Annotated in this window: 54 protein-coding genes and 2 pseudogenes; 40 read left to right on the top strand and 16 right to left on the bottom strand. The window is 69.4% G+C overall.

The window, feature by feature from the left end:
* Positions 1–75 precede the first annotated feature (75 nt).
* Complete coding sequence (locus A6A27_RS26635; RefSeq protein ID WP_241825480.1) at positions 76–513, bottom strand: IS3 family transposase; 438 nt, start codon at positions 511–513, stop codon at positions 76–78.
* On the opposite strand from A6A27_RS26635, the gene A6A27_RS47620 reads away from it, so the two are divergent.
* The 6 genes from A6A27_RS47620 (at position 458) to A6A27_RS26610 (ending at position 5,695) form a co-directional block, all read left to right on the top strand.
* Complete coding sequence (locus tag A6A27_RS47620; protein WP_083672886.1) at positions 458–700, top strand: integrase core domain-containing protein; 243 nt, start codon at positions 458–460, stop codon at positions 698–700. The genes A6A27_RS26635 and A6A27_RS47620 overlap by 56 nt on opposite strands.
* Before the next feature lie 65 nt (positions 701–765).
* Positions 766–1,248 carry a hypothetical protein gene (locus tag A6A27_RS26625; protein ID WP_143194166.1) on the top strand — a complete coding sequence of 161 codons (483 nt, stop codon included), beginning with the start codon at positions 766–768 and terminating at the stop codon, positions 1,246–1,248.
* 187 nt (positions 1,249–1,435) lie between these two features.
* Complete coding sequence (locus tag A6A27_RS44440) at positions 1,436–1,585, top strand: hypothetical protein (RefSeq protein ID WP_158074055.1); 150 nt, start codon at positions 1,436–1,438, stop codon at positions 1,583–1,585.
* A 620-nt stretch (positions 1,586–2,205) separates the two neighbouring features.
* Positions 2,206–2,985, top strand: coding sequence for a glucosamine-6-phosphate deaminase (locus tag A6A27_RS26620; RefSeq protein ID WP_073837393.1), 780 nt, complete (start codon positions 2,206–2,208; stop codon positions 2,983–2,985).
* Positions 2,982–4,208, top strand: coding sequence for an N-acetylglucosamine-6-phosphate deacetylase (locus A6A27_RS26615; protein WP_073837392.1), 1,227 nt, complete (start codon positions 2,982–2,984; stop codon positions 4,206–4,208). The genes A6A27_RS26620 and A6A27_RS26615 overlap by 4 nt, the downstream gene beginning before the upstream one ends.
* Positions 4,205–5,695 carry a UxaA family hydrolase gene (locus A6A27_RS26610; RefSeq protein ID WP_073837391.1) on the top strand — a complete coding sequence of 497 codons (1,491 nt, stop codon included), beginning with the start codon at positions 4,205–4,207 and terminating at the stop codon, positions 5,693–5,695. Before A6A27_RS26615 ends, A6A27_RS26610 begins: the two co-directional genes overlap by 4 nt.
* A 28-nt stretch (positions 5,696–5,723) precedes the next feature.
* Here the strand turns inward: A6A27_RS26610 and A6A27_RS26605 are convergent, their stop codons facing one another.
* From A6A27_RS26605 to A6A27_RS26595, 3 genes are all read right to left on the bottom strand, one after another.
* Complete coding sequence (locus A6A27_RS26605; protein WP_073837390.1) at positions 5,724–6,713, bottom strand: LacI family DNA-binding transcriptional regulator; 990 nt, start codon at positions 6,711–6,713, stop codon at positions 5,724–5,726.
* Positions 6,714–6,865: 152 nt separating this feature from the next.
* Positions 6,866–7,114, bottom strand: coding sequence for a hypothetical protein (locus A6A27_RS26600; protein WP_073837389.1), 249 nt, complete (start codon positions 7,112–7,114; stop codon positions 6,866–6,868).
* Entirely contained in the window at positions 7,096–7,704 is a 609-nt protein-coding gene (locus tag A6A27_RS26595) for an SGNH/GDSL hydrolase family protein (RefSeq protein WP_073837388.1), read from the bottom strand. The genes A6A27_RS26600 and A6A27_RS26595 overlap by 19 nt, the downstream gene beginning before the upstream one ends.
* Before the next feature lie 80 nt (positions 7,705–7,784).
* Here A6A27_RS26595 and A6A27_RS26590 point away from each other — a divergent pair, with 80 nt between their 5' ends.
* The 4 genes and pseudogenes from A6A27_RS26590 (at position 7,785) to A6A27_RS47610 (ending at position 9,882) form a co-directional block, all read left to right on the top strand.
* Positions 7,785–9,077: a Gfo/Idh/MocA family protein gene (locus A6A27_RS26590; RefSeq protein WP_083672884.1), complete on the top strand. Its 1,293-nt coding sequence runs from the start codon at positions 7,785–7,787 to the stop codon at positions 9,075–9,077.
* Positions 9,074–9,220: pseudogene (locus A6A27_RS47615) on the top strand (mannitol dehydrogenase family protein); the annotation flags it as partial. The gene A6A27_RS26590 and the pseudogene A6A27_RS47615, both read left to right, overlap by 4 nt.
* Before the next feature lie 138 nt (positions 9,221–9,358).
* Complete coding sequence (locus tag A6A27_RS46260) at positions 9,359–9,631, top strand: hypothetical protein (protein ID WP_241825479.1); 273 nt, start codon at positions 9,359–9,361, stop codon at positions 9,629–9,631.
* 38 nt (positions 9,632–9,669) lie between these two features.
* Positions 9,670–9,882, top strand: a complete 213-nt coding sequence (locus tag A6A27_RS47610; protein ID WP_443190004.1) for a hypothetical protein — start codon at positions 9,670–9,672, stop codon at positions 9,880–9,882.
* A 477-nt stretch (positions 9,883–10,359) separates the two neighbouring features.
* Here the strand turns inward: A6A27_RS47610 and A6A27_RS44435 are convergent, their stop codons facing one another.
* Positions 10,360–10,536, bottom strand: coding sequence for a hypothetical protein (locus tag A6A27_RS44435; RefSeq protein WP_158074054.1), 177 nt, complete (start codon positions 10,534–10,536; stop codon positions 10,360–10,362).
* A gap of 545 nt (positions 10,537–11,081) precedes the next feature.
* Here A6A27_RS44435 and A6A27_RS26570 point away from each other — a divergent pair.
* Positions 11,082–11,540, top strand: coding sequence for a hypothetical protein (locus tag A6A27_RS26570; RefSeq protein WP_073837383.1), 459 nt, complete (start codon positions 11,082–11,084; stop codon positions 11,538–11,540).
* 120 nt (positions 11,541–11,660) lie between these two features.
* Entirely contained in the window at positions 11,661–12,908 is a 1,248-nt protein-coding gene (locus A6A27_RS26565; protein WP_073837382.1) for a putative glycoside hydrolase, read from the top strand.
* A 116-nt stretch (positions 12,909–13,024) separates the two neighbouring features.
* On the opposite strand, the gene A6A27_RS26560 is transcribed toward A6A27_RS26565, so the two are convergent.
* A complete protein-coding gene (locus tag A6A27_RS26560) occupies positions 13,025–14,077 on the bottom strand; it encodes a LacI family DNA-binding transcriptional regulator (RefSeq protein WP_198940458.1) in 1,053 nt (350 codons plus the stop codon).
* A 34-nt stretch (positions 14,078–14,111) separates the two neighbouring features.
* On the opposite strand from A6A27_RS26560, the gene A6A27_RS26550 reads away from it, so the two are divergent.
* The 7 genes from A6A27_RS26550 to A6A27_RS26520 all read left to right on the top strand — a co-directional run bounded on the left by A6A27_RS26550 (position 14,112) and on the right by A6A27_RS26520 (position 22,208).
* Entirely contained in the window at positions 14,112–15,959 is a 1,848-nt protein-coding gene (locus A6A27_RS26550; RefSeq protein WP_158074053.1) for an ABC transporter substrate-binding protein, read from the top strand.
* Between the two features lie 35 nt (positions 15,960–15,994).
* A complete protein-coding gene (locus tag A6A27_RS26545; protein ID WP_083672882.1) occupies positions 15,995–17,071 on the top strand; it encodes an ABC transporter permease in 1,077 nt (358 codons plus the stop codon).
* Complete coding sequence (locus tag A6A27_RS26540) at positions 17,071–18,003, top strand: ABC transporter permease (protein WP_073837378.1); 933 nt, start codon at positions 17,071–17,073, stop codon at positions 18,001–18,003. The genes A6A27_RS26545 and A6A27_RS26540 overlap by 1 nt, the downstream gene beginning before the upstream one ends.
* On the top strand, positions 18,003–19,037 hold the full coding sequence (locus A6A27_RS26535) for an ABC transporter ATP-binding protein (protein WP_073837377.1): 1,035 nt from the start codon (positions 18,003–18,005) through the stop codon (positions 19,035–19,037). Before A6A27_RS26540 ends, A6A27_RS26535 begins: the two co-directional genes overlap by 1 nt.
* Positions 19,034–20,056 carry an ABC transporter ATP-binding protein gene (locus tag A6A27_RS26530; RefSeq protein ID WP_073837376.1) on the top strand — a complete coding sequence of 341 codons (1,023 nt, stop codon included), beginning with the start codon at positions 19,034–19,036 and terminating at the stop codon, positions 20,054–20,056. Before A6A27_RS26535 ends, A6A27_RS26530 begins: the two co-directional genes overlap by 4 nt.
* A gap of 71 nt (positions 20,057–20,127) precedes the next feature.
* Positions 20,128–21,144 carry an NAD-dependent epimerase/dehydratase family protein gene (locus A6A27_RS26525; protein WP_073837375.1) on the top strand — a complete coding sequence of 339 codons (1,017 nt, stop codon included), beginning with the start codon at positions 20,128–20,130 and terminating at the stop codon, positions 21,142–21,144.
* Between the two features lie 8 nt (positions 21,145–21,152).
* Positions 21,153–22,208: a dihydrodipicolinate synthase family protein gene (locus tag A6A27_RS26520; protein WP_073837374.1), complete on the top strand. Its 1,056-nt coding sequence runs from the start codon at positions 21,153–21,155 to the stop codon at positions 22,206–22,208.
* Between the two features lie 41 nt (positions 22,209–22,249).
* Here A6A27_RS26520 and A6A27_RS44430 read toward each other — a convergent pair whose 3' ends face one another.
* Both A6A27_RS44430 and A6A27_RS26510 read right to left on the bottom strand, forming a co-directional pair.
* Positions 22,250–22,423: a hypothetical protein gene (locus A6A27_RS44430; RefSeq protein WP_158074052.1), complete on the bottom strand. Its 174-nt coding sequence runs from the start codon at positions 22,421–22,423 to the stop codon at positions 22,250–22,252.
* A 5-nt stretch (positions 22,424–22,428) separates the two neighbouring features.
* Complete coding sequence (locus A6A27_RS26510; protein ID WP_143194165.1) at positions 22,429–22,947, bottom strand: hypothetical protein; 519 nt, start codon at positions 22,945–22,947, stop codon at positions 22,429–22,431.
* A gap of 185 nt (positions 22,948–23,132) precedes the next feature.
* Between A6A27_RS26510 and A6A27_RS44425 the strand changes: the two genes are divergently transcribed.
* From A6A27_RS44425 to A6A27_RS26480, 6 genes are all read left to right on the top strand, one after another.
* Positions 23,133–23,603 (top strand): hypothetical protein, encoded by a 471-nt coding sequence (locus tag A6A27_RS44425; RefSeq protein WP_158074051.1) that lies wholly within the window; start codon positions 23,133–23,135, stop codon positions 23,601–23,603.
* 514 nt (positions 23,604–24,117) lie between these two features.
* The gene (locus A6A27_RS26500) at positions 24,118–25,269 is read left to right on the top strand and encodes a mandelate racemase/muconate lactonizing enzyme family protein (protein ID WP_241825478.1); all 1,152 of its coding nucleotides are present in this window, start codon (positions 24,118–24,120) and stop codon (positions 25,267–25,269) included.
* Complete coding sequence (locus A6A27_RS26495) at positions 25,266–26,183, top strand: dihydrodipicolinate synthase family protein (RefSeq protein WP_241825477.1); 918 nt, start codon at positions 25,266–25,268, stop codon at positions 26,181–26,183. Before A6A27_RS26500 ends, A6A27_RS26495 begins: the two co-directional genes overlap by 4 nt.
* A gap of 13 nt (positions 26,184–26,196) precedes the next feature.
* Entirely contained in the window at positions 26,197–27,336 is a 1,140-nt protein-coding gene (locus A6A27_RS26490; RefSeq protein ID WP_073837370.1) for a mandelate racemase/muconate lactonizing enzyme family protein, read from the top strand.
* Positions 27,333–28,124, top strand: coding sequence for an SDR family NAD(P)-dependent oxidoreductase (locus tag A6A27_RS26485; protein WP_083672881.1), 792 nt, complete (start codon positions 27,333–27,335; stop codon positions 28,122–28,124). The genes A6A27_RS26490 and A6A27_RS26485 overlap by 4 nt, the downstream gene beginning before the upstream one ends.
* The gene (locus A6A27_RS26480) at positions 28,121–28,738 is read left to right on the top strand and encodes a YesL family protein (RefSeq protein ID WP_073837368.1); all 618 of its coding nucleotides are present in this window, start codon (positions 28,121–28,123) and stop codon (positions 28,736–28,738) included. The genes A6A27_RS26485 and A6A27_RS26480 overlap by 4 nt, the downstream gene beginning before the upstream one ends.
* Positions 28,739–28,762: 24 nt before the next feature.
* On the opposite strand, the gene A6A27_RS26475 is transcribed toward A6A27_RS26480, so the two are convergent.
* Both A6A27_RS26475 and A6A27_RS26470 read right to left on the bottom strand, forming a co-directional pair.
* Positions 28,763–29,587 (bottom strand): IclR family transcriptional regulator, encoded by an 825-nt coding sequence (locus A6A27_RS26475; protein WP_241825476.1) that lies wholly within the window; start codon positions 29,585–29,587, stop codon positions 28,763–28,765.
* Positions 29,588–29,709: 122 nt separating this feature from the next.
* A complete protein-coding gene (locus A6A27_RS26470) occupies positions 29,710–34,401 on the bottom strand; it encodes a golvesin C-terminal-like domain-containing protein (protein WP_143194164.1) in 4,692 nt (1,563 codons plus the stop codon).
* 59 nt (positions 34,402–34,460) lie between these two features.
* On the opposite strand from A6A27_RS26470, the gene A6A27_RS26465 reads away from it, so the two are divergent.
* The 9 genes from A6A27_RS26465 to A6A27_RS26425 all read left to right on the top strand — a co-directional run bounded on the left by A6A27_RS26465 (position 34,461) and on the right by A6A27_RS26425 (position 43,412).
* The gene (locus tag A6A27_RS26465) at positions 34,461–35,432 is read left to right on the top strand and encodes an acetylxylan esterase (protein ID WP_073837365.1); all 972 of its coding nucleotides are present in this window, start codon (positions 34,461–34,463) and stop codon (positions 35,430–35,432) included.
* Positions 35,433–35,626: 194 nt separating this feature from the next.
* A complete protein-coding gene (locus A6A27_RS26460) occupies positions 35,627–37,105 on the top strand; it encodes an ABC transporter substrate-binding protein (protein ID WP_073837364.1) in 1,479 nt (492 codons plus the stop codon).
* Complete coding sequence (locus tag A6A27_RS26455) at positions 37,102–38,088, top strand: carbohydrate ABC transporter permease (protein WP_198940457.1); 987 nt, start codon at positions 37,102–37,104, stop codon at positions 38,086–38,088. Before A6A27_RS26460 ends, A6A27_RS26455 begins: the two co-directional genes overlap by 4 nt.
* A complete protein-coding gene (locus A6A27_RS26450) occupies positions 38,088–38,906 on the top strand; it encodes a carbohydrate ABC transporter permease (protein WP_073837363.1) in 819 nt (272 codons plus the stop codon). Before A6A27_RS26455 ends, A6A27_RS26450 begins: the two co-directional genes overlap by 1 nt.
* A complete protein-coding gene (locus A6A27_RS26445) occupies positions 38,890–39,792 on the top strand; it encodes an SMP-30/gluconolactonase/LRE family protein (RefSeq protein ID WP_073837362.1) in 903 nt (300 codons plus the stop codon). The genes A6A27_RS26450 and A6A27_RS26445 overlap by 17 nt, the downstream gene beginning before the upstream one ends.
* Positions 39,779–40,915: a mandelate racemase/muconate lactonizing enzyme family protein gene (locus tag A6A27_RS26440; RefSeq protein ID WP_073837361.1), complete on the top strand. Its 1,137-nt coding sequence runs from the start codon at positions 39,779–39,781 to the stop codon at positions 40,913–40,915. Before A6A27_RS26445 ends, A6A27_RS26440 begins: the two co-directional genes overlap by 14 nt.
* A 5-nt stretch (positions 40,916–40,920) precedes the next feature.
* Positions 40,921–41,706 carry an NAD-dependent epimerase/dehydratase family protein gene (locus tag A6A27_RS26435; RefSeq protein WP_143194163.1) on the top strand — a complete coding sequence of 262 codons (786 nt, stop codon included), beginning with the start codon at positions 40,921–40,923 and terminating at the stop codon, positions 41,704–41,706.
* Positions 41,703–42,677, top strand: coding sequence for a sugar kinase (locus tag A6A27_RS26430; protein WP_073837359.1), 975 nt, complete (start codon positions 41,703–41,705; stop codon positions 42,675–42,677). Before A6A27_RS26435 ends, A6A27_RS26430 begins: the two co-directional genes overlap by 4 nt.
* A gap of 36 nt (positions 42,678–42,713) precedes the next feature.
* Positions 42,714–43,412: a hypothetical protein gene (locus A6A27_RS26425; RefSeq protein ID WP_241825481.1), complete on the top strand. Its 699-nt coding sequence runs from the start codon at positions 42,714–42,716 to the stop codon at positions 43,410–43,412.
* On the opposite strand, the gene A6A27_RS26420 is transcribed toward A6A27_RS26425, so the two are convergent.
* Complete coding sequence (locus A6A27_RS26420; protein WP_073837358.1) at positions 43,351–43,722, bottom strand: ArsR/SmtB family transcription factor; 372 nt, start codon at positions 43,720–43,722, stop codon at positions 43,351–43,353. The genes A6A27_RS26425 and A6A27_RS26420 overlap by 62 nt on opposite strands.
* A 628-nt stretch (positions 43,723–44,350) precedes the next feature.
* Between A6A27_RS26420 and A6A27_RS26415 the strand changes: the two genes are divergently transcribed.
* Positions 44,351–44,956 carry a hypothetical protein gene (locus A6A27_RS26415; RefSeq protein ID WP_073837357.1) on the top strand — a complete coding sequence of 202 codons (606 nt, stop codon included), beginning with the start codon at positions 44,351–44,353 and terminating at the stop codon, positions 44,954–44,956.
* 181 nt (positions 44,957–45,137) lie between these two features.
* Here the strand turns inward: A6A27_RS26415 and A6A27_RS26410 are convergent, their stop codons facing one another.
* Complete coding sequence (locus A6A27_RS26410; RefSeq protein WP_073837356.1) at positions 45,138–48,395, bottom strand: ThuA domain-containing protein; 3,258 nt, start codon at positions 48,393–48,395, stop codon at positions 45,138–45,140.
* 300 nt (positions 48,396–48,695) lie between these two features.
* Between A6A27_RS26410 and A6A27_RS26405 the strand changes: the two genes are divergently transcribed.
* The 4 genes from A6A27_RS26405 (at position 48,696) to A6A27_RS42345 (ending at position 53,086) form a co-directional block, all read left to right on the top strand.
* Positions 48,696–49,100 carry a hypothetical protein gene (locus A6A27_RS26405; protein WP_073837355.1) on the top strand — a complete coding sequence of 135 codons (405 nt, stop codon included), beginning with the start codon at positions 48,696–48,698 and terminating at the stop codon, positions 49,098–49,100.
* A gap of 78 nt (positions 49,101–49,178) precedes the next feature.
* A complete protein-coding gene (locus tag A6A27_RS26400; protein ID WP_073837354.1) occupies positions 49,179–51,311 on the top strand; it encodes an MMPL family transporter in 2,133 nt (710 codons plus the stop codon).
* 381 nt (positions 51,312–51,692) lie between these two features.
* On the top strand, positions 51,693–52,787 hold the full coding sequence (locus A6A27_RS26395) for a hypothetical protein (RefSeq protein ID WP_143194161.1): 1,095 nt from the start codon (positions 51,693–51,695) through the stop codon (positions 52,785–52,787).
* On the top strand, positions 52,766–53,086 hold the full coding sequence (locus A6A27_RS42345; protein WP_083672875.1) for a hypothetical protein: 321 nt from the start codon (positions 52,766–52,768) through the stop codon (positions 53,084–53,086). The genes A6A27_RS26395 and A6A27_RS42345 overlap by 22 nt, the downstream gene beginning before the upstream one ends.
* Positions 53,087–53,112: 26 nt before the next feature.
* On the opposite strand, the gene A6A27_RS26390 is transcribed toward A6A27_RS42345, so the two are convergent.
* The 4 genes and pseudogenes from A6A27_RS26390 to A6A27_RS26375 all read right to left on the bottom strand — a co-directional run.
* On the bottom strand, positions 53,113–53,727 hold the full coding sequence (locus A6A27_RS26390; RefSeq protein ID WP_158074050.1) for a DUF4839 domain-containing protein: 615 nt from the start codon (positions 53,725–53,727) through the stop codon (positions 53,113–53,115).
* Between the two features lie 188 nt (positions 53,728–53,915).
* Positions 53,916–54,131, bottom strand: a complete 216-nt coding sequence (locus tag A6A27_RS47605) for a helix-turn-helix domain-containing protein (RefSeq protein WP_073837352.1) — start codon at positions 54,129–54,131, stop codon at positions 53,916–53,918.
* Between the two features lie 253 nt (positions 54,132–54,384).
* On the bottom strand, positions 54,385–55,509 hold the full coding sequence (locus A6A27_RS26380) for a ScyD/ScyE family protein (protein WP_158074048.1): 1,125 nt from the start codon (positions 55,507–55,509) through the stop codon (positions 54,385–54,387).
* A 468-nt stretch (positions 55,510–55,977) separates the two neighbouring features.
* Positions 55,978–56,259, bottom strand: a pseudogene (locus tag A6A27_RS26375) (transposase); the annotation flags it as partial.
* A gap of 239 nt (positions 56,260–56,498) precedes the next feature.
* On the opposite strand from A6A27_RS26375, the gene A6A27_RS26370 reads away from it, so the two are divergent.
* A complete protein-coding gene (locus A6A27_RS26370; protein ID WP_143194159.1) occupies positions 56,499–56,996 on the top strand; it encodes a hypothetical protein in 498 nt (165 codons plus the stop codon).
* The last annotated feature ends 247 nt before the right edge of the window (positions 56,997–57,243 follow it).

Genomic DNA, 57,243 nt, shown 5'->3' with positions numbered 1-57,243 from the left:
TAGGTCGCCGGCGACGGCCGGCGGCCCCCAGAGGTGGAGCCCGGGTGAGCTTCCCCCGCTTTGATGGAGCGGTGGTTACCTGCTGCCGGTTGGTGCAGGGGTGGCGATAGCTGGCTCAGCCAGGTCGGTCTGGCGGGTGTTCCAGGCGGTCTCGTACTCGTCGGGGCTGAGGTAGCCCAGCTCTTTCTGGATGCGGCGGGTGTTGCACCAGCCGTCTATGTAGGCGAAGATCGCGTTCTCGGCCTCGTCGCGGATCCGCCAGCTCGTGCGGTAAACGAGTTCGATCTTCAGCGTCGACCAGAAGTTCTCCATCAGGGCGTTGTCGAACGAGTCGCCGACGGAGCCCATCGACGGCAGGATCCCGTTGTCCTGCAAGCGCTCCGCGAACCGGAACGACGTGTAGTACACCTCCAAGGCCTTCGCCGACGCCTGCCGCACCGCCGGGGTCCGCCAGTCCATGAGCGCGATCGGCAGCTCGGCCGACAACGCCGCCGCCGAGTCGTTCAACGCCACGTTCAAACGGGAAACCCTGCAAGGCCGACGCGCATTCACCGACGAGCGCGACGCCCGGCTAAGCACGTTCCGCTGGCTGCACCGCTACGACACCGTCCGCCGCCACTCCCGACTCGGACACCAATCCCCGATCGCCTACGAGAGCGCCCGAACAACATCAACTACTAGGCTGCCTTCAGCGGCATGAACCCGTGTCCAAGATCAGGGGTAAAGCCCGCGGTCACGGATGCCGGTCTTTGTCTTCACCAAATCTTGCCTTCAGCCGACGCAACAGACCCCTACGAACTCGCCGTCGACGTCCCGCCGGGTACGCGGGTCGCCGTTGCGTTTACCGAACTCGCCCAAGCGGTCGGCGGCCGCGAGGATGTGAAGAGCCTCTTGCCGGTGCTGTTCGAGCGGTTGGTGATGTCCGATGAACTCGACCCGAGCATCGTTCTGGGCATGCTCCTGCGCGAGGAGTGGCGCACCTGGCCGGCCGCCGAGCAGGACGCCATCGACCGGTACCTGGAGGCGGTGTGGCGGTCCTTGCTGGCGGACTACCCGTCGCGGCTCGGGTCGTTCCTCGACGCGGCGACCTTCCTCGATGCGGCCAGCAGCGCCGGGGAGAGAGCCAACCGTTTCCTGGATATCTGGGATGCCACACTCGGCTCGTCGGCGGACCGTCACCTGGTCTACGCGGTGAACGGGTGCAATTTCGCATCCCGCAGGCCGAGTGCCCTTGGTGACTGGCTGTGACGCGAGATGGTCCGAGACCGGCTGTATCGGGCGTTCGAGCGAGACCACGACGTGGTCTGGGCGGACGACCTCGCGCGGGCTTACGATCTCGTCCGTAGCTGACGAAGTAGCAGGGCCGTGGAGCGGTCCGAGTAGGCGCACAGGCCCATCATTTGCTGCCCAGGTCGGCGGAATTCGGGGACATGCCGTGATTGGAGCTTTGCAGAGCATGCCGGACGTGGTCCGCTACTCCGAATCCGGCCTGCATCGGATCTTCGGAGAGAACGTGCCGCCAGGGGCGGCAGAGCTGCTCGGGGCGGAGTTGCCGCGCGAGGTGGACGTGTTCTTCGAGGCGTAGTAGGTGCCGTAGGTGCGGCGGGCACACCCGGCCCGGCCGCCGCGACGACGTGGGGCAGGTACTCGGCCAGCGTCGGCAGGCTCGGACCGGGCGGTCAGCACTGGGCCAGCTTTGTACGTGCACCGACCGATGCTCTGCTGGCCTGCCGCGATGGCAGGTATCCCGCCTCAACCTGTCCTATCGGAACGCGGAGCAGTTGCTGGCCAAACGTGGTGTGGCGGTCGATCACGTCACCGTCTACCGCTGGGCGCAGCGGTCACGCCGCGGACGCCGCCCGCTTCAGCCGGCACTCACCAGGCGACGCCCCGCCCGCTCGGCGGGTCGCTGCCGCGTTCACCGAACTTGCCCAGGAATCTGACCGCGGACCCCACACCGGGGTTCAACGCGTCCGCCGATCCCACAACGCAACGGTGCCGTCGGCCGTCGTCGGGCTTGCCGTGGACGGCGGGAGGAGAGCAACGCGGCGGCGCCAGTTGCTCGCCGATGGAGATCGGGTAGCAAGCGCTGTCATAGGCGTGTTGGCAGCTTTCACATGGATCACTGCGACACGGTCTTGCACTTGCTGCATGCGTTTGCGGTAAGGTGGTGTCTGCTTGGTTCGCCACTCTGAGGAGGATCAGTTGCCCACCCCACTTGCCCGATTCACGGCGGACAGCCTGCCCGTCGAGGTGTACGCGAGCGAGGTCGACCTGGGCCGCGCCGCGGCCGAGCGCGCCGCCGCGGTCATCCGGGACGCGGTACGGCGGCGCGGCAGCGCCCGCGTCGTCGTCGCCACGGGAAACTCCCAGTACGCCTTCACCGATGCGTTGCGCGAGCAGGAGATCCCGTGGGATCGGGTGACGGTCTTCCACATGGACGAGTACGTGGGTATCGCGGCCGAACACCCGGCCTCGTTCCGGCGGTGGATCAGGGAGCGGATCGCGGAACCGTTCGCTCCCGCCATGGTCCACTACATCGACGGCAACGCCCCCGTCCCGGAGGCCGAGTGCGCGCGGTACGAGGCCGAGCTGCGGTCGCTGCCGCTGGACTTGGTGTGCATGGGCGTCGGGGAGAACGGCCACCTGGCCTTCAACGAGCCGAACCAGTCACGCTTCGACGACGACCGGTGGGTGCGGGTGATCACGCTGACCCGGCGCTCGCGCGAGCAGCAGGTGGGCGAGGGGCACTTCGCGACCGTCGCCGACGTGCCCGCCAGTGCGATCTCGCTGACGGTGCCCGCGCTGCTGGCGGCCGCGGCGGTCCAGGTGTGCGTGCCCGAGCAGCGCAAGGCTCCGGCGATCGCGGCTACGCTGAACCAGCCCATCACTCCGGCGTTCCCGGCCACGATCCTGCGTCGGTCGGCGCACGCCACGCTGTTCCTCGATCCGAGCTCCTCCAGCAAGATCGACTTCCGTCCGTGATACTGGCCGGCGGCCGGGTACTCCTGCCCGAGGGCATCCGCGACGACGTGGACGTGGTGATCACCAACGGCAGGATCACGTCGCTGGTACCCCACGGAACCGCCGGGACCGACGGCTCCGGGATGACCGAGCCGGACGGGCGGATCGAGCGGAGCGGGTCGCCGGAGGCGGCTGGGTGGATCGACCTGGGCGGGCGGCTGGTCACCCCCGGGCTGATCGACCTGCACGTCCACGGGTTCGCGGGCGCGTGCTTCGACGACGGACCCGAGCACGGTGCTGCGGTGCTGCGCGGCCTGGCCCGGCTGGGAGTTACCAGCGCACAGGCCTCGCTCGTGTCCGCGCCGGTGGACCGCTTGGCCGCCACCCTCGCCGGGTTCGCCGCCGTGGACCGTACGGCCGAGGGCGGAGCGGAGCTGCTCGGCGTGCACCTGGAGGGACCGTTCCTGGCGGCCGCGCAGTGCGGCGCGCACGCCCCCGCCGTGCTCGGCCCGCCCACCACTGCCGGCGTCGGCCTGCTCCTGGAACACCGCGACGTGCTCAGCATGATCACGCTCGCCCCCGAACTCCCCGGCGCCGTCGAGGCCACCAATCTCTTCGCCGACGCCGGGGTCGTGGTGGCCGCGGGCCACAGCGACGCCCGTGGCGACGACCTGCGCGCGGTGGTCGGGGCTGGGCTCACGCACGTAACGCACCTGTGGAGCGGCCAGTCCGGCACGATCAGGCGGGGCCCGTGGCGGATCCCCGGCCTGCTGGAGGAGGCGCTCGCGGCCGACCACCTCACCGCCGAGGTGATCGCCGACGGCCACCACCTGCCGCCGGCGCTGCTGGAGATCGCCCGCCGCTGCGTGGGCGAGCGCCTGTGCGTGGTCTCCGACGGCACGCCAGGCACCGGCCTGCCGCGTGGCGCCCGCTATCGGCTCGGCACCGTGACCTGCGAGGTCGGCGACGGGGTCGGCCTGGTGGTGGGCGCCGACGTGTTCGGCGGCTCCACCACGGCGCTTCCGGGAATGCTCCGCCATCTGACCGGCGATCTCGGCTGGCCCGTCCACGAGGCGGTCGCTGCGGCTACGCGCACGCCCGCGCGGGTGCTTGGCCTGGCCGGCCGCAAGGGCACGATCGCCCCCGGTTTCGACGCCGACCTGGCCGTCTTCGACGACGGCTTCCACCCGTGGGCGACCGTGCTGCGTGGCACGTGGCTCGGCCCAGAAAGGACGAGCGCATGACGAGGGTCATCCGGCTGAGCGAGGGCGACTCTGTGGCCATCACGCTCGACGGGCTCACTGCTGGCGACCTCATCGGGTACGGCCTCACCGCCGCTCAGGACATCCCGCCCGGCCACAAGGTCAGCCTGGCCGCCACCGCAACCGGCGCGGAGGTCACCAAGTACGGCCAGGTCATCGGTCACGCCACCGCGCCCATTGCCCCCGGCCAGCACGTGCACACGCACAACCTCGCCTTCTACGACACCGAGCGCCGCGAGGTTGTCCCCCATCCGCGGGAGGTCACCCCGATTGAACCCGAGACATTCCGCGGCATCATGCGCCCGGACGGCCAGGTCGCCACCCGCAACTACGTCGGCATCATCACCTCGGTCAACTGCTCGGCGACCGTCGCCAAGCTCATCGTTGACCAGGCCCGCCGCTCGGGGATGCTGGACGGGGCGCCGGGCGTGGACGGGGTGGTGGCCATCACGCACGGCAGCGGGTGCGGCCTGGCCGCCGACGGCGAAGGGCTGGAGCTGCTGCGCCGTACGCTGTCCGGCTACGCCGCGCATCCCAACTTCGGAGCCCTGCTGGTGCTGGGACTGGGGTGCGAGGTGAACCAAATCGCCGAGCTCGACCTGCCCGCCGGCACCCCGGTCGCCGCGATGACCATCCAAGAAGCGGGCGGGACAGCAGCGGCCGTACGCAAGGGCGTCGAAGCCATCCGCGAGCTGCTGCCCGCGCTCGACACGCCGCGCACCGAGGTTCCTGCCTCGCACCTGGTGCTCGGGCTGAAGTGCGGCGGCTCCGACGGCTACTCGGGCATCACCGCCAACCCCGCGCTGGGCGTGGCCGCGGACCTACTGGTCGCGCAGGGCGGCACCGCGATCCTGGCCGAGACGCCAGAGATTTACGGCGCCGAGCGGCTGCTGGCGGCCCGGGCGGTGGACGAGAAGGTCGCGCGGACGCTGCTGGATCGGATCGACTGGTGGCGCGATTACACAGCACGGCACGGCGGCACGCTCGACAACAACCCCTCGCCGGGCAACAAGGACGGCGGAATCACCACGATCTTGGAGAAGTCCCTGGGCGCGGTGGCCAAGGCCGGGAGCTCGCCGCTGACCGGCGTCTACCGCTTCGCCGAGCCGGTGCGGCAGGCGGGCCTGGCCTTCATGGACACGCCTGGCTACGACCCCATCTCGGTCACTGGCATGGTGGCGGGCGGCGCCAACATCGTCTGCTTCACCACCGGCCGTGGCTCCGTCTACGGATGCAAGCCGGTGCCGAGTCTCAAGCTGGCTACCAACAGCGATGTCTACCGCCGCATGCGCGACGACATGGACCTCGACTGTGGGACCATCGCCACAGGCGAGCGCACGATCGAGGAGACTGGCCGCGCCATCCTCAACCTGATCCTGGCCACCGCGTCCGGGCAGCAGACCGCCAGCGAGCTGCTCGGGTTCGGCGACGAGGAGTTCGCCCCCTGGCAGCTCGGTGCCGTCATGTAGCCCGGAACCGCCTGGTGGGTCGGCGCGGTTATGCGGGAGGAGCCAGCGCGGTGGAGCCGCGGACGACCAGCCTCGTCTCGAGCTGGACGACGGGCAGATCCTCCTCCGCCGGGTTTTCGATCATGTCGAGCACCATGTCGACCGCGGTCATCCCGGCCTCGGCCCCCGGCACGTGGATCGAGGTCAGCGTGGGGTAGGCCATGCCCGACATCGGGCTGTCGTCGATGCCGATCACGCTGAGATCCTGGCCGACCCGCACTCCCCGCTCGGCCAGCCGCGTCATCAGGCCCAGCGCGATCAGGTCGTCGTAGGCGATGACCGCGGTGACGCCACTGGCGTGTACCAGGTCGGCGGCGCGCACCCCGGCCTGGACCTGCGGCTCGAATGGCCCATACTCCACCAGCTCCACACCCTGGGCCGCGCAGGCCGCCACGACCGCCTCGCGCCGCTGTGTGTTGGACCACGAGCGCCGCGGGCCGTTGAGATAGGCGAGCTTGCGGTGCCCGAGCGCGGTCAGGTGTTCCACGGCCTCCGCCATCCCGTCGGCGTTGTCGACCAGCACGTTGGCCCCGCCTGCGACCCGCCGGTTGACGAACACGATGGGCTTGAGGTGGGCCAGCTCGTTGAGCCGTTCGTCCGCCGCCCGCGGCGACACCATGATGAGCCCGTCGACGCGCTTGCGGAGGATCTGTGCCCGCTGGACCTCGTCTCCCGGGTGCTCGTCGACGTCAGTGATGATCACGGTCTTGCCTTTGAGCCCCGCCCGCGCCTGGATCGCCTTGATGATCGGCGGGAAGAACGGGTTGGCGATATCGGGCACGATCAGCCCGATCATGTCGTGATGCCCTGAGTTCAGCGAGCGGGCCGTCTGGTTCGGGACATAGCCCAGCTCGCGGGCCACGCGGCGCACCCGATCGCGCGTGTGCGCATTGACCTTGTCGGGGTCGGACAGCGCCCGCGAAACGGTCGACGCGGACAGCCCCGTGGCCTTAGCGACGTCCACAAGCGTGACTGACATGAGCCGCGTTCCTCCTTGTTTGCAGCAACGAAACGACGATATCGCACAGGCGGGCCGCAGGAAGCGACCCAACGTTGCAGAGGATTCTGGTGTTGCGGCAATCGCTTACAGTGCCTGGTACGGCAGCTGCCTTTCGTGATCATGGCTGAAGTTCAAGGTTGAGGCGGCGTGTAGAAGGCCGGCTCGCCGGTTGTGGTGTTGCGGCGGATCAGGAGGCTGTGGTGGCCGCCGTCGTCGGTGCACACGTCGTCCAGCCAGGCCCAGTCGTAGAAGCGCGGTCCCTTCGACCCGTCGCCGGCTGAGCGGCGCTGCCACGCCGAGGCGGGCAGGTCAGCGGCGATCCGGTCGGCACGGACCCGAGTTTTGCCGCCGTCGAGCGGGATCAGATGGCTGCGGGGCACCGCGAGGACGTGGGCACACCGAGAGCGCCGATGAGGGTGAGGGCCATCACCCGGTGGCCCTCGGCGTTGGGGTGGGTGGGGTCGCCGTACCACCGCGGATCGGCCGGCTGCCAGCGGGCATGGTGGTCGACCAGCGCCGCGCCCTGCTCGGCGGCCAGCGTCCGGATCGCCTCGACGTAGGCGGGGATGCCCTCGATCGGCCCGGGGACCGGGGTCTGCAGGGCGACGCGGGACCCGGATTGCCGCACCCGGTCGATGATCGGCACCATCACGGCGAGGTAGTCCTCGACGGGGGTGTCCTTGGCGTCGTTCGTGCCGACCCCGATCACTGTCACGTCGGGCGTGTGCCGCAGGACGGCGCGGTCCAGGTTCGCGGCCAGGTTGGTGGAGCGCCAACCGCTGACCCCGGTGTTGATCACCACGTCCAGGGAACGGCCGCGTTCGTGCCTGATGCACTCGGAGAACAGCTCGGCGTAGCCGCGGGCGCCGTCCGTCCACCGGGCGGCCTGCACGATGCTGTCTCCCGCGAACACCCAGGTCACGGGTTCATCTCCGGTCAGCAGGTCCTTGATTGCCGCCAGGTCGTCCATCGCACTCCTCTGCAAGCGATTGTTGCAATCCCATGAGGGCTTCCGGCATTATGGCACGGACCTCGATCATAATCCCATGAATGCGTTTGCAGGAGGTGGCCGGAGTGAAGCGGTACGTGGTGTGCGGGCTGTCCAACCGGGGACTGGCGAGCTTCGTGCTGCCACTGATCGACGCCGGCGACACTGTCGTGGGCGTGGTGGATCCCGACCGGGCCAGGGTGGAGGCGTTCAACGACTCGGTGCTTCCCGGGGTGCGGGAGCGCCTGCCCTGGTACGCGCCGGGTGACTTCGACCGGATGGTCGATGAGCTGGCGCCCACCACGGTGATCGTCACCTCTCCCGACCACACCCACGCCGACTACATCGTGGCCGCGCTCGCCCGCGACCTGGATGTCATCTCCGAGAAGCCTATGGTCACCACCGCCGCCGACGCCCGGCGCGTGCTGGAGGCCGAGCGTGACAGCAGGGGGTCGGTGCTGGTCACGCACAACATGCGCTACATCCCGCGGCACCGCCAGATCAAGCAGCTGATCCAGGACGGCAGACTGGGCCGCATCACGCATGTCGCCCTCGACTACCATGTGGACCTGCGGCACGGCGGCAGTTATTTCCAGCGCTGGAACCGGGTAAGGGCGCTGTCCGGCGGGCTGTCGGTGCACAAGGGCTGCCACCACCTCGACCTGGTCTCTTGGTGGATCGACGCCGCCCCCGAGCAGGTCTTTGCCTACGGCGCGCTGAACTACTACGGCCCCGACAGCCCGCATCGCCCCCGCGACGCCTCTGGCAAGCCATACACGGGAGCCGAGCTGCGCGAGCACGACCCCTACTACCAGGCGCAGGCGGGCAGCGGTGTTTTCCCCGAGCCCGGCGGCCGCACCGGTCTGTACGGCCTGGCCTACGAGTACCAGTACCCCGCCGACACCTACCTCTACGACGACGAGATCGACGTCGAGGACACCTACTCCGCGCTGGTGCGGTACGAGGGCGGCGCGAGCCTGGCATACAGCCTCGACTTCTCCTCCCCATGGGAGGGTTACCGGGTGGTGATCAGCGGAACGCACGGCCTCATCGAGTCCAGGCACGGCAGGACCCCGGACGGGAGGCCCCTGCCCGGATCGGACACGTTCACGTTTTCGCCGCTGTTCGGCACGCCGGAGACGATCGAGGTGATCGTGCGCGAGGGCGGTCACGAGGGCGCCGATCCGCTGCTGAACAACGACCTGTTCGGCGAGCCCGCGCCGGAGTCGCTGCGGCAGGGGCTGCCCGCCGATGCGCGGCAAGGGGCGCTGGCAGTGGCGACGGGCGAGGCGATCTGGCGCTCGGCAATGGAGTCGCGCCCGATCGACATCGCTGAGCTGGTCGGCCGCTCGTGATCCTGCACTTCGGGCTGGGCGCCTTCCACCGCGCGCATCAGGCGGTCCACACTCAGGAGGCCGGCGACGGGTGGGCGATCTGTGCCGTCGCGCCGCGCTCCCTCGACGTGGTTCGCGCGCTGCGTGCCCAGGACCACCGATACACGGTGCTGGTGCGCGCTGCTGCGCCCAATGGCCGCCGACGCCGGTCCGGTGGCAGTGGTCAGCTGCGACAACCTCCTCGCCAACGGGCCTCGGTTTGCGTGAGGCCGTGCTGCGCCTGCGGGGGAGTGCTGAAGGGGGTGTCGTTCCCTGCCACGGTGGTGGACCGGATGGTGCCTGCCACCACGCCCGACGACCTGGCGATGGCGGCGAAGCTGACGGGGCGGGCGGACCTGGCGGCCGTGATGGCCGAACCGTACAGCCAGTGGGTGCTGCAGGACGACTTCCCCGCCGGCCGGCCGGCGGGGAAGCGGGCGGGGGCGCGGTTCGTCGCGGACACGGAGCCCTACGAGCGCGTCAAGCTGCGCATGCTCAACGGCGTGCACGGCACGCTCGCCTACACCGGGCTCTGACCGGCCACGAGCACATCGCGGGCGCGCTCGAAGATCCGGTGCTCGCCAGGCTCGTCGAGCGCCTGCTCGGCGAGGACGTTCTGCCCACGCTGGACGCCCCGCCCGGCGTGGACCTGCAGGAGTACGGCGAGCAGGTGCTGGCCAGGATGCGGAACCGGGCGCTGCGCCACCGGTGCGCGCAGATCTGCGGACAGCCCGGCCCGCGCCTTCGCCCGGCCCGGCTGCTCCGCGCAGGATCGCGACACCACTAGCCGCCCCTCCTCGCGACGATCACGGAGGACCGGATCGCCGACGGCGCGATGCCGCGCTGGGCCTGCCTCGCGGTGGTGGCCCGGCTCAGGCACGTCACCGTCTCCACCGACGACGCCGGCCGGTCAGCGACCCGCAGGCGGTCCGGCTGCGGGAGTTGGCGCACAGCCCTCGAGCGCCGATCGCCCAGGTTGCCCCCGATCTGGCAGACCACGCGGAATTCATCGCCCGCATCCGCGCCGACCTGGCCGATTTCACCGCGTACGGTGTGCGGGGGAGTGCCTCGAGCGCGGGTGAGTGGCAGCTCTTGTGCACCGACAGCCCGCTCGATAGCACGCCGACAGTTCGAGCGCAGGACATAGCTCCACCCGTGTCGGATGTCGACGTTCTAGTCGGTCGTCAACCGAGCGATGCGGCCGATCGCACCATCGACTGCCAGCGCCCCAGGATGAACGCCTCGTGGCTGTGGTCCGGCCTGGTCACGTGACGGCGCCCGGAGCGACGTCGGCCAGCGGCCTGGTCGTACGCATCGGGGCCGGTGGATCAGTTCGGCTCTCGACTGGACGCTCCAACAGCCGACTGAACTCCACCACCCGCTCGGCGTCCGGATCCACGATCGCCGCGACCGTGCCGTAGGCCAACAGGGACGTCGTCACTCATGGCGTCGCCACCGATCCGTTGCTGCAAGCATCGCAATCGATTCTGATGCAGCCTCCGGTATCGAACGTCAGCTCAGTAGCCTCGCCTCCTTAAGTTCCAGCCGCCCCGACTTCGTCCGAAGTCGATGCCGGCGCGAGTTCACCCTCGTCCCGATCCACTCTTGCAGCAAACGTTTGCAATCGCTAGGGTTCAACCCCATAGCCACGGCGCGGGCGCCTTCGACGAAGGAGTTGACCATGGACAACACCTCGCAGAACGAGCCTCGCGCGAGCCGCCGGCAGGTTCTGGCCGGCGTCGCGGCACTGGCGGGCGGCGCCCTGGTCGGGCCCGGACTGCATCCCGCGAAAGCGGCTTCGATGACGGCGTCGCTGGTCCTGCCCGACCCCCCGGCCGACGGAATCGCCCGCGGCCAGGTCTTCGACAACCAGATCCCGGACAGGTCGGTCTACGCCGGCCTGGTCGACTTCGTCTGGGATGCCTCGACGCTCGCCCAACCGGCCGGCGCGGTGCCATCGGGCTATCTCGCGAGCAGGGCTTCACCGTGCAACGGGACGCGAACTACAACGACGACGCCTGGCGGGCCAAGTTCGACTTCGCGACGTCGATCGCGCCGAGCAAGCGCTATCTCGCGATCAATCAGACGACCACCGAGGACCTCGCCGACGCCTCACAGTCCCAGGTCGCCTGGGCGATCGCCAACTACTTCCTCTACCGCCGGCAGCCCAGCATGATGACGCTTTGCGGACTCGGCCAGTATCACGTCTTCGTCGACCGCCCGGAATTACACACCAATATCGGCACGCCGTCGACCGCACCCGTCCAGGACACCACCGGCGCTTGGAAACGTAGCTACACCGGCGGTCGGGTGCTGGTCAATCCGTCCTCCAGTCAGGCCGTGACGATGGTGCTGCCGGCGGGCACCTGGACCGACCTTCATGGCGTCACCTACAGCGGCCACATCCTCGTGCCGCCGAACTCCGGCACGGTACTCAGCCGCTGAACCCTCGATCTTCACCTCAGCCTCACCATCGGTTACCCGACACCACGAGGGAGTGCGATGAAATCCGACAAATCCAGCATGAGCGGGCGTCCGTGTCAGCCGTGGCGCGTCCGTGCAGCGGTGGCAGGCGGTCTGGCCGCCCTGCTCGGCGCCACCGCCGGCGGCGTGCCGGCTGGCGCGACCGAGCCTGAGCTGCCGCCGGTCGCCAAGGCGCCCTGCCCTGCGCAGGACCCGACACTGACGCTTCCCGTGCCGCCCGAGCACGGCGTCTCGCAGGCACAGGTATTCGACCGGCAGGTCACCGACCCGTCCGTGTACGGCGGCCGGGTGCAGTTCGTCTGGGGCGCGCTCAGCCCGAATCAGCCGCCCGGCGTCGTAGCCAGTACGTATATCACGGTCTTCCGGAACGCGCCGCTGCGGCAATACACGTACGACTGGTTCAAGGCGAACCATCCGGACTGGATCGCGTACACCGCTGATCGCGTGACCCCCGCCTGGGAATTCAACAACCACGTTTACACGCCGCTGGACGTCGGCAATCCCGAGGTCCGGCAATGGATGTTCCAGAACATGATCGAGCCCAAGATCGCGGCCGGATTCAAGGTGATCGCGGTCGACAACGTCGGGGTCCGCAACGACTTCAAACGCGCCGGACACTACGACGCCGACGGAAACTGGGTGCAGCAGTTCAACGACGACCCGAAGGACCCGGTCTACATCGACTATCTGACCGATTGGCTGACCTACCTCCGCGACGGGCTGCACGCACGTGGCACTGCGGCGGCATTCAACATCACTTACCACGGCGCCCTGCACGACCAGTATCGCGACGACTCCCCCGAATACCTGGAGGCGATCAGCCGGGCGATCAGCATCTCCGATATCTGGCTGAACGAGCAGGGGTTCACGGTGCACCGGGCTGAGAACGTCACTGACGACGAGTGGCTCGGCATGTTCAAGCTGGTCCGGAAGTTCCGTTGTCACCTGATGGTCATCGACAGCAAGCTGCCGACGGCCTACTGGTACGAGGCGACGCCCCAGCAGCGCGAGTGGGTGGTGGCCAACTACTTCCTGCATCGTGAGCGGCCGACGATGATGGTGAGCACCGGGCTCAAGGACTACGCCGCGTTCAACGACGTACCCGAGCAGCGGGCTGACATCGGCACGGCGATCACCCCGCCAGTGAAGAACGGCACCACACTCTGGACCCGGCGCTACACCCAGGGCCTGACCGTGGTGAATCCGTCCTCGACGGTGACGGCGACGCTCGAGTTGCCCGAAGGTACGTTCACCGACCTGCACAGCAACAGCTACCGCGGATCCGTGACGCTGCCGCCGAACTCCGGATTGGTGCTCCACGCCGACTGACCCTCGACCGAGACGTTTGGCACCCGCAATCTCTTGACGCCTCGACGCCCGCCCTCGAGTCCGATGGTTCGAGGGCGGGCGCTTCGGCTTGGGCGCCGCAGCAGCGCTGCGGGCGGTCAGGACACGCGGAGGCCTGTTGAGCCGCGGATGACCAGGCGGGTCTCCAGGCATAACCGCGGTGGCTCACTGTCGGTCGCGGCGGAGTCCAGCTGCTCCAGCAGCAGATCCACCGCTGTGGCGCCGAGTTCGGCGCCGGGTAGGTGGATAGTGGTCAGCAGTGGATAGGCGACCTCCGACAGCGGGCTGTCGTCGATGCCGATCACGCTGATCTCCCGGCCGACCTGGACGCCCCGCTCGGCGAGCCTGGCCATCACGCCGAGCGCGATCATGTCGTCGTAGGCGATCACCGCCGTCGCGCCCTTGAACTGGACCACGTCGGCGGCCCGCATCCCGGCCTGGATCTGCGGCTCGAACGGCCCGAGTTCGATCAGCTCCGCCTCGTTCGCCACACAGGCGGCATTGATCGCCTCGCGGCGCTGCAGGTTGGACCAGGACCGGCTTGGCCCGGAGAGATAGCAGATGCTGCGGTGCCCAAGCGAGACGAGATACTGGACCGCCTCGTTCATGCCCTCGGACTCGTCGATCACCACACTGGCCGCGCCGTCGACCTCGCGATTGGCGAACACGGTCTGCGAGTTCTCGGCGATCTCCCGCAGCTGCGCGGCGTCGGTCCGCGGCGAGGCGAGGATGAGACCGTCGGCCTGCTTGTCCAGTGTCCGGGCGCGGTCCAGCTCATCGACGGCCCGCTCGTCGGTGTCGGCGAGGATGACCGAATAGCCCTTGTCTCGAGCGCGGGCCTGCACTGCCTTTGTCATCGCGGAGAAGAAGGGGTTCGCGATGTCGGGGACGACCAGCCCGATGCTGTCGGTCCGCCCGGACACCAGTGACCGCGCCACCCTGCTGGGCACGTACCCCATCTCGCGGGCGATCCGCTCGACCCGCGAACGGGTCAGGGCGTTGACCTTCTCCGGGTCCGACAGCGCCCGCGACACCGTCGAGGTGGACAGCTTGCAAGCCGCGGCCACGTCTGCGAGCCTCACCGCCATCTTGGCCCCCTTCATGGTCGGGTTGGGCGGCTCTTCCGAGCCGCCGACTGCAACGGCAGTCACGATACCGCAACCGTTTCCGGCATCGTGCAATCCGGTGTCCAAGCAGGCCACATATCATGCGGGCAACCGAACGTCCGTCGCTGGTCGAGGGTATCGAGACGGCCGCCGATTGTTCATTGACTATTGCAGCAACCGTTGGCAGTATCTAGCCCGCAACCTGTTCGAGTCCCGAAAAAGCTCGCGGTCACGACGCCAGCGGCGGTGCGGTCCCTGGCGAGCCATGGCGACGAAGCCGGCCTCGATGCCGGCCGAGAGGGGATGTCCCGTGACGATGATGAAGAGGATTGCCGCCGCTGTCGTCTCGACGGTGCTCGCGGCCTCGCTCGCCGCCTGCAGCAATGGTGGCGGTGGTACCGGAGGAGGCGCGGTCGGCGGCGGGTCACTGACCGTGGCCGCCTACTCCCAGCCGACGCTCCAGGCCAACTTCAACCCGTTCTCGCCCAACGCGCTGCGCGGCACGATGGGTCTGATCTATGAGCAGCTGTTCGACTTCAACACCGCCGGCAAGTTCGAGTTCATGCCGAGCCTCGCGACCAAGATCACCTGGGGTGACGCCGGCAAGGCGCTCGATGTGGCGCTAGACAACCGGGCCAAGTGGGCCGACGGCACTTCACTGACCGCCGACGACGTGGTCTTCACCTTCGACTACATGAAGAAGCACGAGCTCCTGGCGCTGCCGCTGACCACGGCGACCAAGACCGCCGACGGGGTCCGGCTGCAGTTCTCCGAGCCGGCGTACGCGATCGCGCAGGACATCGGCCGCACCGCGATCGTGCCCGCCAAGATCTGGGAATCGAAGGATCCCGACACCGACATCAACGCCGAGCCGCTGGGCAGCGGTCCGTACAAGCTTGACCGAGTGACCGGCCAGCAGGCCAGCTTCAAGGCCCGCAAGGACTACTGGAAGCAGCGGGTCACGGTCGGCCAGATCAACTACGTCACCACCAGCAGCACGAACCTGCTCGCCCAGCAACTGGTCCGGCACGAGGTCGATCTCGCCTATGCCGGCATCCCCGACATCAATCAGTTCGTGGCGAAGGACCCTAAGAAGAACCACCTCTGGCCGGTCCACGCCAGCATGAAGCCGCTGATGCTGAACCTCAAGCGCAAGCCGTTCCAGGATGTGCACGTCCGCAAAGGCCTCGCGCTCGCGCTCGACCGCGAACAGATCGGCAAGGCCTACAACCCCGGCGTGTACGCGCCGGTCTCCCCGACTGGTCTCTACCAGGAGGACTGGGGCGACTGGATCCCGGAGGAGAATCGGCAGCCGCTCGCCCAGGACCAGCAGGCAGCACTGGCCGAGTTCGCCCAGGCCGGCTACCACAAGTCCGGCGAACTACTCGTCGGCCCTGACGGCAAGCAGCTGACGCTGGGCGTTCTCACGGTCTCCACCTTCGCCGACGGCATGGCCTACGCCACGGAGCTCGTCTCGCAACTCACCAAGATCGGGATCAAGGCCACCGTCGTGGGTGCGCCGGCGCCGGGGTACACCTCCCGTAAGAACAAGGGTGACTACGACGCGATCTACGGCGATGCCTTTGCCTTCGGCTCCAACCCCTACAACTTCTACTCCTCGATGCTTGGCGCCAAGAGCAAGCTCAACACCGTCGGGTGGAACGACCCGGCCACCGAAACGGCACTCGCCACGCTCGCCAAGGCCTCGCCTGAGCAACAGAAGGAGGCGACCTTGCCGCTGGAGAAGATCATGGTCGACCAGATGCCGGTGATCCCGGTGCTGGTGAAGGGCACCCCGTACATGTGGTCGACCGAGCACTGGACCGGCTGGCCGGACGAGAAGGATCCTTACACCACCCCCGACCCGGGCGCGATCAGCGGCGTCTACGCCGCCAAGCTGGTGCTGTCCCTCCGGCCGGGCAAGTAGGAAGCCGGCCAGGTAACCGGCAGCGAAGGAGTGTGATGGCAGCCCAGTCGAAGACCGCCGAGCCGCGAACCGTCGCGGCACCGGACCAGACGCCGGTCCGGAAGGGCCTGCGAGCCGTGACCGGCAGCGTGCTCGCGAAGCGGATCGGCTTCTACCTGGTCGCCGGCTGGGCCGCGATCACCCTCAACTTCCTGCTGCCGCGGCTGATGCCGGGCGACCCGGCCTCGGCCGTCCTGCTGAAGATGTCGGAGCTGGGCCCGGTGTCGCCGCAGCGCGAGGCGGTCATACACCGGCTGTTCGGCGGCGCCAACAGCGGTCCGCTCTGGGGCCAGTACGTGGCCTACCTCGGTGGCCTGTTCCGTGGCGACTTCGGGCTCTCGATCGCCTTCTACCCGACCCCGGTGACGGAGGTGGTCCGGTCCGGCTTCTGGTGGACGGTGATCCTGGTCGGGACCGCGACGGTGATCTCCTTCGGAATCGGTACGACGCTGGGCGTGATCGCCGGTTGGCGGCCCGGCCGCAGGTTCGACTCCGTCGCCAGCCCGTTGTCGATCTTCATCCACTCGGTGCCGTACTTCTGGATCGCGCTCATCTTCGTGTTCGTGTTCGCGTTCAAGTTCGGCTGGCTGCCACTGGCCGGCGGGGCCGGGCGCGATGTCGTACCGGGATTCACCGCCGAGTTCATCGGCAGCGCGGTCCAGCACGCCATCCTGCCGGCCGCCACCATCGTGGTGACCTCGATCAGCGGCTGGCTCATCCACATGCGCAACATGATGGCGTCGGTGGTCAACGAGGACTACGTGCTGCTCGCCCAGGCCAAGGGACTCGCCCCCGCCCGGGTGATCTCCGGATACGCCGCCCGGAACGCGATCCTGCCGAGCATCTCCGGGTTCGCGGTCTCAATCGGCATGGTCGTCGGCGGCTCGCTGCTGACCGAGATGGTGTTCAACTACCCCGGTCTCGGCAGCCTGTTGAACCAGGCCATCCTCAACCTCGACTACCCGCTGATGCAGGGGCTCTTCCTCGTCATCTCGATGACCGTGCTGGTGATCAACTTCATCGCCGACTCGGTCTACGTCCTGCTCGACCCGCGGACCCGGGAGGTCTCCTGATGCGTCCTGATTGGCTTGGCGCCCTCTGCAGGATCGTCTGGCCGCGGAACCGCAAGGTCGCGGTCGGCCTGGTGATCCTGCTCGTGCTGGTCGCGGTCGCGGTCGTCGGCCCGGTGCTCATCTCGATGCTGCTCGGGCAGCATGCCGGCGAGCTGCACGCGGGCGGGTCGCTCGAACCGCCGTCTGGCCGGCACTGGCTCGGGACCACGACCGCCGGCGAGGACGTGCTGGCGCAACTGGTCACCGGCACCCGGACGTCGCTGCTGGTCGGGCTGACCGGCGGCGCGATCTCGACCGGCCTGGCGGTGCTGCTCGGCGTGATCAGCGGCTACAGCACCGGCAAGACGGGCGCCGCGCTGACGGCGTTCGTGAACATCTTCCTGGTCATCCCGGGACTGCCGTTGTTGATCATCATCGCGAGCTACACCCAGGGCCGCGGCGGATGGATCATGGTCGCGGTGATCATCGGTCTGACCAGCTGGCCCGGTGGCGCGCGGGTCAAGCGGGCCCAGACGCTGTCCCTGCGCAACCGTGACTTCGTCCAAGCCGCGCGGTACGCCGGCGAGTCGAAGGTCCGGACCGTGCTGTTCGAGCTGGTGCCCCATCTCGCCCCGCTGATCGCCTCCACCTTCCTCTTCGCCGTGGTCAGCTCGATCGCGGCCGAGGCGGGACTGACCTTCATCGGCGCTGGTAACCCGACCACGATCAGCTGGGGCACCATGATCTTCTGGGCCCAGACCCAGGGCGCGCTACTCAGCGGCGCCTGGTGGTGGTTCGTGCCACCGGGCCTCTGCATCGCCCTGGTCGGTACGGCCGCGGGCTTGATCAACTTCGGCGTGGACGAGTTGTCCGACCCGCGGCTGCGCGGCCGCCGGGCTGGCGGCCGCCGGAAGGCTCGCCAGGTGCCGGCAGCAGTCGTGGAGGCGGCCTGATGATCAAGGAGACCCCTTCTCCCGTGCTGCTGGACGTCGGAGAGCTCACCGTCGAGTACGGCAGCGGTGAGGACGCCGTACGCGCCGTGGACGGCGTCAGCTTCCAGCTCCGCCGGGGCGAGATCCTCGGTGTCGCCGGCGAGAGCGGCAGTGGCAAGTCGACGCTGATGACCGCGGTGACCCGCCTGCAGCGGCCGCCGGCCCGGATCGCCAGCGGCTCGGTGACCTATCACCCGGGCGGCTCGGGCTCCGGCATCGACCTGCTCGCGTCGACGCCGGCCGAGCTCCGTGAGCTGCGCTGGGAGTCGCTGGCCGTGGTGTTCCAGAGCGCCATGGCCGCGCTGAACCCGGTGATGCGCCTCGGCGCCCAGTTCGTCGACGCGATCCGCGCGCACCGGCGGGTTGGCCGCAAGGAGGCCTGGTCCCGCGCGGAGGAACTGCTCGACCTCGTCGGCATCCCCACCAACCGGGTCCGCAGCTATCCGCACGAGCTGTCGGGCGGAATGCGGCAGCGGGCCACGATCGCCCTCGCGCTGGCATGCGAGCCGGAGATCATCGTGATGGACGAACCGACCACCGCGGTCGACGTGGTGATGCAGCGGCAGATCGTGCACCGGCTGATGCGGCTGCGCCGGCAATTCGGCTTCGCGATCGTGTTCGTCACCCACGACCTGTCGCTGCTGGTGGAACTCGCCGACCGGATCATGGTGATGTATGCCGGCCGGATCGTGGAACTCGGCTCGGCGTCGGCGATATACCGCGACCCGCGGCACCCGTACAGCCAGGGACTCCGGGATTCTTTCCCGCCGCTGCACGGGCCGCTGCGCGAACTCCGCGGCATCCCCGGATCGCCGCCCGACCTGCGGGCGTTGCCCACCGGCTGCGCGTTCCAGCCACGCTGCCCGAAACGGCTTCCGGAATGCGCCAGCACCCGGCCGGAGCTTCCACTGCTGGTCGAGCACGGCGCCGCCTGCCTGCTGCAGCGGTCGGCCGACCAGGCCACGGTCGATGAGAGTGAGGCTGTGTCGCGATGACGGCTGCTCCCCTGGTCGCCGAGGCGGCCGAAGCGATCCTGCAGGCGGTCGGCGTGACCAAACGGATCCCGCTGCACGGTCGTGACCGCGGCCGTGCGGTGCACGCCCTGAACGGGGTCGACCTGACATTGCGGCGTGGGCAGATCCTGGCACTGGTCGGCGAGAGTGGCTCCGGAAAGAGCACGTTGGCCCGGCTGCTGGCGCTCGGCGACACCCCCACCGACGGTGAGATCCGGTTCGCCGGCAAGCAGGTCCGACCCGGCCGACGCGCGGACCGCCGTGCGCATTTCGGCCGAGTACAGATGGTGCTGCAGGATCCGTTCTCGTCGCTGAACAACCTGCACCGGGTGCGCTACATCCTGTCGCGGCCGCTGCGGAACTTCGGTCGTACGTCGCCGGCCGAGATCGAGGGGCGCATCCTGGAACTGCTGGAACGGGTGAACCTGACTCCGGCGACCGACTTCATCGACAAGTTCCCGCACGAGCTGTCCGGCGGGCAGCGGCAGCGGATCGCAATCGCCCGGGCGCTGGCGGCCGAGCCGGTCGTCCTGCTTGGCGACGAACCCGTGTCGATGCTGGACGTGTCCATCCGGCTGGACATCCTCAACCTCCTGGCCGAGCTGCGCGATCGCGACGGGCTCGCCATGCTCTACATCACCCACGACATCGCCAGCGCCCGCTACTTCGCCGATGAGATCAGCGTGATGTACGCCGGGCACATCGTGGAGTCCGGGCCGGCCGAGCAGGTCACGCAGGAGCCGAAGCACCCGTACACCAAACTGCTGCTGGCGGCCTCCCCTAACCCCGACCGGCTCACCGTCGGCACCGAGGCCGAAGACGTCGACGTCGACGTCGACGAGAAGGATCTGGCCGAGCCGCCGAACCTGCTCGCCGAGCCCGTCGGCTGCCCGTTCGCGCATCGGTGCCCCGATGCGGCGCCGGTCTGCTCGGCCACGGCCCCACCGACGCATTCATTCGCCGCGGGTCAACTGGCCCGCTGCTGGCTGTACGACTCCTGACCCAACGCCGTGAAGTTTGGGCGCTGGGACAGGCGCGTGAGATGTGGCTGCGACAGAAGGGGTGTGGTGGCATGCGTACGGTGGCGGACCTGGAGGAGCGGCTCTCCCGCCCGCGGGACGTCCTGGTGGACGACCTGCGCAAGCTCGACGGCGACATCCTGATCCTCGGCGCGGGCGGCAAGCTGGGGCCCAGCCTGGTCCGGCTGGCGCTGCGCGGGGTCGCGGCGGCCGGCACGGGCGCGCGGGTCGTCGCTGTGTCGCGCTTCTCCGAGGCCGGGCTCGCCGACGCGCTGCGCGACGAGGGCGCAGAGGTGGTCGAGGAGGACGTCGCCGACGACGCCGCCCTGGCCGCGCTGCCCGACGCGGCGAACGTGGTCTTCCTGGTCGGCGCCAAATTCGGTACCGCCAGCCGCGAGCACGCCACCTGGGCCACCAACGCCTACCTGCCGGGCCGCATCGCGCAGCGCTTCGCCGGCTCGCGCCTGGTGGCGCTGAGCACCGGCAACGTCTACCCGCTCGTGCCGGTCACCACCGGCGGCTGCGTCGAGCAGACCCCGGTGCAGCCAGTCGGCGATTACGCGATGTCCTGCCTGGGCCGGGAACGCATCCTCACCCACTTCGCGCTACGCGACGACACCCCGCTGGCCCTGATCCGGCTCAACTACGCCGTCGAGATGCGCTACGGCGTACTCGTGGACATCGCCCGCACCGTGCACGCCGGCGACACGATGGACCTCACCATGGGACACGCCAACGTCGTCTGGCAGGGCTACGCCAACGAGGTCATCCTGCGCGCCCTCCACCACACCGCCACACCGCCGTTTGTGTTGAACCTGACCGGGCCGGAGCTGGTCTCGGTCCGCCAGGTCGCCACTGCGGTCGCCGCGCGGCTGGGCCGCGAGCTAGTCCTCACCGGCACCGAGGCACCGACCGCGCTGCTGTCCAACGCCCAGATCTGCCACCGCCTGTTCGGCTACCCCGACATGCCCCTCGCCGAGCTGATCGAACTGACGGCGGACTGGGTCGCAGACGGCCAGCCCCTGCTTGGCAAGCCGACCGGCTTCCAGCACCGCGACGGCAAGTTCTAGGAGAGACCATGCTGACCGCATCGAGCACCCGACAGGCCGCGGCCCTGGCCCGGTTCCGGCGCGGGTGCGTCATCCCCGCGCACCCGCTCGCCCTCGACGCCGACCGAAGACTCGACGAGCGCCGGCAGCGGGCGTTGACCCGCTACTACCTCGCCTCCGGTGCGGGCGGCATCGCCGTCGGCGTGCACACCACCCAGTTCGCCATCCACGACCCGAAGACGGGCCTGCTCGCCCCGGTGCTGGAACTGGCCGCCGAGACCGCGGCCGGCACTGACGCGATTCTGGTCGCCGGTGCCTGCGGGGACACCGCGCAGGCGGTCGCCGAGGCGGAGCTGGCGGCCTCGCTCGGCTACCACATGGTGCTGCTGTCGCCATACGGGCCGCTAGACGAGGACGGCCTGGTCGAGCGGGCCCGGGAGGTCGGCGAGGTGCTGCCGTTCATCGGTTTCTACCTACAGCCGGCCGTCGGCGGCCGGGAGCTGTCCCGGAATTTCTGGGCCCGGCTGGCCGCACTCGAATCGATGGTCGGGATCAAAGTGGCGCCGTTCGACCGCTACCGCACGCTCGACGTGCTGCACGGCGCTTGCGCGGCCGGCCGCACCGGCGACCTCGCCCTCTACACCGGCAACGACGACCACATCCTGGCCGACCTGGTGGCACCGCACCAGGTCGTCATCGACAAGCGGGCCGTGGAGGTCGAGTTCGTCGGCGGGCTGCTCGGCCAGTGGGCGGTCTGGGCGCGCACGGCGGTGGCCCTGCTCGACGAGGCCCGGCGGGCGCGCGCCGGTGACGACGTCGCGCTGCGCCGGCTGCTCACTCTCGACGGTCACCTGACCGACGCCAACGCGGCCATCTTCGACGCCGCGAACGGCTACCACGGTTGCATCCCCGGCATCCACGAGGTGCTGCGCCGGCAGGGCCTGCTGGCCGGCCGGTGGTGCCTGGACCCGGACGAGGACCTCTCGCCGGGTCAGCTCGCCGCGCTCGACCGGGTGCACCGGGCCTACCCGCACCTGCGCGACGACGACTTCGTCGCCGAGCACCTCGACGAGTGGCTGTCCTGACGCGTGTCGGGGCGATCTGGGTCAGCGGGAACCAGATCGCCTCATAGGGTCAGCCGGAAGAGGGTCAGCGGGCGGCCGCTGGTGCCGGAGGCGAGGTTGCCGATCCGCTCGGCCACGCCGCCGTGGTGGGTGTGGAGGCTCCCGTGGTCTCGGACACGGCAAACGCCAGGGGTGGCGGCAGTGGGACGGGTGACGGTCGCTTCGACGACGGGCATCGGCTTCACCCTGCCATCGCGAGCATGTCGAGGGCTGCGAAGAATGCCGTCGGTCGGCCGGGGCGGATGACCTGTTCGAGGAGCACGACGCCGATACGGTCAGCGACGTCGCACTCTGCTTCGATCGTCGTGCGGACGGGGCCGTTCCGGCGGGAGGAGGAGCGCGCTGAGGCGAGGACCCTCTCGTCTCGGCGGAGCTGTGCCTGACGTGCGCTTGTGTGGACGACCTCGTACGTGCGTCCTTGGAGCGTCCATGTGGTGCCGGCATTGCGTCGGCGGCAGGGGGCTTTCCTGCCGTTCACGAACTCGAACCGTTCGCCGGTGGTCAGCGTGACCGTGACGGTGTCGGCCTGGAAGGCCAGAACCCGTGATCGGGGCGGCCACGCCGCTTTCTCAGCGCCACGGCGAGGCTCCACGATCGTGAGTTCAGCACCGCGCTCATCGAGCAACCGCAGCCGGCGCGCGTTGTCCGCGTCGAGCGAGTATCCAAAGCTGAGGGGTTCCACCGCGCGGGAATCAGTCACGCACTCATTCAAGCAGTCGGGTGGGAGGGCGCCATGGGCAGCGGTCTCTATCGGCTGTACTGGTGAGGCGTGGGTGACTACGGAGCCGAGACGGTCACGAGGATGACCTGGAAGGTGTCGCGGGTCGCAGACGCAGCTCGTAGTTGACGCGCAGACCGGTGGAGTGCCCCGACCGCCCTGGCGGCTTGGACGTACGCCTGGGGGTCGAGTTGCCACTGCGCGGCGTCGAAGCCGCGAGCCACGGGTGTGGGCCGGGTGCGGGCGGTGGTGAGCCAGTCTCACAGCACACGCAGGCTGCCCTGGTAGCCGCGGGCCAGGATCTCGACGTGCAGGTCGGTGGTCTGGTGGACGCCGTCGGCGAGGCGCTGCCGCAGATAGGGTGGAACGGGGCGAGAGCACTGGGCCAGCTGCTGGCGTTTGAGCCGATCAACTCCTCGGCGGTGGCGGCGTGGGCGTATTTGCGCGCGGTTCTGGCGTTCATGTCGAGCCGGCGGGCCGTCGCGCTGATTGGCAGCCCTTCGGCCCGCAGGGCGTGCACGGCCGCGTGGCGTTGGCGGGTGTTCGCCGCGCGTCGTCCTGTGGTTCCCGGCTCGTTCGCGACCGACGCAGACAGGGCAGACCCGCGTATCGCGCGGCCTCATCGGGATCGGCTCTGACAAGCCCCCGCGCTGCCATGGAACTCACGGCCTGCTCAACCTTGAAACGAGTGAGGCCCGCCCCCGCACCATCTCATCCACGGTGGCGGAGTGAACAACGAGCAGGTACCGGTACAGGAGCTCGTCGTCAGCAGTGAGACCCGCGGGCAATGACACGAACACGAGTCTAAAACCGGCGCCGACCTGCCCAAACGAGCCAGCCTGTCACCCTGTCCGTCGTGCCAGGCTGCGCCGAGACAGCTTCCCGGGCGAGCCAGGCCTGACGGCGGCAACGACACCGGGCACGTCCCGCCGCTGCCAGGCGCGTACGGCCGCGGCGAGGTCGACGCCGGGTGCTGGGTGAGCGCGGTGGTCAGGTCGGCGGCTTGTTCGATGCCGTTGGTGGGCTCGGAACCCAAACTGGATGGCTGGCGCCAGTTGACGAACGTCCCACCCGTATTGTGGAATCTACTTCCACAATGTGACGAGGATGGGTGAGGGGCGACAACCGATGGGCCGGACGCGGATCGATGCCGTGGACTGCTTCGTTCTGAAGCTTCAACACGCCGAGCCATACCTCGGCACGACCAGCGTGACCGGGTCGGCCGAGCCGCTGCCGGGATATGCGGTTCGACACCCGTGGCGCAGCATCTACTCACCCCGGTTCGAGACTCTGCTGGTTAGGCTGACCACCACGTCGGGAGCCACCGGCTGGGGAGAGGCCCTGGCGCCGGTCGCGCCGGAGGTTCCCGCCGAGGTGGTTCGACGCCTGCTCGCGCCGGTGCTCATCGGAGCCGATCCGACCCGGGTGCGGCCATTGAGCGCGGCGTTGCGCGACCTGATGCGCGAGCGGGGGCACCTCGGCGGGCACCAGGGGGATGCACTCGCCGCCGTCGATATCGCCCTGTGGGACCTCGCTGGCCGCCTGGCCGGTCTGCCGGTGCACGAACTGTTAGGTGGGGCGTTCCGCGAGCACGTTCCGACGTACGTCTCCGGCCTGCCGTCCCGCGACGACGGCGAGCGCGGCGTGCTCGCCGCGGAGTGGGCGGCGAAGGGCGTCGAGCGGATCAAGCTGCACCTCGGGCACAGCGTCGACGCGGATCTGGCGACTGTGGACGCGGTGCGGGCAGCCGCCCCGAGCGTCGCGCTGGCCGTGGACGCGCACTGGAGGTACGACCTGTCTGCCGCGACCAGGCTGGGCCGGGGCCTGGCGGCTCGTGGCGTCCTCTTCCTGGAGGCGCCGTTGGCGCCGGAGGACCTGGCCGGTCACACTGACCTGGCCAGGCGGATCGACCTGCCGGTGGCGGTCGGTGAGGCACTGCGCCACCGGTACGAGTTCCTGCCCTGGCTACGGGAACGTGCAGTCGGCCTGGTTCAACCGGACGTGGCGCGTACCGGCATCAGCGAGGCGATGGCGGTGGCCGAGCTCGCCGCGGCGAACCACCTTCCGATCGCGCCGCACCACTCCGTGGGTCTCGGCGTGGCCCTCGCGGCCGGGCTACAGGTCAGCGCGGCCGCCGAGCTGTTCACCGTCTTCGAGTACCAACCTATGGCGACCGTGGTCGGACAGCGGATCCTGGCCGCACCGCTGCCCGGCGGCCCGGACGGCTTCGCCGTGCCGAACGGTCCCGGCCTCGGGATCGAAGTGGACGACCACACCGTCAGCGCCCTTTCGGAGGAGAGTTGAGCATCCCTGAGTCCCGGATCCGCGTACGCGGGCTGGTCCCGATCCTCGCCACCCCGTTCGATGCCGCCGGCGCGCTGGACGTACCCGGCCTGCGTCGGCTCGTGGAGTTCCAACTCGCCGCCGGGGCGGACGGCGTGGCCGTCTTCGGCCTGGCCAGCGAGGGATTCGCCCTCACGACCGCGGAGCGGGCCACCATCCTGGCTGAGACCCGCGCGGTGGCCGGGCCAGACGTTCCGCTGGTGGCCGGCGTCAACGCCACCAGCACGTCGACCGCCCTGGAGCAGGCGCTGGCCGCGCGCGACGGCGGCGCCGATGCGTTGATGGTCCTGCCGCCCTATCTGGTCAAGCCGACCGGCGGGCAGGTGGTGGACTTCTACGGCACGGTGGCCGAACGCAGCGGTCTGCACGTCATGGTGCAGGACGCGCCCGCGAGCACCGGTGTGAGCATGCCGGTCCCGTTGATCGTCGAGCTGAGCAAGCTCACCGGCGTCGAGTCGGTGAAGGTGGAAAGCCAGCCCACCGCGCCGAAGGTGGGTGAGGTGGTGACCGCGACCGACGGCGAGTTCGACGTCCTGGGCGGCCAGAATGCGTTCTTCGTGCTCGAGGAGTACGCGCGCGGCGCGGTCGGCACCATGCCCGCGTGCGAGTTCACCGACCTGCTCGCGCCGATCCTGGCGGACTGGCGGGCCGGGCACCATCGGTCCGCACACGAGGCGTTCACCCAGCTGCTGCCGTTGGTGCGCTTCGGGCTGCAGCAGGGCCTGGCCTGGGCCGTGCACAAGGAGGTTCTGGTCCGCCGGGGCATCATCGACTACGCCTTCGTGCGGGACCCGGCCGGCGCGTTGGATGCCGGCAGCCGGGCCGCGCTGGACTCGATCCTCAGTCTGACCCCGCTGCCGTCCTGGCGAACGTGAGAGGCTGACGGTCATGACGAAGATCGTCGGCGTGGACGTCTTCCCGCTCGCGCTGCCCAGCCTGGACGAGGCGCCGCGCGCATACACCACCAGGCCACCCTGGCCTAGCATCTACGGTAACCATCGGGAGACGCTCGTCGTGCGGCTCACCGCGGACGACGGCACGGCCGGCTGGGGCGAGGCCTTGGCGCCGGTGGCCCCGGAGGTTCCGGCCGAGATCGTCCGCCGCCTGCTGGCCCCGGTGCTGCTCGGCGCCGACCCACGCCGGGTCCGTCCGCTGCGCCACCAACTCGGCGAGCTGATGCGCGAGCGGGGGCACCTGGGCGGCCACCAGGCCGACGCGATCGCCGCGGTGGACATCGCACTGTGGGACCTCGCCGGCAAGCTCGCCGGCCTGCCGGTCGTCGACCTGCTCGGTGGCGCCTTCCACCGCGAGGTGCCCACCTACCTCTCCGGCCTGCCCGGCGGAGCCGACAGCGAACGGGTCGCCCAGGCCCGGGACTGGATCGGGCGCGGCGTGCGGCAGGTCAAGGTGGGGCTCGGGTACGGGGTGAGCGCCGACCTGGCCACCGTGTCGGCCTTGCGCGAGGTGCATCCCGACCTGCGGATCGCGGTGGATGTGCACGGTGTCTACGGGTTCGCCGACGCGGTGCAGCTGGGCCGCGGCCTGGCCGAACGCGACGCCTGGTTCCTGGAGATGCCGATGGCCTTCGAGGATGTGGCCGGGCACGCCGATCTGGCTGGGCGGGTGGACCTGCCAGTGGCCCTCGGGGAGAGCCTGCGGCACCGCTGGGAGTTCCAGCCGTTCGTCGTCGCCCGGGCGGTGGGCCTGCTGCAACCGGACATCGGCCGGACCGGCATCACCGAGGGGCTGGCCATCGCACAGTACGCCGAGACACACCATCTGGGGGTCGCGCCGCACCACTCGGCCGGGCTCGGGCTGGCGCTCGCCGCCGGGCTGCACGTCGCGGCGGCCTGCGCCAACCTGGTCGCCTTCGAGTGGCATCCCACCCTGTTCGACACGGTGAACCACATCCTCACCGTGCCGATCGAGGCGACGCCGGCCGCCATCCCGCTGCCGATGGGGCCGGGGCTCGGGGTGTCGGTGGACGTCGACGCGGTGGACCGCTACTGCACCTGGCGGCAGCGATGAGGCGGGTGTTGCTGATCGGTGCCTCGACGCCGATCGGCCGGGCGACCGCCGTCCGGTTCGCGGCGGCCGGCGACCGGGTCGTCGGCTACGGCCTGGAACCGGCCGGCGAGCCGAGCCTCGTGGCCGACCTGACCGGGGACTGCGGCACCGCCGACGGCGCCCGCGCGGCGGTTGACACAGCCAGACAGCGGCTGGGCGGACTGGACGTACTGGTCGCGGCGGCTGGGGCGATGCCGATCGCGGCGGCCCATGACACCACCGACGAGCAGTGGCGGGCGGCGCTGGCCGGCTGCCTGGACACCCTGTTCTTTCCGTTGCGCGTGGCGTTGCCGCTGCTGCCGTCCGGGGGAGCGGTGGTCGCGCTCTCCTCGGTGAACGCCTTCCTGGCGGCGCCGTGGGTGGCCGCGTATGCGGCGGCCAAGGGCGCGGTGGAGGCGCTGGTGCGCCAGGTCTCGCTGGACTACGCCGCGCGCGGGGTACGGGTCAACGCGGTGGCGCCCGGCCTGGTCGGCGGGGAGACGTTGCCGGACGCGGCCGCGGGTTACCCGATCGGACGTACGCTGCGTCCGGCGGAGGTCGCCGAGGCGGTCTACTTTCTCGCCTCCGACGCGGCCAGCGGGATCACCGGGGTCGTGCTGCCGGTCGACGGGGGTCTGTCGGTCGCCTCCCCGTCGGCGTTCGCTCGCGCCGACCTGCGACGCCGTTTGGCTGGTCTGCGGCCGCCGGTCGACGAGGGGGCGGTCGATGCCGGCTCGCCGGGGCAGCTGGGGGAGGTCATCGCCGGGTGAGCGGTCCGCAGGTGGAGATCGGTGGCCGGTTCGGCCGGCTCTACCGGCTGCTCGACTGGCCGGTCCGGCTGGCCGGGTTGAACCTGCTCTGGCTGGCCGGCGTGCTTGCCGGCGGGGTGGTCGCCGGCATCGCGCCGTCCACTGTCGCGCTGTTCGCGGTGCTGCGTGACGACCTGCTCGGCCGCCCGCCGCGACCGTGGCACGACTTCTGGCGGTGCTGGCGGGCGGAGTTCGCCCGGTCCCAGGTACGGTTGGGGCTGCCGCTGTTGACCCTGTGGGTGTTCCTGTTCTACCTGCTGGCTGCTCGCGGTACACCGGTCGTCGCCGCGGTGGCCGTACTGGGCGTGGCCTATCTCGTTGTGCTGGGCTATCTGCCGGCGGTGCTCGCGCACTTCGAGTTGCCGGCCGTGGCCGCCTGGCGGGTCGCCGTGCTGGCGGCCTGGCGGGCTCCCCTCTGGACCGTCGGCCTCGCGGTGGGGGTGGTCGTGCCGGTCGCGGTGATGGTGTTCGTGGTGCCGGCGGCCATCCCGTTCTTCCTGCCCAGCGTGCCAGCGGTGGTTGTCATGCGGGTGGCGCTGCGGGTCTTCGGGTCGCTGACCGGTCCGGTCCGGTGACCGGTCGGGACCGGTCACCGGCGCTCAGACCGTCGCGGACAGCGGGGTTGCGGAGGCGTGGTAGCCGAGGCCGGTGGAGATCTGGTCGGCGTGCTCGATGACCTTGAGGGCCAGTTCGTCCTGGCGGTGGGGCAGGTCCAGCGCGGACAGCGGGCCGGATACGGACAGGGCAGCCACCACCCGCCCGGAGCGGTCGCGCACCGGCGCGGCGAGGCAGGCCCGCCCGAAGGCGAGTTCCTCCAGTTCGGTGGTGTAGCCGCGGCTGCGGCCGTCGGCGAGGGCGGCGAGCAACCCGTCGAGGTCGGCGATGGTCTTCGGGGTGTACACCGGGTACCGGGCGCCGAGCAGCGACTCGATCTCGTCTGCGGTCAGGTCGGACAGCAGGGCCTTGCCCATCGCGGTGGCGTGCAGTGGGCCGCTCCGCCCGACCAGGGTGAAGGAGCGGGGAGCGAGTCGCCCCTCGAAGTTGCACAGGTAGAACAACTCGGCGCCGTGCCGTTCGGCGACGTTCGCGCCGAGGCCGAGTTCACTGGCCAGGTCCTGGGCGATCTGCCGGGACTGGCGGTGGATCGGTGACTGGTTGAGGGCGATGCCCGCCAGGCCCACCACCGTCGGGCCGATCCGGTAGAGGCCGCTGCGGGCGTCATGGGTGACGAAGCCCAACGCCTCCAGCGTGCCGACCAGGCGCGAGACCGTCGACTGGCCCAGCCCGGTGAGTTGGACCAACTCGGAGACCCGCCGCTCGGGGTGCTCCTCGGTGAAGGCGCGTAGCAGCGACAGCGCGCGTTCGACGCTCTGTGTGCCGCCGCCGACCTCACGAACGGTGGTGGACCGTGGCATCGTTGTCATCCTTCGAAACGTAGGAGAGTAATCCAGATTACGGATCATACATCGAGCGTCGCTTGGGGGCCCGCGGCGCGCACTGACAGCTGCCGCCGGTGGGGGCCGCCGGGGCAGCCCCCACCGGTGGTTCAGCACCCGGGCGGTGCGGTCGCCGCCACGACCGGTTCGAACCGCACGGCGTCGGCCCGGTGGTGGCCGACCTGCTGTGCGGAGAGGCGTACCGCCGCGGTGGCCGGGTCGAGCTGCCAGACGCCGAGCATCCGCCACCGTCCGGCGTCCGCTGTCTGGTCAACGATCAGCTTGTCCATGCCTGCGCCGTGCGTGACCAGGTACGTGGCCGCCGTCGTTGTGGTCGAGTTGGTCGGATACCAGACGCTGACCCGGTACCGCCCGGCCGCCAGGGTCGGCCGCCAGGTCGCCTCGGCACCGGAGCCGCCGTTGGCGAAGCGCGTGGTGCTGTCGGCGTAACCCTTGAGCGTGCTCCCGGCCCAGCCGCCCTGCTCGCTGTAGCCGGCCTGGCCGTTGTCAATGATCACCTCCCGGGCCGGGTCGGGAGTCCCCACGGGCACCGCGATCCGGTCACTCGACCCGACCGCGTGCAGCGCTACCTCGTGCAGGGCGCCGGCCGCAGCGTCCGGCGGCGCCGCCACCGTGAACGTCACGCTTTGCGTGGCGCCCGGGGCGAGGTTGACGGGCACGCTCGCCGGCGTGGCGGTCCAACCCGCCGGCAGACCGAGCGCGGCGCAGCCGGTCGCGCCCACCACGGTCTGCGCGGTGAGGGTCGCGGTGACGGTGGTTTTCCCGCCCGGTGCGGGCACCGGCGCCGCCGACAGCCCGCTGATCCGCGGCCGCACGGTGGCCGGGTCGACCGGCCGGAACCGGACGGCGTTGACCCGGTGGATGGCCGGGTCGTCGACGACCAGCCGGACGAACCCGTCCTGTCCCGCCGCGAAGGGGTACGTGCCGAGCACTCGCCAGGTGCGCGCGTCCTGCTGTTGGTTGACCCGTACGGTCGTCTCGCCGTCGCGGTGCTTCACTAGGTAGTCGGCCTCTGTGGTGGTGGCCGCGTTGGACGGATACCAGACCGCCACCTCGTACCACCCGGCCGGTAGGTTCGGTCTCCAGGTCGCGGTGGCGCCGAGCTTCCCCTCGGCGCTGTAGCGCGACTGGCTGCCGTTGAGCCCTGCCAGGGTGCTGGGCAACCACTCGCCGGTCTCGGTGTACCGCGGCCGGAAGTCGTGGATGTCGACGACGATGTCTTCGCTGGCGATCCGTACCGTCGCCGTGGTCGGCGCGGCGCCGTCCAGGGCTGCGGTGAAGCGGTACGTCTGGTCGCGCGCCGCCCCGGCCGGCGAGGTGAGGGTGAAGGTGTACGCCCGCTCGGCGCGGCCGGCCACCTCGTACGGCATGCTCGACGGCGTGATCGTCCAACCGGCCGGCGGCGTCACGCTCAGCGTGCCCCGCGCGGTGGCCGGACCGGTGTTGAGCACGCTCGCGGTGACCGTGGCCGCGTCACCCGGGGCGGCGAGTTCTGCCGGCGACGCGACGAGCGCGCTCAGCTTCGTCGGTGGGCGCACGATGAGCCGCCCTGCGGAGAGCGTCGCGTCGCCGCCGCTCCAGCGCATCGTCCCGCCGAGCGACACGGTGCCGGCGGCGTCGGCCCCGACGGTCACCTCGTACCGCCAGGTCGCGGTGCCGCCGGCCGGCACGCCGGACGGCGCCGTCCCCACCGGCCGGGCCGACCAGCCATCGGGCAGGCCCAGTTCGACGGTCGGATCGGCGACGGCGGCCGAGCCGTCGTTACGCACGGTCACGGTGAGACCCGCGGTGTCGCCGGATGTGGTGTCCGGTGAGTCGGGCGCCACCACGCCGCACACCGGCCGGCCGGCTGGGCAGCGGCCGGTGACCGTCATCGGCAGGCGCAGCGTGGCGTCGCCGGTCTGCGCGGTGCCGGTGCTGATCCGGTAGGTGAACGGCGTGTCGAGGTCCTCGACCGGGATCGTCCACTCGTTCGGGTAGATCCGGTCGGCCTGTTCGTGCCAGGTCTCGCCGCCGTCGGTCGACCAGTGCAGGGTCGCCGGCGCCTCGGTGGCCGCCTGGATGTAGGCGTCGTACCCGGTGCGGTCCGGGCGGGTCAGCAGCATGCCGCGGGCGACGCCGATCGGGCTGGCGTCGTCGAGGTGGTGGCTGTCCGGCCCGGCGTCGGCCAGCTGGCCGCCAACCTGGTGCCCGACGCCCGGTACCTGCACGTCGCGGACGACCAGCGCGGTGATTCCCTTGCCCGAGACGGTCACCGGGAGCGCCGCCCCCCGCATCGTTTTGACCTCGCGGGATCCGTTGTCCCGGATCACCTCGACCCGGTACGCCCGGTCCGGCCGCACCCCGCTGACCTGCGGGTCGAATCGCACCACGGTGTTCGACGGGCCGTCGGCCTCGCTGGTCAGGCTCAGGTACAGGCTGTTGTTGCCGTGCCCGGTCACCCAGTTCAACTGCGGGTCGGCGACCTTGACGATGCCCTTGGGTAGGTATGGCCAGACGCCGTTCTCGCCGTAGAACGCACCGGGCTGGTGCCCGTAGACGTGGTACTTGAAATAGACGTAGTTGGTCTCGAAGGCGGCCGGGAAGTTGATCCGCCCGCCCGACCGGTAGTTCTGCTCGGACAGTAGGTAGTCCATCGCCAGCCCGAGCTGGGCCGGGATGTGGTGGTAGTAGATGGAGGTCAGTCCGGCAGGGCCGGTCAGTGGGAAGTCCGGGCGCATCTGCCAGGCGGTGGACTCGCGGTAGTAGTAGCCGGGATAGTTGGTGAACCTGCCCACCACCATGTTGTGTGCGATGTCGGCGAGCAGCTTGTCGCCGGTGTGCCCGGCCAGCCGCAGCAGGAACGGCGCCCAGATCGGGTTCATCACCAGACCGCCGCCGGTCTTCGTCCGGCCCGCCGGCACCTTGTAGGTGCTCAACTGCTCGAAGGTCATGCCGTTGGTGGAGACCATCCAGGCCGGCACCGTCTGGGCCGGTACGTCCTTGAGCGGGTAGTCGTAGGTCACCCCGCCGTTCCAGCGGTCCACCTGCGCGTCGATCCAGCCCGTGGCGTTGACGGTGATGTCGTCGTCGGGCACGGGGCGCACCATGGTCTGGGTGACGAACCGTTTCGCCTCGGTGTAGGCGGCGTTCAGGTAGCGCGCCTCGCCGGTCTCCTCGTACAGCTCGAGCAACTCCAACCAGCCCTTGGAGTGGTTGAACTGGAATTCGTTCTCGCCGGTGTTGGTGGTGTACGGAGGGTCGATCTGGGCGGTGATGTACCGGTCCGCCTCGGCCTTCGCCTCCGCCAGGTATGCCGGGTTGCCGGTTAGCCGCCAGGCGGCAAGGGGGGTGCTGACCGGGGTGCGGTTGTCCTTGCGCGGGCGTTCCTCGATCGCCTTGAGGGCCAACTCGTGCAGGCCGGCGACCTGGCCGCGGGTCTGCTGGTAGAGCGGCACCAGGGTGGAGGCGTCACCGGAGACGGTGCCGATGCGCCAGGAGTCGGTGTTGCCGTACACCGGGTTCTCCTTGATCGGGGTCCAGCCGATCCCGTTGCGCGACACCTGGTACTCCAGCAGTGGGCGGGCGCGCTTGTCATACAGGTCGCGGTTGCCGGTCAGGTAGTAGGCACCGAGCAGCACGCCGCTGGTAGCCGTCCGTACCGCCCGGTCGTTCTCGGTGTCCACGAAGCTCTTCGCGCGGTCCCACCAGCCCGACAAGGACTTCTGGTATGTCTCGCTGTCGTCGGCCGTCGAGTCCTGCATCGTCAGGTCGACCAGGTTGTGCACCGTCTCGGTGAGCGAGGTGTTGTAGACGTTGTGCCGGTAGTCCGTGTAGTCGTACTCGTCGCGGGTGAGGGCCGCGTACGCCTCGTACATGGTGCCGAGGCGGGCGTAGACGCCGAAGGTGAACGCATGCCGCTGCCCGGCTGCAAGCGGCGACTTCCGGCCGACCTGTGGTGCGAAGACCACCGGCTGCACGTTGCCGGCCTCGTTGCGCAGGCTCATCCCGAACGGCTGGCCGTCCGGGCCGACCTCGCGCTGGTGCTCGAACGGGATCACCTCGGCTGGGGCGTACACGCCGGCCGTGACCTGCCGCCCGGCGACGGTGCGTTCCAGCAGGCAGGCGGGTGTCATCAGCTCCCAGGCGCCGAGCGACTCGGCGCCGTAGACGACCCGGGCGTGCTGGCGGCTGCCGCACAGCACCTCGTCGACGTCGTCGAACGCGGTGATGTCCAGCGCCTGGTAGCCGACGACGAAGTCGTCGGCGCGGCGGGCGGTCAGCGTCCACGACGCCTCAGGGTTGTCGCCGGCGACCGACCAGCGCACGGTCAGCTCGTACCCGCCCGCCGCGGCGGTGCTCAACTCCACCGTGCGCTCGTTGACGCGGCGCAGGCCGGTGAAGCCGACCCAGCCCGGGTTCATCGAGCTGTAGTAGTCGCTCAGGGTGCCGCCGGCGCCGCTGAGCACCAGCCACTGCTCGTCGAACCGCCGCTCGTGGTCGGTGACCGGTAACCAGCCCCCGGGCGTACGGACGGCGATGTCACGCAGGTAGGTCTGGCCGCCGGTCCAGGTGGCACGGTGGAAGGTCATCCGGTGGTGGGTGCCTTCGATGGTCGCGACCTGCTCGATCCGGAGGTCGGGCTTGTCGAGTGTGCGCAGCGGCGCGGCGAACGGGGCCTGGTCGCTCGCGACCCGGGGCGGTGCCGCCGTCGCGGGGGCAGGCAGCAGGGCGACCGCGAGGATCAAGACGAGGGTGAGTTTGAGGCGATGTTGCCACGAAGTGGTGGGCTTCACATCCATATTGCAGATAGTTAATGTGAAGTCGGACGATGTCAAGAGAATCTATGGGAGGCATACGCATGCTCGTCGATTGGCCGCTCGATCGGCTGCGGACTTATCGGCCCGACCGGGATGAACCGGCCGACTTCCGTGAGTTCTGGCGCCGAACGGTCGCGGAGGCCCGGGCTCAGGCGTTCCCGGCGCGGTTCGAGCCGTACGACAGCGGATTGGTCACGGTGGACGTGTCCGACGTGACGTTCGCCGGCTTCGGGGGCCATCCCGTCCGCGGCTGGTTTCTGACTCCGCGCGGCATCGGGGACGCGCTGCCCTGCGTCGTCGAGTTCATCGGGTACGGCGGCGGCCGCAGCCTCCCGCACCACTGGCTGTCCTGGAGCGCGGCCGGCTATGCCCACCTGGTCATGGACACGCGGGGTCAGGGCAGCAACGGGTCGTTGGCGGGCGACACGCCGGATCCCGCGCCGGCCGGGGGACCGGCCACCGCCGGGTTCTTGACCCGCGGCATCACCGACCGGGACACGTACTTCTACCGGCGCGTCTTCACCGACGCGGTTCGGGCCGTCGAGACGGTCCGCGCGCATCCCCGTGTCGACCCGAATCGGGTGGTGGTGTGCGGCGGCAGCCAGGGTGGCGGTATCGCCCTGGCGGCGGCGGGTCTGGTCGACGGGTTGGCGGCCGTCGTCGCCGACGTGCCCTTCCTTTGCCACTACCGCCGGGCCACCGAGATCACCGGCGCGGCGCCGTACGCGGAACTGACCACCTACTGCGCCACCCATCGCAGCGAGGTGGAGGACGTCTTCGCGACGTTGCGCTACTTCGACGGGATCAACTTCGCCGCCCATGCCACGGCGCCGGCCCTGTTCTCCGTGGGGCTCATGGACGCGACCTGCCCGCCCTCGACGGTGTTCGCGGCATACAACCACTACGCCGGGTCCAAGGACATCCGGGTATGGCCGTACAACGGGCACGAGGGCGGCGGGGACGTCCAGAAGGCCGACCAGATCCGGTACGTGGCCAAGGCGCTCACCGGCTGACGAGGGGGTCCGGGCCCCGCGCAGAGGCCCGTGCGGCGTCCCGCCGTGCGTACGCTACCCACATTGCGGATGGCCATTGCACAAGATGGTCGCCGGAGCTACAGTCCTCGACAACTCATTGACATTCCCGAAACCTGACCTTCTTCTTCGTCGGCCGACCGGTTGCCGGCCGCAGACCGAACTAGGAGCAGAGCATGAACAACGTGGACTTGTCCCGTCGGTCGCTACTGCGATTGGTGGGTGCGGGAGCGGCGGCGACCGCGGTGGGCGGCCTGACCTCCGCCTGCAACCTCATCGGCGGCAGCGAGAAGTCCAGCGGCGACAAGGCGACGATCAAGGTCGCCCTCACCCCGGACCCCTCCGGCGCCTCGCAGTTCTACCGGCAACAGTTCGACCTGTTCGAGCAGAAGAACTCGGGCATCAAGATCGAGATCATCGAAAACCCGTCCTTGCAGCAGCTCAACGCCGTCGAGCTGATGTTCCAGCAGGGCAACCCGCCGGACGTGTTCCGCGCACAGGACAACGGCTTCGACCGGATGTTCGAGCGCGGGTGGACGGCGTCGCTGGACCAGTACGTCACCGACGAGTTCACCTCCCGCTTCCCGGCCGGCTCGCTCGACCCGGCCACCTCCGGCCTGCACCGCGACGGCAAGCTCTACACCCTGCCCCTGGTGTGGGGGAAATGGTCGTCGGTCCGGATGCTGCTGGTCAACAACGCGATCCTGAAGCAGCACGGAATAGCCGCCGTGCCGAAGACCTGGGAGGAGCTGGAGCAGTCCGCCACAAAGATCACGCAGGCCGGCGGCGGCAAGGTGTTCGGGTTCGCCGCTATGTGGAACCAGGGCGACGTGATCAAGATGTTCCAGCCCACCGCTGGGGCGTGGTCGATCGCCGAGTTGGGGGTGGACCTGCGCACCGGCAAGGCGGCCGTGACCGATCCATCGCTCGGCCGGGCAGTTGAACTGCTGCGACGGCTGCACGCGGGCAAGGTGATGATGCCCGGCTGGGAGACCTGGACGGACACCGCCCGCATCTACACGGCGTTCGCCAAGGAACAACTCGCCATGTACCCGGCGTCTCCATTCCAGGTCAACGAGGTCCGCAAGCTGAACGCGAAGATCGACATGTCGATCGTGCCGATCCCGGTGCCGGCCAGTGGCCGGACCGGATACTCCGGTCAGCGGAGCAACTTCAGCCCACTGTGGTCCATGTCCGCCCAGTCGAAACACCCCGACCAGGCGTGGAAGGTGATGGACTTCCTAGCGTCGAAGGAGTTCCACCTCGCCTACTACGAGAAGTTCGGCACGCTCACCGCCCTGGAGAGCGCCTGGCAGGACAAGGCCGCCGCCAACCCGGACCAGAAGGCGATCATCGACGTGGCCGCCGAGGCCCTCCGCCGCGGGCCCAACCCGATCCTGGCCAGCGCCGGCGGCAAGGAGCTGTGGAACGCCATCACCGGCAAGCAGGACCTCAAGTGGGCAGACACCGCCCAGCAATCGATCCTGCGCAACCAGCCCTTCACCGGGCCGGCCACGCAGCTCAACACCAAGCTCGACGCGTTCATCGACGAGCAGATCAAGGCGCTGTCCGGGAAGGGGATCACGGCCTCCCGCGTCGATCTCACCTTCCCGACCTGGAACCCACTCGAGCCGTACACCCCGGGCCAGAAGTGACCAGCACGCCTACCCTCGTCCCGGGTGGCGCGGCCGAGCCGGCCGCGCCACCCCGGCGCGTCGCGACCGCTCGGCGGCGACGGCCCGGCCGGCTGCGCCGATACGCCTGGCACTACGTATTCCTCGCCCCGATGCTGCTGCTGTTCGTGGCGTTCACGCTGTGGCCGATGGTCGCCAGCTGGTGGTACTCGTTCTTCGACTGGGACGGCGTGGGACCGGCGACAGACTGGGTCGGCTTCAGCAACTTCGCCGAGGTGCTGCAGAGCCGGCCGTTCTGGCACGCGTTCGGCAACTCGTTCCTGTTCTCCCTCGTCGCGATCTGCGTCGAGATGCCGCTGGCCCTGCTCGCCGCGATCCTGCTCAACAGCAGGCGGCTGCGCGGGCGCAACCTCTACCGGCTCCTGCTCTTCCTGCCCGTGGTCACCACCACCGCCGTGATCGGCATTGTCTTCGCGATCATGCTCGACCCCGCCGGCGGTTTCGTCAACGACCTGCTGACCTCCGTCGGGCTCGTCGACTCGCCGATCACCTTCCTCTCCGAGTCGTACGCCCTGCCCACGGTGATGGCCGTCGACGTGTGGAAGGGTTTCGGAATCACGCTGGTCTACTGGCTGGCCGCGCTGCAGACGGTTCCCGATGACCTGTACGAGGCGGCGAAGATCGACGGGGCGAACGGGCGGCAGACGCTGCGGCATGTCACGCTGCCGGTCATCGCCCCGATCGGCGTGGTGATCCTGCTGCTCACCTTCCAGAAGAGCATGAACCCCTTCGACCTGGTGCAGGCGATGACCGAGGGCGGACCCAACCACGCCACCGACGTGGTCGCCACCTACATCTACCGGTACGCCTTCGATCCCTACCTCAATGCGCCACGGTACGGCTTCGCCTGCGCGGCCGGGGTGGTCTTCGGGGTCATCACCCTGGTGATGACGGCGCTGCAGGGGCCGCTGCTGCGCCGGCAATACCTGAAGGGGAGCCGCTGATGCGCCGCCTGAACCCATGGCACCTGCTGCTGGTCCCGCTCTGTCTGGTGTGGATCTACCCGTTCGTCTGGATGGTCTCCACGGCGTTCAAGTCCGAGCGGGAGGTCTTCCTCGGCGGGCTGTCCGTGCTGCCCGACGAGTGGACGTTCGACAACTTCGTCCGGGCCTGGGACACCGCGCACTTCGGGGCGTACCTGTCCAACACCGTGGTCTTCTCGGTCACCACGGTGATCATCGTCCTACTGGTCTCCGCGACGGCCGGGTACGCGCTCGGCCGGGGCAGCCTGCCCGGCAAGAAGGTCATCGTCGGGCTGCTCATCACCACGATGTTCATCCCGCACGGCTACACGATCATTCCGATCTTCAAGCTGGTCGACGGCCTGGGGCTCAACACCGGTCTGCTCGGTGCGGTGCTGGCCACCGCGGGTCCGGCGCACGTCGTGCCGATCCTGCTGTTCATGGGATACTTCGCCGGCATGCCGCAAGAGTTGGAGGACGCGGCCCGCATCGACGGCGCGAGCTACCCTCGCATCTTCTTCCGGATCATGCTGCCCCTGGCCAAGCCGGTCGTCGGCACCGTCGCGCTGTTCAACTTCATGGCCGCGTGGAACGCATTCTTCATCCCCCTGGTGTTCACCCTCGGCCGCCCGGAACTGCGCACGCTCGGCGTGGGCATGTACAGCTTCTTCGGCCAGGAGGCCACCGACTGGGGTGGGCTGGCGGCGGCCGCGACGATCAGCCTGCTGCCGATCATCGCCATCTTCCTGTTCCTGCAGCGCACCTTCGTCGAGGGAATCGCCGGTGCGGTCAAGTCCTGAAACGTTCGCCGCCCGACCGGTCTCCACCGGGCGCTACGAACTCGGCGAGGGGCCCCGGCTGGACCCACGTACCGGCGAACTGCTGTGGGTGGACATCCGGGCCGGCCAGCTGCTGCGCGGGCGGCTCGCCGGCCACCGGATCGAGGTGTTGGCCACGTACAGCATCGGGGCGACGGCCGGGTCTGTGGCACCGGTCGCGGCGTCCGGCGGCGGCTGGGTGGTGGCAGCCGGGCGGGGCTTCCGGCACGTCTCGGCCGCCGGCGCGGTGCGGCCCCTGGCCGACGGGGTCGCGGCGCCCGGCACAGTGATGAACGACGGCGTCGCCGACCCGTACGGCAGGTTCCTGGCCGGCAGCCAGGTCACCGGCGACGCCCCGCCGTGGACCGGGGGACTCTACCGACTGGAGCCGGACGGCTCCGTGGCGACCGTGCTCACCGGAATTGGCTGCGCCAACGGGCTCGGGTTCGACCCGACGGGCGAGACCATGTACCACGTCGACAGCCGCCGCCAGCGGCTTACCGCCTACCGGTACGACCCCGCAGCCGGCACGGCCACCGAGGAGCGCGTCCTCGCCGAGTTCACCGACGCCACGCCCGACGGGTTGTGCGTCGACGCCGAGGGCTGTCTGTGGGTCGCAATGTGGGACGGCTGGAGCGTGCACCGCATCGCCCCGGACGGCACGCCGCTCGCCCGGGTGGACCTGCCGGTGCCGCGGCCCACCGCCACCTGCCTGATCGAGGGCGTTCTCGTCATCACCTCAGCCTGGATCGGGCTGGACGATGCGGCCCGGCGGGCGGCGCCGGACAGCGGCCGGATCTTCGCCGCCGAGGTCGGCGTCAGCGCGGCCCCGGCGCACACCTGGGACGGAGACCATGAAGATCACTAACGTGGAACCGCTGTTCGTGCCCGACGGCGCCAACGTCATGCTCCTCGTGCTGGTCAGCACCGACTCCGGCGAGTACGGCGTCGGCGAGGTCGGCATGCGGGCTCGCTGGCGCACCGTACGCGGCGCGGTCGACGACCTCGCCGAACTGCTCGTCGGCGCGGACCCGAGCCGGATCGAGCACCTGTGGCAGGTGCTGTTCCGCTCGGGATTCTTCCCCGCGACCGGCGTCCTGTGTTCCGTGCTGGCCGCCATCGACGTGGCGCTCTGGGACCTCCGCGGCAAGACCCTCGGCGTCCCGCTGTACCAGCTGCTCGGTGGCGCCTCCCGCGACCACGTCGAGTGCTACGTGCACGTGACGAGCCGCGATCCCGAGGCGATGGTGGCGGAGTGCGAGCGGCACGTCGAGGCCGGGTGGCGATACCTGCGCGTCCCGGCGAACAGCCCGGGAGCCGACGGCGAGTACGACCAGCGAGCCGCGCTGCGCCACACCGTCGCGGTAATGCAGCGGCTGCGGTCCGCGCTCGGTCACGACGTGGAGTTGCTGCTCGACGTGCACACCCGCTTCGACCCCGCCGAGGCAGTGACCCTGTGCCGGGAGCTGGAGCCGCTGCGCCCGTACTTCGTCGAGGACCCGCTGCGCAGCGAGAACCTCGACGGCTACCGGATGCTGCGCCAGCGGACGACGGTCCCGCTGGCGGCGGGGGAGCAACTGGGCACGAAGTGGGAGTTCCGGCCGCTGATCGAGGGCGAACTCATCGACCACGCCCGGGTGGACGTGGCCAACACCGGCTTGACCGAGGCCCGCAAGATCGCGGCCATGGCCGAGGTCCACCACATCAACCTGGCCACCCACAGCCCGCTCGGCCCGGTCACCGCCGCGGCATCGGCGCACCTGAACCTCGCCCTGCCCAACGTCTCCGTACAAGAGCAGCCCCGGCCGGCGTTCCCACCGTCGGAGGTGTTCACCGCCCTACCTCGACTGGCGGCCGGGCGGATCACCCCGGCCGAGCGACCCGGACTCGGCGTCGAGCTCGACCTCGCCGCCGCACGGCGGGCGCTGCCACGCGGCCCGGCGCCGTTGCCGCAACTGCAACGGCCCGACGGCTCCTTCACGAATTGGTGACCCGGATGCGCGTCCTGATCACCGGGGCATCCGGCCGGGTAAGCCGGCTGCTGGTGCCACAACTCGCCGAGCACCACCGGCTCCGACTGACCGATGTCCGTCCGCCCCCTTATCCCATCGATGGCGCCGAGAACGCGGGCGCGGAGGTGCTGCTCGGTGACCTCGCCGATCCCGCAGTGGCGGCGCGGCTGTGCGACAACGTCGACGCGATCGTGCACCTGGCCGGCAACCCCCGACCAGGCGACGGCTGGGATCTGCTGCGCGGACCCAACGTCGATGCCGTGACGACGATATTCGATGCCGCCAGCCAGGCGGGGGTGGCCCGGATCGTGCTCGCCAGCTCCATACACGCGATGGGCGGCCACTACTGGCGCGCCGACGAACCTGGTGGCCCTCCGGTACAAGACGACCGGGCGCCGCACCCGTGCTGCCGCTACGGCGCGACGAAGGTGTTCGCCGAGGCCGCCGCACGGGTCTACGCCGACGCGTACCCGCTGTCCGTGGTCTGCCTGCGGCTGGGGGGCTGCCTGCCGGCACCCCCGCACCGCGGGTGGCTGGACACCTGGCTCGGCGTGACCGACCTCGGCCAGGCGGTGCGACGCGCGCTGCAGGCCGACATCCGTTTCGGGACGTACACCATCACGTCGGCGAACCCGCGCCAGGTGTTCGACCTCAGCGCGGCTCGGAACGACCTGGGCTATGCGCCCACGCAGACTTCGATCGCCTGCGCCGACGGCTTGCCGGACGGCCCGTCGACGATGTGTCGGCCCCAGATGCGAGATCGCCGATGACGGGCACAGCCGGCGCGGTGCGGCCGGTGGGGTACGACGTGGTCTGTGTCGGCGAGTCGATGGCCCTGCTGACCCCCGATCCACCCCGCCCGCTACGCGCGGGCGGCGCCATGCGGCTGGACGTGGCCGGAGCGGAGTCGAACGTCGCGATGAATCTGGCCAGATTGGGACTGCGGGTGGCCTGGTGCAGCCGGGTCGGCGCGGATCCGCTGGGAGAACTGGTCACCACACGGATCGGTGCCGCCGGCGTGGACGTGAGCCTGGTCGAGGTGGACCCGACGGCCTCGACCGGTGTCTTCTTCAAGGACCCCGGCCCGCACGGCACGAACGTGCACTACTACCGACGCGGCTCGGCTGCCGCGGCGATGGACCGTGGTGTGTGGGGGGCACGCAGTCTGCTGGGCAGCCGGCTGGTCCACCTGACCGGCATCACCGCCGCACTGTCCGAACCCTGCGCGGACCTGGTCATGCACACGCTCACCGAACGCCCGATCAGCGGGGCGTTGTGCAGCTTCGACGTCAACTACCGCCCGGCGCTGTGGCCGGTGCGCACGGCCGGCCCGAGGCTGGCCCGGCTGGCCGGACACGCGGACATCGTGCTGGTCGGCCTGGACGAGGCGGCGATCCTCTGGGGCGCCAGGAACGCCGACGAGGTGCGTGAGCTGCTGCCCGGGCCACGGACCCTGGTCGTCAAGGACGGCGGGGTCGGCGTGACGTCGTACAGTCCGGCGGGCACCGTCGTCGAGCCGGCGCCCGCAGTCGAGGTGGTCGAGCCGGTCGGCGCGGGCGACGCCTTCGCCGCCGGCTATCTGTTCGGGGTCGTGCGCGGCCTGCCCGAGGAGGTCCGACTGCGGCTGGGGCATCTGGTCGCCGGATCCGCGCTTCGGGTGGTCGGGGACATCGGTGACCTGCCGCCCGCAGCCGAGCTGGTACGCGCTGCCCAGCGGGTGCGCTCCGACACGGAGGTATAGGTGACTTTCGACGAGCTGTTCGGCGACCAACGACTGATGGTGATCCTGCGTGGGCGACCGCCGACCGAGACGGTGGCGCTGGCCAACCGGGCCTGGGACGTGGGCATTCATCACGTCGAGGTGCCGATCGGTCAGCCGGAGCAGGTGGCGGCGCTGGCCGCCACGGTTGAAGCCGCGGCTGATCGAGGCAGAGTGGTCGGCGCCGGGACGGTCGTGACCGTGGAGCAGGTCCGCGCCGCCGCCCGTGCCGGCGCCCGCTACACCATCGCGCCGGGATTCGACCCGTCGATTTACGCCGTCAGCGTGTCCGCTGGCCTGCCGCACCTGCCCAGCGTGGGGACGGCGACAGAAGTGCAACGAGTGCGCGGCGCCGGTTGCGGCTGGGTCAAGGCTTTTCCAGCCGAGTCGCTTGGCGTGGGCTGGTTCTCCGCTCTGCACGGGCCATTTCGCGATGTCCTATGTGGCCACAGGTGGGATCACGGTGGCCACCGCACGGCGATTCCTCGCCGCCGGCGCTCGGATGGTGGCCCTGGGCTCGGCACTGTCCGATTCCGGCCAGTTGGCGCAGTTGCCGGTGCTAGTCGAAGCGGCGCGGATCAGGGTGCCCGAACCCTGACCGCTGCCCGCAGCGCTGGTGGGCCACACGGGGCGGCGCGGTCCTCGACCGTGCCGCTCAGCGGGCCCTCTTCGTCGCCCGCTTGCGGGGTGGCGTCAACAAGTCGGCGATCGTCGTGATCGCGGACGGCACGAGGCGGTAGTACGCCCAGACGCCGCGTTTCTCGCGCTTGAGCAGGCCGGCCTCGGTGAGGATCCGAAGGTGATGACTCACGGTCGGCTGGGAGAGCTTCAGCGGCGCCGTGAGGTCACTCACGGACGCCTCGCCCTCCGGAGCGGACTGGATCAGGCTGAGCAGCCGCAGTCGGGCAGGATCGGCGAATGCCTTCAACACGCCCGCGAGGCGTTCCGCATCGGCGCGCTTGATCGGCTTGCCAGCAAGTGGCGAGATAGCAGGCATAGCGGTTTTTGTGGTTCCCACGCCTTCCATTGTTCCAGCAACGCCATCGATAAACCGGTCGAACGGGCCCAGTACTCCGATGGCGGTCGCGAGGCCGGCTGCGAGGGAAGCAGGGGCTGGGTCGGTTCACGCTGCCATGCTGGCCTGCGGTACCGATAGCCCGTCGCCGTCAAGCACTGGCTCGTTGCGGGGATGTGACTGGCGCGATCATGAACCGTGAAGGCGACGGCCCACCAAGGCGAGGGCGCGGCGGCAACGGTCTCGCAAGGGTCACATCGAGCCGCGACCACGGGGCTGCACCTGCCGGTGGGCGATCTGCTTTCGGCCCTGCTGACCGAGGCGATCGGCGCCAGACACGGGCAGCGGGACTGGGCCCCGCCCGCCGAGCGCATCCTCCGAGAGGCAATCGTGCAGAGGAGCCGGTTGGCGTCAGGCGGGCCGTGCCGGTGCCTCGTGTCCACGGTGGTTCGGCCTCGTCCGCCGTGCGTGTGGTCCAGGTCGATCTTCCCTCGCGCGAGTGATCCGGTCCCCTCTCGAGGGGATGCGTGGGGCTCGGCGTGGCTGCGATCTTGAAACAGCAACGCTAGGCATTGCCCACCGGTTCGCGGGATGCACATGGCCATCCGCAACGATCAGCGTTTGGACAAGGAGATTTCCTATGACCGCTCGCACCGTCCTGAGGAAGCTGCACGGCCGGACGGCGGTGGGCGTGCCCCGCTGGGCCATGCTGGCCGCATACGCCGCCGCCCTGACCACGCTGCCCTCCACCATCTGGCGGGTCACGGCCTTCGTCTTCGAGGCTCCGCTGGTGAAGCCCATGGACGCCCCGCCGCCCGGCCATGGTTTGATCCTGTTCGAAGGGGTCTGGTACATCATCACGCTCAGTCTGATCAGCGAGGTGTTGGCATTCCTCGCCCTCGGGTTGGTGTGCGAGTGGGGCGAGGTGTGGCCGAGGTGGATCCCGGGCCTGCGCGGCCGCCGGGTACCGACCCTTGCCGCCGTCATCCCCGCCAGCCTCGGTGCGACCGCCCTGCTGATCTTCCCGTACGCGCTGGCCATGATGGCCTCTGGCCGGATGCTCAACGGCAGCCCGGACACGCCGATCACAGAGGGCTGGCAGAGCGTCGCGTTCTGGATCGCCTACCTGCCGCTGGCCGCCTGGGGACCGCTGCTCGGTATCTTGACCGTTCACTACTACCGGCGCCGCCGAGCTGCCCAGTCCGCCGCTGGGTCCCGAGAGGCCCAGGTCGCCCTGGCCGGATGACAGGCCCATCCGAAGAAGGCTCGCAGCTTGCTCGATTATCTATCCGAATCACAATGCCCATGATTCGTGGCAGCGGGCTGACGTCGTCCGTACATCGGCGGGTGCTGCTGGCCGCCTGGGCCTGGTGGTCGGGCCTGGACGGCGTGTCCGGGCCCGATCCACCAGGCCATCAGGCCTTAACTCATCCTCCTCCGACCGTGACTGTCGCGATCATGCCGAACCACTGCCCGCTGCTGTAGCCGGCGTGGAGCCTGCAGATGACCGTCCAGGTCCCTGGCCGATCGAAGGTGTACGAGACCGGCGGACCTCCCGGCGGAACGGGCCCGTTGGTGACCTGGAAGATGTCGCCGCCGTTCGGGTCGGGATTGCCGCCGGGCGGCACGAGCCAGACGTCGTGCGGGAACCGCGCATCCGGCTCGTTGAAGTGCCAGGTGATGGTGCCGCCGCGGGCAATCTTGCAGTTGTCGGGATTCCACTGCGTGCCCGTGGCGTTGATGTCGCACGTCGTGGGGAGCGTTCCGCCGCTGTCACGCACCGTGAAGATGGCGCTCTGCGGGTTGGAGGCGTTCCCGAGGCGATCGGTGGCTCGGTAGTCGACTGTGTACTTCCCCGTGTCCTTGAACGGTACCGGCCCGTTGTAGGCAGTCCACGCGCCGCCGTTGACGCGGTACTCGACCTTGTCCACGCCGGCACAGCCGACATCGTTGGCGGTGAGGCTCAGCGTGGCCGAGTCTATGTAGGTGTTCTGCTGGTCGGGATCGGCCTGGCCCTGAATCTGGTGTGAGACCGTCGGTGCATCAGTGTCCTTGCACTGGTCGGCCTCGGGCGTGAACTCGATCTTGATCAGCTGCATCTTCATTTCGGGGTTGATCTGGTTGCGGCAACAGCCGAAGGTCCAGCGCCCCATGTAGAGTGCGCCGTCGGGCCCGAACCTGGTCGGGATCACGAAGCTGTTGTTCGGCGTGCCGAAGTGGTTGACAGGCAGCCAGTCGTTGACCCGGAGCATCTGGTTGTTGTCCTGCCGCAGGCGGACCTCCTTCCAGAACCCGTTGTCGGTGCCACGGTTAGTGATCAGCCAGGAGCCGTCGTAGTAGGCCGGGAAGGCGCCGGGACCGCGGCTGTCCTTGTATCGGTAGACCGGGCCCGTGACCGGCTGCATCCCCCCTGCGCCCAGGTCGCCGAAGTCCTTCGGATCCTGACTTCCGGGGTTGCCAGGGTACTTGCGCCAGACCGTCGCTGGTTTCGCGGGACCTGGGATCGCATCGAGGCCTTGGAATGTGGGTTGGGAATTAGTACCGCCCGGCGGCGCCCAGTTCAGGTCGGACGGGAGCTTGTCGAGCGAGCAGTCGTACTGCTGACCGGTCGAGGAGTTGGCCTCGTAGTTCCAGCGCCAGGTGGTGTTGATCTTCGAGTTGTCACCGACGCAGAACGGCCAGCCGTAGAAACCGGGCCCGTCGACCTTGTTCCACTCGCAGACGCCGGCCGGGGCGCGGTCGGGCTGGTCCACCGAGTTGTCGTGGCAGAACTCGCCGACGACCACCGAACCCGGGTTGGCGGGGTCGGTGTGCACCGTGAACGGCTGCCGGAAGCCCATGCCGTAGATCTCCGGTCGGGTGTTCGGGGTTCCCGGCGCGAACATATTGCCCTTCGGGACCGTATAGGTCTTGCCCAGGCCGGGATCGGGTGCGCGCCCTGGGGTCTGCGGCGGGCCCTCGCGCGGTTTGATGCGCAGGATCTTGCCGCGCAGGTCGGCGGTGTTGGCCGCCGTCTTGCGCGCGTCCCAGCGCTCCGAGGCGCGATGGTCCATCGGCGTGTAGCGGTTGTGGCCGGGCGCGTTCGGAGAAACGTCGTCGCCGACGCCGACGTAGAGGTTGCCTTCGGAATCGAACACCAGGCTCGCGCCGCCGACATGGCCGGGGCCGTTGTCGGTGGGGCCACCCGGGAAGCCCGAGGGTTTGCCGGAGATCTTCGCCTTGGGCACGCGCAAGATCTGCCGCTCCATGTATGGATGTGCCGGGTCCAGGTGCTTCGGCCCACCTGGTGCCGGCTCGAAGGCGGTGCCGGTCTTGTTCAGCGTGAAGCGGCTGACCAGGTTGTAGCCGACCGTCTGCTGGTTGCCCGTGGTCGGCCAGTCGCCGGGGTTGCGCGGGGAATAGTAGACGTAGATGTCGTTCTTGTCCGGCTCCGACAGGTCGAAGCCCGGCTGCAGGCTCATTCCCAGCACGCCGTCCTCGGAGTTGCCGTGGTCGGCGCGGGTCGGGATCGTCGCGACCGTGGTCGAGTTGTTCGGTGGGCCCTTCGGGTCGTGCATCTTCACGTAGCCCTCGGACTCGTACCCCTGCTTGGGGCCGATCTCGGTCCAGTAGACCTTGCCGTCCGGCGCCACGTCGAGAGCCATCGGGCCGTTCACATTGTCGACCAGGGTCGTGCGGGTGAAGTTCGACCAGACGGTGCCTGAGCAGTCGGTCTTCTTCCCCCCGCCGGCGACCCAGCGCACCCCTCCGACGATCTGCTTGATCAGCGGGTTGTCGCCGCCGTTCTCGGTGTAACGCACGCCGAAGTGGCCCTGCGAGGTCAGCCAGGTCCGCCCATCGTTGTAGGGCCGCGGGGTGCCGGTGCCGTCCTTGACGCTGCCGCCGTCATAGAGCTTGCACCACGTCGTGGGGTGGTCCTGGCCCATTGAGTAGGTGCCGGTGTTGTAGGTGCGCTCGTCGAAGGTAGCGAGCACGTGGTGGTCGCCCCGGACGTTGCGGGCGAAGTTGTAATGCTCGTCGGCGATCTTGTAGGTGTCGGGCAGGTCTTTGGTAGAGAGGTGGTTGTGGTCGGCAACCTGGACGGTTGCGGCGTTGCCGGTCGCCGACCCGCTCGAGTGGCCGCGCATCGTCGTGCCGACGACGCTGTCCGGCCCGCCGTCCCACCAGTCCCACGCCGATACGCCGGCGCCGGCGTCAGTCATGTTGTGCACGGCCGCGATCCCGCCGCTGTGCTGGGTGAAGCGGATCAACGCGTCGCGCTGGGCATGGTCGAGGAGCGGTCCGGGCCGCCCGCCGCCGGCCCACGACCACGACGCGTTCAGGAACAGGATCGCGTCGTATCGGGCCAGGTTCCCGTCCGTGAAGATCCGTGGGTTCTTGTCCGGGTTGTCGCAGTTGTTCGGGCCGCCACCGTTGTTGTCGCAGTTCTCCCAGTCGACGTCGTAGCCTGCGGCCGTGAGAGCGGCCTGCACCACTGGGCGCCCGTTGTTGATTCCATCGGTGTGCCGGTACCCGGTCGTGCCGGTGTAGATGAGGATCCTCTTGCCCTCCTCCTGGGCAGGAGCCGCAGGGAGGGCGCTGCTAGCTTGCGTGGTGCTTGTCGATGGGCCAGCAGCCGTCGGGTGGATGCTACTCGGAGCCTGTCGGGTGCTCTTCGCTTGGACAGCGGTCGCCGGGGCGAGCATCTGAGCCCCAAGGGCGACCGCGATCAGGGCGATTCCAGGACGCTTCAGACTCCGCGCAGACGGCGCGGCGTTCCACATGCCACTCACTTCCTCTCCCAATGCGGCGGCTACCAGCCCCGCGGTCGGAGCGACGTGGTGCGACCGCCTGAAGGTTAAGACGTAGCATGTGCCCCTTTTGGCGGATCGTCAAGAACTTCCGCTTGAGGGCGGCAAAAGCTCGCTCGCTAAAAACGTAGCTTTTGTTGACCGGAGACGTTAGTTGTCTTGAACGAGACGGTTCGCTCCGCTAGCGTCCCTGCTATGGGTGGGCAGAGGGTTAACAGGCGGCTGCTCAGCGTCGCTGCGGCCACCGTTGCGATCGCCGTCGGGGCACTGGCTCTGGCGGGATGTAGCGACGATTCCGAGGGGGCGACGGGGCCGGAGCGCGACCTGACAGCGCTTCAATGCCCGATGGTGGAGACGGGACAGAACAGGGGCGTCAGCCAGTACCGGCCCGCGAAGAATGCCTTCGATACGGCAGAGCTGCTCGGGATGCAGCTCGCTGAGGCCCGTGAGAAGGCGGCCCGTCACGACTGCGAGATCGTCGTCGCGCGCGAGGACGACAAGAGCCAGCCCGTGCCGATAGAGGTCGACCCGACGAGGATCTATGTCTACATCGCGCATGGCACCGTCAGCCAGATAGAGGGGGTCGGTGGCGGACTCTAGGGCGGCGACCCGATGCGCACTCTCACCAGGGCTTCCGTAGTCGCCACCGGTCGGCGGTCACGGTGGGTCGTAATCGCGGTGTGGCTTGCGCTCGCGATGCTCGCGGTGCCGCTACAAGCCAAGCTCAGCGAACGCGCCGCCGACGAGAGCGAGACCTTCCTCGTCCGAGGGTCCGAGTCGGCGGAGGCCAAGCGGATCATCAACGAGCAGTTCCGGCGCGGCAGCGAGACAGCGGCGGTAATCGCCTACTTCCGCGAGGGTGGGATCACAGCGGACGACGGGCAGCGCGCCGACGCCGATGCCCGCGCCCTGTGCCGGTCCGGCGCGATCCCGAAGTTGACGATGGTCGCCACCCCGTACCAGCGCGCATGCGGCAAGACCGATCCGCTCGACATGAGCCCGGGCGGCTCGCTGCTCACCTCACCCGACAACAGCGTCATCTTGAGCACAGTCCTGATGACCGACGGCTCGACGCCCGCCAGCGAGCAGGCCGTCGCGGCAATCCGCGAGGTCGTCCCGCCGGCCACCGGCGACGAGAGCGGATTGCGGGCCTTCGTCACCGGCCGAGCCGGCTTCGAGGCCGACCGAAGTGCTGCGCTCAAAGGAATCAACGGGACCCTCTTGGCGGTCACCGTCGTCATGCTGCTGCTCCTGCTGCTCGCGACCTACCGCTCGCCGCTGATTGCTCTGGTACCGCTGGCCGTCGTCGCCGTCGCCTATCTCGTCGCCGCCGGCCTTGCCTACGGTCTCGTCGCCGCCGGCCTCACCGAGGTCAGCGGCCAGACGACCGCGATCCTGATCGTGCTGATGTTCGGTGCCGGCACCGACTACTGTCTGCTGATCGTGGCGCGGTTTCGCGACGAACTGCGGCGGGCGCGGGACGTTGAGGAGGCGATGGTCGCCGCCGCCCAGCGCACCGGCCCGGCTATTCTCTCCGCCGGAGCGATCGTCGTCGGCGCGATGCTGGTCCTCGCCCTTGCCGACTTCAACGCCACGCGCGAGATGGGCCCGATCCTCGCCCTCGGCGTCGCGATCATGGTCTGTGCCGGTCTGACGCTCCTGCCCGCGATGCTCACCGCCCTCGGACGACGGGCGTTCTGGCCCGCGATTCCCCGCCGCGAGCCCGAGGCCGCACCCGCAGTCACGTTATGGGGGCGCATCGCGAGCCTTGTTCACGCACGCCCCGCAGTGATCGCCGCGGCGGTCACCGCTCTCCTCGCCGCAGGCGCGCTGGCCACCATCGGCGGGCGTCCGGCGCTCGACTCCGCCGCGTCCTTCCGCGAGGCGCCGGACTCGGTCCGCGGTCAACAGGTGATCCGCAACCACTTCACACCCGGCCGGGCAGCGCCGCTTCGCATCGTCGTAGCCGACGAGGCAAGCGGGAAGGTCCAGAGCGCTCTCACCGAAGGCACACACTCACCCATCGCCGACATGCACGCGGTAGCCAGGTCGGTCGAGGCGGACAGCGGCTTCCTGGGTGCGGCGGCGCAAGGCCAGCGAAGGCCCGCGACAAACTTGGTCATCTTCGACGCAGACCTGCGGATGGATCCGTTCTCAGAGCGGGCCACCGACGCCGTCCCACTGCTGCGCGAGATCGCTCACCGCGCGGCCGACGGCCGGACCGTCCTGATCGGCGGGACCGTGGCCGAGAACTACGATGCCCGCCAGGCACTCAGGCGTGACACCAGGCTGATCGTCCCGGTCGGCCTTGCCCTGATCCTCCTCGTCCTCACTCTGCTCCTGCGCGCGGTGGTGATGCCGCTCTACGTGATCGCGACCGTGATCCTCTCCTTCGGCTTCGCCCTCGGCGTCAGTTCCCTTATCTTCACCCACATCCTCGGCCAGCCGGCCTCAGACCCAAACCTGCCGTTGTACACGTTCATCTTCATCATCGCCCTGGGCGTCGACTACAACGTGTTTCTCCTCAGCCGGATCAGTGAACAGCGCCGGCAGCACGAGACCCGCCGCGCGGTGACGGAGGCCCTTGAGCGAACCGGCGGCGTGATCACCTCCGCTGGCCTCGTGCTGGCCGCCACCTTCGCGACCTTGATGGCGGTTCCGATGGAGGCGCTGTTTCAGATCGGCTTCGTGATCACCCTGGGCCTGCTCGCCGACACGTTCCTCGTCCGGGCCCTGCTCGTCCCCGCTCTCGCGGTGCTGCTCGGCGAGCGAAACTGGTGGCCATCCAGGCAGACCGCTACCCCGGGCTGACGTCGCCGGCCGCTGCTTCCCGGTCTTCATCTCGCTCCACGGCGTTCCCCAAGGCGGTCATGGCGCACACACCCGTGCACGTCGACCCGCAAGCTGGCCAAGGAGTTGACCCGCTCGAGCACGAACGCGGCCCGGATCGCGGGAGCGAAGCTCCAGGGCTCGAACCCGTCGCGGACTGACGGCTTCGTCGACCTTGTCACGATCACCGAGACCTTCGGGGTTCTGTTCGATGATCCACAGATGGCATGACCGCGCTCATCGCGGATCCATGACAGTGTGTCGCGTCGGGCTCGGCCGGCCGATCTGGCCATACCGGTTTGTTGGCCTGTGCTCGACAATCCCTTGATGCGGATAGCGGATGTCAGCGACACGGAGCGGGCGGTGGTCGACGCGTTCGGCACAGGGACCCCGGTGGACGTACGGGGTCGGCGGGACCGGGTGGTCCGCAGCGAGGTGATTCGGTTCCTGCTGTTGGGCGGCGCTGCGGTTGAGGCCGGTGATCTGCCGGCATTGCAGCTGACCGGCGCGCATATCACTGGTGCGCTGGAGCTGGAGCATGCCGACATCATGGTGCCAGTCAGTCTGCATGAGTGCCGGTTTGACGAGCGGATGAATGTCTTCGGCTCTCACCTGCGGCGGTTGAGCCTCCACAGGTCTGCCATGCCTGGCCTGATGGCCTCCATGGTGATCTTGGATGCGAGCCTCGGATTGACCGGCTGCCAGAGCACCGGCGAGATCAGTCTGGTGGGCGCGCAGATCGGCGGTGCTCTGATCCTTGACGGGGCGGAGTTGACCGGTCCGGTGACGGCGCTCGATGGTACTTGGCTCCGTGTTGGCACCGACGTGCTCGCTCAGCACGGCTTCACCTGCCGGGGGGCGTTGCGGCTCGACAACGCCGAGATTGGTGGTTCTCTGCGCTGGGAAGGCGCCGTCCTCGAGAATCCCGATGGCGTCGCACTCTCCGGTGAGGACCTGCGGGTCGGCGCGAACGCCGACCTGTGTGACGGGTTCACCGCCAACGGGACGGTCCGTTTGCGCTATGCCGAGATCAACAGCTGGGTGTGCTTCGAGCGGGCCACCTTGACCGTCCCTGTCGGGAGGACCGCGTTGGACTGCCGCCACGTCGTCGCCCGGGAGCTGGTGTTGCTGCCCGCTGAGCCACCCGCTGGCGTCGTGGATCTGAGCCATGGGCGGATCGGGCTGCTGCGTGACGAGCCGGCGACCTGGCCCTCGGCGTTGCACCTGGACGGGCTGACGTACGAAACGTTAGCCGAGCTCGACAACGGGGCTGACCGGCTGCGGTGGCTGCGGCTGGACCCACACGGATTCCGGCCTCAGGCCTACACGCAGTTGGCGCAGGTGTATCGCAGCGCGGGCCGCGACGACGTTGCGCGTACTGTGCTGCTCGCCGGTGAGCGCCACCGGCGCGACATCCTTGCCCTGCCAGGACGGTTGTGGGGCGTCTGCAGGACCTGACCGTTGGATACGGCTACCGACCGGTCCGGGCCGCCGGATGGCTTGCGGCCCTGCTCGTCGTTGGCGCCATGATGTTCGGGCTGTATCCACCCCGGGCCGTCGAGCCCGGCAAGGCGCCCGACTTCGTCGCGTCCATTTACACGCTGGACCTGATCCTGCCGGTCATCGATCTCGGGCAGCAGTCAGCGTTCCAACCACGTGGGGCGTCGGTCTGGTTCGCCTACGCCCTGATCGCCGCCGGGCTGCTGTTGGTGACCACCATCGCCGCCGCCGGTGCCCGCCAGTTGCGGCGCGACTGACCGCCGCGTCGGTCACAGCGATGGTCTTATCTCACCTCAGTAGAAACCGGATCGAGCAGGAAGAGGTCTTGGTACTCGGGCCCGGCATAGCCCTCTACCTCAGCAGTGATGCGAAGCTTCTGCCCCACGCCGATGGTGTCGGGGATGTTCGAGCCCGTTAGGCGCAGATCGCTGGTGATGTTGACGTCCTTGAACTGGAAGTTGGGCCCGGTCACTCCCGACCCGGTGCTATCTCCGGCGAAGACCAAGATGCCGTACCGCGTCTTGTAATCGCCGTGATGGTTCATTGCAGCGATGGTGCCATCGAACTTGATGGTTCGGCCCTGGTACTTGGCCGCGAACTCCTTGAACAGGTCGTAGTCATCCACCGCGGCCAAGAGCGCTGCCAAGTCCTTGTTGTTCTCTACGGTCAAGACCGTGTCGGCCTCGGGCTCGGCAGGCGCAGGGTTCGACTCAGGCGCGGCCCCTACCGGCTCTTGCCCTGCCGAGGCCTCCGTCGTGGCGGCAGCCGGAGGCGTCGGCGCGTTCTTCTCGTTGATCGCTCCGATAGTGATGACGATGGCGAGAATGGAGAGCAGACCAGCCGCAACCCCAACCCCGACCTTCTGCTGCTTCGCCAGCGGCGGCCCTTGCTTGCTCACGTTTTGGATCATAGCCGCGCTCTCTGCGGCCCATCTGCGGCCCATCTGCGGCCCTCCCGGGCCCGTCGGGGATCGATCCTCCTAGGACGGTCTAGGAGGTGTTGCATGGGGCAGGGGTGCCCATATTGCCGACATCGGGCCTGCGTCAGCGATGAGTGCGCAGGGCGTCTGTCCTGGACGCCCCCATGTCAGCGGCGCCCGGCGAGGGCGGGACACGCCTGGTAGGCGGCTTCCAGGTCCTCGTCTGTGAAGCGGACCTTGCGGCCGAGGCGGTGGCAGGGGACGCGGCCCTTGGACACCCAGCGCCGGAGGGTGGTCTCCGCGATGTACGGGACCGACAGGTGGGGGCCTGGACCGCCTCCACGACAACCCTCATGAGCAACTGCAGACGCTGCCCAGGCCATGCTGTCGCTGTCGACGCTGACGAGGCGTAGGTCGCGGGAGACGAGGATGCGGTGGATGAGTTCGCCTTGTCCTTGTTGGATGCGTGAGTACGCCCGCCCGAGGGATAGGAGTGGGGCGAGGTTGTACAGTACGCCCGCTGGCGGGAGCCGCTCGGCCGCTGCTCACCTCGCTGCCCACCGCCCGGCCGACGCCTGGAGGCCGGGCGGTGGGACACATTGACGGAGCGGGGCCTACCGGCGATTGCTCAGTGGGTCATTGGCGCACGAGCAGCCGCAGCACCTCGCCCTGCCCGACCATGGTGCCCTTGTTGGAGATGTAGATGGTGCCGTCCCGGGCGACCGCCAGACCGGTGGGCGTGACGAGGCCGGCCCGGGCGAGTTCGGTGCGCGATCCGTCGCGCTCCACCCGGATCAGCGCGCCGGTCGGGTCGCCGCTGAGCAGGCCGTTGGCGGTGATCTCGAGGACGAGCAGCCTGCCCTTGTGGTCGAAGGCGATGTCGGCGATGTTGGTGAAGCCTTCGGCGTAGACGGTGGGGGCCTGGCCGGGCGTGACGCGCCATACCTTCGCCCCGCCGACGGGGAACGGGAATCCGGTCAGCTGGCCGACGTAGAGCGCGCCGCCCGGACCTGTCGTCACCGTGGTCGGCACGAACTGCATCGGGATGTCCGGTCCGCCGAACGGGCTCGGCGTCGGGGTGGTCGGGAACACGGCGAGCGGGGAGATGCGGCCCCTGCGGTCGAGGCGCAGCAGGGTGTTGCCGCCCGCGTCGGTCGCCACGGCTCCATCCCGGTACGACACGAGGCCGTACGGGTTGCTGTCGGGCCCGGTGCCGGGCTGGTCACTGTCTGGGTTGTTCGCCGCCTCCCAGCCGGCCAGGTCGGCGAAGGAGTTTGCCCCCGACGGCCCGAGCCGCACGGTCTGGCCGACGAGCGCCCCGGCGGTACCCAGCTGGGCCCGACGCTGCGGGTCCGTGCCGAGGCCGATGGTGACCAGCGGCCCGGCTGCGGTCAGCGCGATGTCGTGCGGTCCGAGGACCTCGGACTGGGTCGGCGTGCCCAGTGACGGAAGCCCGGTGGCCACCCGCTTCTGCTGGTGTCCCCGAACCGTGGTGATCGCCCCCGTGGCTCCCAGGCAGAACACCTGGTCCTGCCCGCCGACGAGGCATGGCCCCTGGCCACCCCTGCCGGCTTCGGCGACGAGCACGACTCCCTCGGGCGTCACGGCAAGGCCCCGCGGATTGTCGAGCCCGGTGGCGATCACAGTCATGCCCTCGGCGCGGGTCTTGCTTGTGGCCGCCGTCACCGCGTCGGGTGTCGACGCGACGACGAGGCCGGCGACTGCGACGGCAACGCCGGCAGACCGGAGCTTGAGCCTCACCATTGGGTCTCCTTCCTCGTGTTCCCGAATCATGCCGTGCACAACGGTCACAACTTCCGCGACGCTAACCGGGTTCCGGGCCCTGATCGGCGACGCTGTCGGGTGTACGACCGCCGAGGCTGCCCGGACAAGATGCCAAGCCGGATTTCCGCAGGGCGAGCGGGGTCGGGGCAGGCACACCGAGGTGGACAACTTGATCTCGTAACGCGCAGGTCACATCCATTCGTTGTGCCTGATCTGCGCCCGAGGCCCGGTCCCGCTGCCTGACGATGTCGGGGGAGGGACGGGACATGGGCGGCGCTCGCGGTCGGGGCGGATGGGGCCGGAGAGGGTGAGTCCGGCCTGGCGGTGGGAGACGTCGCCGGGTGGGCTGGTGCTGTGCCGGCCTGTCGCCCCGATGCTCGCCGCGCCCGTCGATTCCGTGCCCGAGGGTCCGAACCTAGCCTATGAACCGAAGTGGATGGCTGCCGACGCCGCCTTCAAGATCTCGTTCGCCCGGCGCAGCTCAGCGTTCTCCCGCCGCAGCCGCTTCAACTCCGCCGACTCATCCGTGCTCACCCCGGGCCGATCACCGGCGTCGACCTGGGCCTGGCGCACCCACTTCCGCAACGTCTCTGCCGTGCCGATGCCGAGCTTGTGGGCGACGGCGGTAATCGCCGCGTACTCGGACTCGTAGTTCGCCCGCACCTCGGCGACCATCCGCACCGCTCGCTCACACAACTCACGCGGATAAGGGGAAGGGCGTGACATGGCTCGATCCTCCACAAGAGGTCGGGCCGCTACCAAACCCGGGGCGGTTCAGTGAAAGCTGACTGGCACCCGTGGTGCCGCTGCTTTGCGTAGATCCCAGGGGCCAGTTCCCGAACTACGGACGACCGATCACAAGATCCCGGCCGGCCGCCGGTACCCGACTGTCTGCGATGGTGGCAGCATCACCGCACATGCGACGCTCCTCTTCGCGACTGCTGCTCGCTGCGCTCATGCCACCGATGTTTGCGCTGTTCGGGTTGAGTGCTTGCGGCGACCAGGCCGAGCACCGCTCCGGCTCGTCTTCTGGGCCCACGCCACCGACGGCTGAGGTGGTGAAGCCGCGCGTCAGCGTGCCGGCCACCCGGTCGGCTCCAGCCACAACTGCGCCGCCTGAGCTGCACTTCAACAGGTCGATGGTCCGCAGCAACGAGGTCAACAAGGAGAACAAGGGCGGGCAAGCGAACGTCGAGTTGGTCGCTGGTAGCAAGGACCTCAAGACGTTAGAGCGCGTCGCCCGCGAGTGTGTCGAGGTGTTTCTGAGGGAGCAGAAAGCGGCCTTCTGCAAGGTCTTCGGCAATGAGGCTGACTACAAGGCTCGTGATCTGCGTAAGGCGGGAGACTCCAACTGCTGGGCCTGGTATGTGGGGGTGCCCCTGGCAGGTGGCGAAGCGATGGCCACCGAGGGAGGCGAGGTCGGCTACGTCGCCGAGCGCTGCCCCGGAGAGCTGTATCGCTGATCCCTGGAGCACCGACTCTGGCGGAAGCGATTGCCAGGTAAAGGTACGACGAGAGCAGCCAAGAGGCCGCCGGCCGAAGGCGGCAGGTGACTGTTCTTACGGCCTCCCGATCCTGGCCCGCATCGATTCACACCTCCTGCTACGAGGGCAGGCGCTTCGGCTTCGGGGAGCGCAACGCCGCCGCCCTCGCCCAACGGTCGCCGCCCCGGCGGGCCGGAGTGGCGTCCCTGATAGTGGTGTAACGCGG

Source organism: Micromonospora sp. CB01531 (genome assembly GCF_001905095.1).
Taxonomy (GTDB): Bacteria; Actinomycetota; Actinomycetes; order Mycobacteriales; family Micromonosporaceae; genus Micromonospora.
The sequence above is the reverse complement of the archived record's forward strand: the minus strand, read 5'-3'. Positions and strand labels throughout refer to the sequence as shown.

Excerpts from the sequence above, each read along its gene's own strand:
- A6A27_RS26415 (WP_073837357.1), top strand. The coding sequence starts at position 44,351 with ATGACCGCTCGCACCGTCCTGAGGAAGCTGCACGGCCGGACGGCGGTG.
- A6A27_RS26465 (WP_073837365.1), top strand. The coding sequence starts at position 34,461 with ATGCTCGTCGATTGGCCGCTCGATCGGCTGCGGACTTATCGGCCCGAC.
- A6A27_RS26525 (WP_073837375.1), top strand. The coding sequence starts at position 20,128 with ATGCGTACGGTGGCGGACCTGGAGGAGCGGCTCTCCCGCCCGCGGGAC.
- A6A27_RS26425 (WP_241825481.1), top strand. The coding sequence starts at position 42,714 with ATGGTGATCCTGCGTGGGCGACCGCCGACCGAGACGGTGGCGCTGGCC.
- A6A27_RS26605 (WP_073837390.1), bottom strand. The coding sequence starts at position 6,713 with ATGTCAGTCACGCTTGTGGACGTCGCTAAGGCCACGGGGCTGTCCGCG.
- A6A27_RS26405 (WP_073837355.1), top strand. The coding sequence starts at position 48,696 with ATGGGTGGGCAGAGGGTTAACAGGCGGCTGCTCAGCGTCGCTGCGGCC.
- A6A27_RS26590 (WP_083672884.1), top strand. The coding sequence starts at position 7,785 with ATGCGTTTGCAGGAGGTGGCCGGAGTGAAGCGGTACGTGGTGTGCGGG.
- A6A27_RS26475 (WP_241825476.1), bottom strand. The coding sequence starts at position 29,587 with ATGACAACGATGCCACGGTCCACCACCGTTCGTGAGGTCGGCGGCGGC.
- A6A27_RS47620 (WP_083672886.1), top strand. The coding sequence starts at position 458 with ATGAGCGCGATCGGCAGCTCGGCCGACAACGCCGCCGCCGAGTCGTTC.
- A6A27_RS26490 (WP_073837370.1), top strand. The coding sequence starts at position 26,197 with ATGACGAAGATCGTCGGCGTGGACGTCTTCCCGCTCGCGCTGCCCAGC.
- A6A27_RS47605 (WP_073837352.1), bottom strand. The coding sequence starts at position 54,131 with ATGGCCTGGGCAGCGTCTGCAGTTGCTCATGAGGGTTGTCGTGGAGGC.
- A6A27_RS26435 (WP_143194163.1), top strand. The coding sequence starts at position 40,921 with ATGCGCGTCCTGATCACCGGGGCATCCGGCCGGGTAAGCCGGCTGCTG.
- A6A27_RS26535 (WP_073837377.1), top strand. The coding sequence starts at position 18,003 with ATGATCAAGGAGACCCCTTCTCCCGTGCTGCTGGACGTCGGAGAGCTC.
- A6A27_RS26545 (WP_083672882.1), top strand. The coding sequence starts at position 15,995 with ATGGCAGCCCAGTCGAAGACCGCCGAGCCGCGAACCGTCGCGGCACCG.
- A6A27_RS26430 (WP_073837359.1), top strand. The coding sequence starts at position 41,703 with ATGACGGGCACAGCCGGCGCGGTGCGGCCGGTGGGGTACGACGTGGTC.
- A6A27_RS26540 (WP_073837378.1), top strand. The coding sequence starts at position 17,071 with ATGCGTCCTGATTGGCTTGGCGCCCTCTGCAGGATCGTCTGGCCGCGG.
- A6A27_RS26520 (WP_073837374.1), top strand. The coding sequence starts at position 21,153 with ATGCTGACCGCATCGAGCACCCGACAGGCCGCGGCCCTGGCCCGGTTC.
- A6A27_RS26470 (WP_143194164.1), bottom strand. The coding sequence starts at position 34,401 with ATGGATGTGAAGCCCACCACTTCGTGGCAACATCGCCTCAAACTCACC.
- A6A27_RS26450 (WP_073837363.1), top strand. The coding sequence starts at position 38,088 with ATGCGCCGCCTGAACCCATGGCACCTGCTGCTGGTCCCGCTCTGTCTG.
- A6A27_RS26595 (WP_073837388.1), bottom strand. The coding sequence starts at position 7,704 with ATGGACGACCTGGCGGCAATCAAGGACCTGCTGACCGGAGATGAACCC.
- A6A27_RS26460 (WP_073837364.1), top strand. The coding sequence starts at position 35,627 with ATGAACAACGTGGACTTGTCCCGTCGGTCGCTACTGCGATTGGTGGGT.
- A6A27_RS26610 (WP_073837391.1), top strand. The coding sequence starts at position 4,205 with ATGACGAGGGTCATCCGGCTGAGCGAGGGCGACTCTGTGGCCATCACG.
- A6A27_RS44430 (WP_158074052.1), bottom strand. The coding sequence starts at position 22,423 with ATGCCCGTCGTCGAAGCGACCGTCACCCGTCCCACTGCCGCCACCCCT.
- A6A27_RS26530 (WP_073837376.1), top strand. The coding sequence starts at position 19,034 with ATGACGGCTGCTCCCCTGGTCGCCGAGGCGGCCGAAGCGATCCTGCAG.
- A6A27_RS26485 (WP_083672881.1), top strand. The coding sequence starts at position 27,333 with ATGAGGCGGGTGTTGCTGATCGGTGCCTCGACGCCGATCGGCCGGGCG.
- A6A27_RS26440 (WP_073837361.1), top strand. The coding sequence starts at position 39,779 with ATGAAGATCACTAACGTGGAACCGCTGTTCGTGCCCGACGGCGCCAAC.
- A6A27_RS26420 (WP_073837358.1), bottom strand. The coding sequence starts at position 43,722 with ATGGAAGGCGTGGGAACCACAAAAACCGCTATGCCTGCTATCTCGCCA.
- A6A27_RS26410 (WP_073837356.1), bottom strand. The coding sequence starts at position 48,395 with ATGCTCGCCCCGGCGACCGCTGTCCAAGCGAAGAGCACCCGACAGGCT.
- A6A27_RS26370 (WP_143194159.1), top strand. The coding sequence starts at position 56,499 with ATGTTTGCGCTGTTCGGGTTGAGTGCTTGCGGCGACCAGGCCGAGCAC.